Genomic DNA, 57,025 nt, shown 5'->3' with positions numbered 1-57,025 from the left:
TTCGCCCTGCCAGTTGTCAGCGCTCAATAGTTGGTACCACATGGAGGCAAAGAACAGTTTGTCGTGTCGGCCAGAGGCCAGGATGCGCGGTGTCTGGCCCAGTACTTCACTTTCGGAGTAGCCGGTAATTTCGGTAAAGGCCCGATTGACCGCGGTGATTTTTTGCTCGGGGTCGGTGAAGATGATGCCTTCGGCCGTACTCTCGAACACGGTGGCTGTTTGCAGAAGTTTTTCCTGCATCTGGTGCCGTTCGGTAATGTCGTGAACGATGGTCAATATGCAGTCGTCGGTACCGATCATCAGCGGGTAGCTGGATATTTCACAGAGACGTACTTGCCCTTCCTTGTGTCGGATGTGGCAAGTGAAGTCGCGCACAAAGCCGTTTTTCTCCAGGGCCTTGAGCAGATCACGGCGCTCCTGGGGGTCGACCCACAGCTGCAGTTCCAGCGTTGAGTGGTACAGGGCGCTGGCACTGTCATAGCCGATAAGGCGGCTGAAACCTTCGTTTATCTCGATGATCAGGCCATCGCTTTGACGACTCAGCAAAAGGCCGTCCAGCGATGCATGAAAGGCCTTGGCAAACTTTTCCTCGGAGAGGAGCAAGGCTTCTTCGGTTTGTTTGGTTTCGCTGATATTGATCATCAGGCCGCGAACCACGGCTTGTTGGTTGTGGGTCGTGATACTGGCAATGTCGCGTAGCCAAAGGGTGTTGCCATCTGCGGTGATCACGCGATAGTCCAAGCTGTGATCATGACCTGCACTGATCTCTTTTTTACGCCAGGCCAGGGTTCGGGGCAGGTCTTCGGGGTGCACTACGCGCTTCCAGAACCCCGGCTTGAGCCAGTCAGAGACCGGATAGCCGAGCAAGTCCTGGGCCTGGGGGGACACATAGGTGTAGGTGTCGTCGTCCAGCCCTGTTTCCCAGGCGATGGCTGAAAGGCTTTCAATCAACCCCTTGTAATGATCCTCGCTGCTGCGCAGTTCTTGTTCGAGGGCTGTACGCCGGGAAATTTCCGAGCTCAGGCGCCGGTTGATGCGGATGACCGCGAACAGCACGATGATCAGCAGCAATATACCAGGCAGTACGTACAGCAGCAGGGTGCGCCACAGCGCGTGATAGTCGCTGAGATTGCCGACCCAGCGCTGCTGAATACGTTCGGTTTCACTGGGGCTTATATCGGCCAGCACCTTGTCCAGCAGCCCTAACAGGACGGTCTGGTTTTTCGGCACGGCCATGGCCAGTTGAAAGCGATAAGGGGTTTCGCCACTGACATACAGACCGTCGAGCTTCAGCTGGCGCAGGCTCCATACGCTGGAGGCCAGATCACCCACCATGGCATCTATCTGGTCCGTGGCCAGGGCTTGTAACGCAGAGCTGACGTTGGGCAGCGCGACGATATTCAGATCGGGGTGTTGAGTGCGCAGCAATTCGTGAGGGGCGTAGTTTTCGATCACGCCAACCCTGAGGCCATAGAGTTCTTTGATGTTCTTGGGGGCAGCGCCGCCCTTGTGGGCGAGGATGACAATGGGGAAGTCCAGATATGGCCGGGTAAATGCCAGGCGCTTTTGGCGCTCGGGAGTCGACATGACACCAGGTAGCCAGTCGAGCTTGCCATCTTTGGTCTGCTCCAGTATTTCGCCCCAGCTAGCAGCCGAAACCTGTTTGACAGTTATGCCTAACCGTTTGGTGATCAGATGTATGTAGTCGGCGGCCAGGCCTGTGTATTGGCCTTCCTGGTTGAGGAACTCAAAAGGCGGCCATGTGGTATCAATCCCCAGAAGCAATTCAGGATGGTTTTTTAGCCACTGTTGTTCTTCGTTGGTGAGTGTCAGGGCATTGGCACCTGAGGTCCAAACGACAAGTGACAACAGCAGGGTAGCCAGCAAACGTGACATGCGCGTCCCTTCAATACACCTGGATGCAACCAGTGTAGTCGGGCTGTGGTAGAGGGGAGGGGCAGAGAGGGTTTTAGCTGTAAAGCAAAACCCCCGGCAGGGCCGGGGGTTTTGTTATCACTCGTCGAGGAAGGAGCGCAAATGCTCGCTTCTCGTCGGGTGGCGCAGCTTGCGCAACGCCTTGGCTTCGATCTGACGAATCCGCTCACGGGTAACGTCGAACTGCTTACCAACCTCCTCAAGGGTGTGGTCGGTATTCATGTCGATACCGAAGCGCATGCGCAGTACCTTGGCTTCACGGGCTGTGAGGCCGCCGAGTACGTCGCGTGTCGCTTCTTTAAGGCTCTCAACAGTGGCTACATCGATTGGCGACTGCATGGTCGAGTCTTCGATGAAGTCACCCAGATGGGAGTCTTCGTCATCACCGATCGGGGTTTCCATGGAGATCGGCTCTTTAGCGATCTTCAATACCTTGCGGATTTTATCCTCAGGCATTTCCATGCGTTCGCCCAGCTCTTCCGGGGTCGGTTCACGGCCCATTTCCTGCAACATCTGGCGGGAAATACGGTTGAGCTTGTTGATCGTCTCGATCATGTGCACCGGAATACGGATGGTGCGGGCCTGGTCGGCGATCGAGCGAGTGATCGCCTGACGGATCCACCAGGTGGCATAAGTCGAGAATTTGTAGCCGCGGCGGTATTCAAACTTGTCTACCGCTTTCATCAAGCCGATGTTGCCTTCCTGGATCAGGTCGAGGAACTGCAAACCACGGTTGGTGTACTTCTTGGCGATGGAGATCACCAGACGCAAGTTGGCTTCAACCATCTCTTTCTTCGCACGGCGGGCCTTGGCCTCGCCGATCGACATGCGACGGTTGATGTCCTTGATCTCGGCAATCTTCAGGCCAGTTTCGGCCTCAAGAGCAGACAGCTTTTGCTGGCAACGGATGATGTCCGGTTGCAGGCGACCAATGGCTTCAGCGTATTTGCTTTTGCCTTTGGCCAGTGCGTCGCTCCAGCTTTCGTCAACTTCGTTGCCCGGGAACAGGCGCAGGAAGTCGGTACGCGGCATACGTGCATCACGTACACACAGCTGCATGATGGCACGCTCTTGGGCACGCAGACGCTCCAGGGCGCTGCGAACACGTTCAACCAGGCCTTCGAATTGCTTCGGGACCAGTTTGATCGGCATGAACAGCTCAGCCAGTGCAACCAGCTCGGCAATTGCCTGCTTGCTGCCGCGACCGTGCTTTTTCAGAGCCTTGCGAGCGATTTCCATCTGATCGGAAACAGCGCCAAAGCGCTGAGCCGCGATGATCGGATCGGGGCCGCTTTCGACCTCTTCCTCTTCTTCGGCAGCTTCTTCCTTATCGTCCTCTTCGTCATCACCTTCGGCTTTCACCTTGGGATCGACAGGAGGCGGCACTTCGGCTGCAGGAGGCGCAATGCCGTCGTCCGGGTCGATATAACCGCTCAGAACGTCGGACAGGCGACCACCTTCGGTGGTGACGCGAGTGTACTCGGAGAGAATATGGTCAACCGTGCCAGGGAAGTGCGCAATTGCGCCCATCACTTCACGGATGCCTTCTTCGATACGCTTGGCGATTTCAATTTCGCCTTCACGTGTCAGCAGTTCTACCGTGCCCATTTCACGCATATACATGCGTACTGGGTCGGTAGTACGACCAATGTCGGTTTCGACCGCCGCCAACGCTGCAGCCGCTTCTTCAGCCGCTGCTTCGTCGGTGTCGGCATCGGCCAACATAAGGGCGTCCGCATCCGGAGCACTCTCGTGTACGGGGATCCCCATGTCATTAATCATGCGGATGATGTCTTCCACTTGCTCCGGATCTGAAATATCTTCGGGCAGGTGGTCGTTGACCTCTGCGTAAGTCAGATACTTCTGCTCACGGCCGAGGGTGATCAACTCTTTGATACGAGACTGCTGTTGCGCTTTTCCGGACATAACACCCTATCCACTGAAGGTCTTGGCGGGCAAAAAACAAGCCGAGGATTATACCTTAGCTATGACCTCACGCGCCAGTTGAGGTCGGGTTTGATGCGGGATTATTGCGACTTAAAAGGTCGCGTAACTGATTTTTTTCCTCGTCGGTTAGCTCGCCTTGACGTGCTTTTCGAAGAAGTTGCTCTAGATTTCGCTCGCGTTGGCGAGCTGACAGGCTAGTTATGGTGTCGAAAAACTGTTGTTCAAGGTTGTCGGCATCAATTAGCCATTCCTTTTCCAGCAGTCTTTGCAGCAGACGGCCCTGTTCAGTGCCGTGCCAGCGGGACAGTAACTGGATAGAGCTTAGCTTAGGATTTTTTTGTACGGCCTCTACCAGAGCAATCAATAGCTGATTATTAGTCTGGTCTTCTGCTGCAAAGTGCCCGGCGTCTTCGACTTTTTTAGCCAGTTGCGGGTGGTGCAGCAGGGTACGCAGCGCGGTCAGCGTGGGCGGTTCAACGCCGACGGGGATCCAGGCCTGCTCGCGTTCGCCGCCACGCTTGCCCTTTTTGTCCCATGGCTTGTTTTCCCATTTCTTGCCGCCAGCGCCAGGCTTTTTCGGTGTCCATTCCTGTTGCGGGATGTACATGTCCGGTTGCTGGAAGTCGCTGTAGTCAGGCATGGCATCGTAATCGATGCCCGGGTCATAAGTCGGTTGTGTCTGGGGCTTGGTCGGGGCGCTTTGCGCCAGTTGGCTGACCGTTTCGCTGGTGAGGCCGGTAATTTCGCTCAGGCGCTGACGCATCAGGGTGCGCAGGTTGGCACCCGGGACCTTGTCGATCAGCGGTGCTGCCAGCGTGGCCATATGGGCCTTGCCTTCAAGCGAGCGCGGGTCGGCTTCTTCGGTGAGTTGCTGGAAGAAGTAATCGGCCAGCGGCTGGGCATGCTGGTTGATGCGCGCCTTGAAGGCGTCAGTGCCTTCGGAGCGCACCAGGGTGTCCGGGTCTTCACCTTCGGGCAAAAACAGGAAGCGCGCACGGCGACCATCCTGCAAGCAGGGCAGGGTAGCTTCAAGTGCGCGCCAGGCGGCATTGCGGCCTGCCTGGTCGCCGTCAAAACAGAACAGGACGCTGGGCACCACGCGAAACAGGCGCTTCATGTGCTCTTCGCTGGTAGCGGTACCCAGCGTGGCAACGGCATTGCGCAAGCCTTGCTGGGCCAGGGCGATGACGTCCATATAACCTTCAACCACGATGATTTCGTCGAGGCTGCGATTGAATTTGCGCGCTTCGAACAGTCCGTACAGTTCCTGGCCTTTATGAAAGACCGGGGTTTCCGGGGAGTTCAGGTATTTGGGTTTGTCGTCGCCCAGCACCCTGCCACCAAAGGCAATGATGCGGCCACGGCTGTCGCGGATCGGAAACATGACGCGATCGCGAAAACGGTCGTAGCGCTTGCCGGTCTCGGCGTTTTCCACCAGCAGGCCGGCATCGATCATGGCTTTTTGCTGGAGCGTATCGCTGCTCAAGTGCTTGTAGAGGTTGTCCCAGCCTGGCGGGGCGAACCCCAGGCCGAAGTCGCGGGCGATTTCGCCGGTCAGGCCTCGGCCCTTCAGGTAGTCCACGGCTGCCTTGCGCTGAGGGTGGCTTTTTAGGGCCTGGCGATAAAAGTCAGCAGCTGCAGTCAGGAGCGGGTAAAGCGGAGAGTCAGTCGGTTGCCGCGGTTTATGTGGGCGACCGCTTTCTTCTCGCGGGATCTCCATGCCGGCGGCTTTGGCCAGTTCTTCGACAGCCTGGGGGAAGTCCAGGTTGTCGTGGTCCATGATAAAGCCGAGAGCGTTGCCGCCAGCGCCGCAGCCAAAGCAGTAATAGAACTGTTTGTCGGGGCTTACGCTGAAGGACGGGGTTTTTTCTTTGTGGAAGGGGCAGCAGGCAGTGTAGTTCTTGCCGGCTTTCTTCATTTGCACGCGCGAGCTGACGACATCGACGATATCGGTACGGTTCAGAAGGTCGTCAATAAAGCTCTGGGGGATTAACCCGGCCATGGCGTTCTCGTCATCACTGCGCAGAAAAGGGTCCGGATAAATGGCTGGTCATCATGCGTGCAGGCGAAGGCTCTGCTCGATCATGGGGCGTCTGCTCAATTATGTCGGGGAAGTGTATCTGTCGAAATCCGCTCTACTCATGTTAATAAGAGTTGATGGGCTCGATAAATGTCACGCTCTGAGTCCGGCACTGACCAATGGCTGGTCTCGGATAGCTCATAAGCAGGCACTGGAGAGGTGCCTTGGGCTGATCGTCTTTAGGGAAAATCAGAGAGGTGTGCTCGTCGGTAGCCTTGGAAGGCTCGTCAGTAAAGACGTGCACCGCTGGCTATTAGGCCAGGTCTGACGTGATGTAACGCTTGTCGCGGTCGCATCTGCGGCCTTGACGATAAAGCATGTAACTTGCAACAACTGCCTACGGCCCGGCTTTAGGCCGGGCTTGGCAGAAGCGTGCAACGAACGTCTGTGTATTAGTACAGACGAACGGCGCGGCGCTGCTCGCGCTGAACTTTCTTCGCGTGACGCTTAACAGCAGCTGCTGCTTTGCGCTTACGCTCGGAAGTCGGCTTCTCGTAAAATTCGCGGCTGCGAACTTCAGCCAGAACACCGGCTTTTTCGCAGGAGCGCTTGAAACGACGCAGAGCTACGTCGAAGGGTTCGTTCTCTTTTACTTTGACGGCTGGCATCCAGAGCTACCTTCATTCATTACCGGGGTCAACGTCTCAAGGCAAAAATCGCGTTGAAAGACGTCGGTTTTTAAGGGTTGCGGATGTTAACCCCTCATCGCCCGGAATGCAAAGCCTCTGATCGAAAACCGCTGGCCGGGCGCGGGAGTGGCGACTATTATGCGCGCCTTCGAATTTAGCCTCTACAAGGCGTAAACCCATGCTAGTACTGGGATTAGAAACCTCCTGCGACGAAACCGGCGTCGCGCTATACGACAGTGAGCGCGGGCTTTTGGCCGATGCATTGTTCAGTCAGATCGACCTGCACCGCGCTTATGGCGGTGTGGTGCCGGAGCTGGCATCCAGAGATCACGTCAAGCGAATGCTGCCCCTGATTCGTCAGGTGCTGGCCGAGGCCGACTGTGTGCCTACGGAAATCGACGCGATTGCTTACACGGCGGGCCCGGGATTGGTTGGAGCCCTGCTGGTTGGGGCTTCTTGCGCTCAGGCGCTGGCATTTGCCTGGGGCATCCCGGCCCTCGGCGTGCATCACATGGAAGGCCATTTGCTGGCTCCGATGCTGGAAGAACAGCCACCGGAGTTCCCGTTCGTCGCTTTGTTGGTATCAGGTGGTCATACCCAGCTGGTTCGCGTGGATGGTATCGGCCAATACGAGTTGTTGGGCGAGACGCTGGATGATGCGGCGGGCGAAGCCTTCGACAAGACCGCGAAGATGATGGGGCTTAATTACCCGGGTGGCCCTGAGATCGCCCGTCTGGCCGCTCAGGGGGTTGCCGGGCGCTTTGTGTTCCCAAGGCCCATGACGGATCGTCCGGGCCTGCAGTTCAGCTTCAGCGGCCTTAAAACCTTTGCCTTGAACACCTGGCAGCGTTGTGTGGCGGCAGGCGACGATACTGAGCAGACCCGCTGCGATATCTCGCTGGCATTCCAGCAGGCCGTTGTCGAGACGCTGACCATCAAGTGCAAGCGTGCCTTGAAGCACGCGGGCATGAAACGCCTGGTGATTGCCGGCGGGGTGAGTGCGAACAAGGCGCTACGCGTTTCGCTGGAGAAAATGCTCGGCGAGATGAAGGGCAATGTTTACTACGCTCGTCCGGAATTTTGCACTGACAACGGCGCGATGATTGCGTTTGCCGGTTGTCAGCGCTTGCAGGCTGGCCAGCATGAAACACTGGCGATCAGCGTGCAGGCGCGCTGGCCGATGGAGCAGCTGCAGCCCTTGTAAAAACACGGGCCGGGTGAGCGTGAAGGGTTTTCACGGGGCAGATTCAGAAATGCCGTTCGCGCCCGGCCATCAGGTCGCGTAAATTGCCGCGATGGCGCCACACGATCAATGCTGTCAGGAAGCTCATGGGCAGCAGGGCGGCAGGCTCTTGCCAGGCCAGCAATGGCAGGGTGAGGGGTGTGGCAATCAACGCCGCCAGCGAGCTGGTACGGGTCAGTTGAAAGGTCAGTAGCCATGCAGCGACGGCCAGCAGTGCAGCGGGCGGATAAAGCCCCAGCAGCATGCCGGCTGCCGTGGCGACGCCCTTACCGCCGCGAAAGCGGAAGTACGCGGGGTACATGTGCCCTACGACGGCACAGCAGCCGATCCAGGCCTGGTCCTGGAGCGAGAAATCCAGTTGGTTGGCCAGCAGGACGGGCAAAAGCCCCTTGCACAGGTCGCCGAGCAAGGTCAGGACGGCAAGTTTTTTGCCGGCCAGACGCAACATGTTGGTTGCGCCGGCATTGCCGGAGCCACTCATTCGCGGGTCGGGGGTTCCCGTCAGGCGGCTGAGCAAAATGGCGAAGGACAGAGAGCCGAGCAGGTAGGCGAGGGTCGCCAGTAACCAAAACATGCTAACTATTCCGGGCGAGGACGCCCTGATTCTAACGGCGCTTTGCGCCCTTGTCGTGCTGCGGAGAAGAGTGCTTGGACAGAGTGTTTATCGAAGGCCTGGAAGTTGACACCGTAATCGGTGCTTATGACTGGGAACGTGGCATCCGTCAGTGTCTGCGCCTTGATCTGAGTTTTGCGTGGGATAACCGCCCGGCTGCGGCTGGCGATGATCTGACGCTGGCACTGGATTATGCGAGCGTGTCGTCGCGCATCCAGGCATTTGCCGAGCAGGCTCAATTCCAGTTGGTGGAAACCTTCGCAGAGCGTCTGGCTGAGGTATTGATGAGCGAGTTCAATATCCCCTGGCTGCACCTCAAACTGACCAAGCCTGGCGCCGTTGCGGCGGCTACAGGGGTGGGCGTGGAGATTGAGCGCGGATGTCGCTAACTCAGGTTTACCTCGGGCTGGGCAGCAATGTCGAGCGCGAAAAGCATTTGCTGGCGGGGCTGGAGGCGCTGAGCGGATTCTTGCAGGCGATGCGCTGTTCGGCGGTGTTTGAAAGCCAGCCGGTGGGTATCAAGAGCGGGCCGTTTTTTAATCTAGTGGTATCGGCAAAAACCGATTTGCCGCTGGTTGAACTTAGTCGCCGTTTGAAGCTGATCGAGGCTGATAACGGGCGTTATGCTCAAGATCGTAAAGGCTTGCCGCTGGACATCGACGTGTTGTTCTTTGGCGATCTGGTGGGTAATTTTGACGGTTTGACCTTGCCCCGTGCCGAGATTCTCAAGAACGCTTTTGTGTTGTGGCCGCTGTCGTTGATAGCGCCAGACAAGGTTCATCCGGGTGTGGGCAAGACTCTGGCGCAGATGTGGGCAGAGGCTCAGATCGATCAGGTGCTGGCGCCTGCAGCATTTGAATGGCGTGGGGAGCAGTTGACCCCCGCCTGGATGCTTTTGCCTTTGTAGTCGCTAACTCGCGCAGCCTTCGTTCCTCGGCAGCTGCGCAGAGCGATTGTGTATAAACGCGTTATCAGGCTTTTGCCGCATCCTTGTAGGCTTGCAGTGCCTTAAGCCGTTCGTGCTTCAGCGCTTCACCCAGTTCAGGGCCTTTGTAGCCTTGCTCCAGCAGCGGTTGCACCGCCACTGCCTGGGCAGCCCGCGCCGCGCCGCGCAAGTATTCGGCTTGTGGATAAGGACGGTTCTCCAGCCCCAGGCGCCCCTTTGCATCCATCTCGCACGCCACGATAAATTCCTCGAAGCGCTGCGGCCGACGGTACACGTCAAAGCGTTGCAGCAACTCCAGCAGTGTCGAAGCCTTGAGTTCAAGGGCGCGATGACCGTGGGTGTGATATTCGCCCACCAGCAATGCCAGTTCCTGGCAGTCCCTCGGTACCTTGTAGCGATCATTGACCGCTTTGATCAGTCGCAGCCCTCTATGTTCGTGGGCAATGTGCCGTGGCCAGTCTTTCTCCGGCGTAAGCCCCTTACCCAGGTCGTGCAGCAAACAAGCCCAGCGAACCGTCAGTGGTTGCTTGTGCTGTGCCGATTGCTCCAGCACGCTGAGGGTATGCTCGCCGCTGTCGATTTCGGGGTGATGCGCGGGGGGCTGTGGCACGCCAAACAGGGCGTTGACCTCAGGCAGCAGTACTTCAAGCGCGTCACAGTTGCGCAGTACTTGAATAAAGACTTGTGGCTGATCTTCCATCAGGGCACGGGAAATTTCTTTCCAGCAGCGCTCCGGGGTCAAGGCTTGCAGCTCGCCTGAGTGGGACAGTTGACGCATCAACTCCAGAGTCTCGGGCGCGATGCTGAAACCGAGGTTGGCGTAGCGAGCAGCAAACCGGGCCACACGCAGTACCCTGAGTGGATCTTCGGCGAAAGCGGGGGAAACGTGGCGCAAAATACGTGCTTCAAGATCACGCTGGCCGTTGTAGGGGTCAGTCACGTTACCGGCATCGTCCTCGGCCATGGCATTGATGGTCAGGTCGCGACGGATCAGGTCTTCTTCGAGGGTGACGTCGGGGCTGGCATGAAAGACAAAGCCGCCATAACCGTGACCGCTTTTGCGTTCGGTCCGCGCCAACGCATATTCCTCACCGGTTTTTGGGTGCAGGAATACCGGGAAATCCGAGCCCACAGGGCGATAACCCAAAGCCTGCATTTGTTCGGCCGTAGCGCCCACCACTACCCGGTCGATATCGCTGACAGGCTTGCCCAGCAGGCGATCACGTACAGCACCGCCAACTTTATAAATCTTCATAAAAACCTCCGTTAGCGCGACAGGATAGCGCGTGTGCCGCGTTAGCGGAGGCTCGTGTTACAGGTGAATGGCTCCCATATCCAGGCGACCACGGTCATAGTCACCATGGTCGCCTTTTGGCGGAACATGGTGGACTTTCATGACTTGGTCGCCTTGCAGTGTTTCCAGGTGGATGTCGAAGCCCCACAAACGGTGCAGGTGCTTGAGAACCTCGTCGGTTGAATCGCCCAGGGGTTTGCGGTCATGTTGTTGATGGCGCAGGGTCAGTGAACGGTCGCCCCGGCGGTCGATGCTCCAGATCTGGATATTGGGCTCGCGATTGCCAAGGTTGTACTGCGCGGCCAGGGTTTCACGAATGATCCTATACCCGTTTTCGTCATGTATGGCGGGTACCAGCAGGTCGTCTTTTTGATCGTCGTCCATAATGCTGAACAACTTCAGGTCACGGATCACCTTGGGTGAAAGGTACTGCAGGATAAAGCTCTCGTCCTTGAAGCTGCTCATGGCGAATTTGATGCTCGATAGCCAGTCGCTGCCTGCCAGGTCCGGGAACCAGTAACGATCCTCGTCGGTTGGATGTTCGCAAATGCGCCGGATGTCGCAATACATCGCAAACCCCAGCGCGTAGGGGTTGATGCCGCTGTAGTAGGGGCTGTCAAAGCCGGGCTGGAACACCACGCTGGTGTGGGAAATGAGGAACTCCATCATAAAGCCCTCGGTCACCAGGCCTTCGTCGTAGAGGTCATTCATCAGGGTGTAGTGCCAGAAAGTTGCCCACCCCTCGTTCATCACCTGCGTTTGCCGTTGTGGGTAAAAGTACTGGGCTATCTTGCGCACGATGCGCACCACTTCGCGCTGCCAGGGCTCCAGCAGGGGCGCGTGTTTTTCCAGGAAGTAGAGAATGTTTTCCTGGGGTTCCTCGGGGAAGCGCGCGTTGTCCTTCTCGCTGAGTTTGTCCGCACTTTTGGGGATGGTGCGCCACAGGTCGTTGATCTGCTTTTGCAGGTGCTCTTCGCGTTCCTTTTGCCGACGGCGCTCCTCTTCGGCTGAAATCGGATCAGGTCGTTTGTAACGGTCCACGCCGTAGTTCATCAAGGCGTGGCAAGAGTCGAGCAGGTCTTCCACCGCGTCGATGCCGTGGCGCTCCTCGCATTGCATGATGTACTGCTTGGCGAATACCAGATAATCGATGATCGAACTGGCATCGGTCCAGGTGCGGAACAGGTAGTTGCCCTTGAAGAAGCTGTTATGGCCATAGCAGGCATGGGCCACCACCAAGGCTTGCATGCAGATGGTGTTTTCTTCCATCAGATAGGCAATGCACGGGTCTGAGTTGATAACGATTTCATAGGCCAGCCCCATCTGGCCCCTGGTGTAGGATTTCTCTGTACTAAGGAAGTGTTTGCCGTAGGACCAGTGGTGATACCCCAAAGGCATACCTACTGAGGCGTACGCATCCATCATTTGCTCTGCGGTAATGACTTCAATCTGGTTGGGGTAAGTGTCCAGCGCATAGCGGCCTGCCAGGCGACCGATTTCGCGGTCGTAAGCCTGGATAAGGTCAAAGGTCCACTCTGAGCCGGTGGAGATGGGTTGGCGCTTATTCTCTTTGGCGGTCATGTCACTAACCTGCGCTGGAAGAGTTCACGGAAGACCGGATAAATATCGCCGGCCGAGACCAGTTGCTGTTGGGCGAAGGTGTCGGAAAACGCCTCGCTGATGCGTTCGTACTCGTACCAGAGCGCCTGGTGTTCGCGCGGAGTGATCTCTACATAAGTGTAGTACTGCACGAATGGCATGATCTGGTTGATCAGAATGTCGCGGCAGATGGGTGAGTCGTCGTTCCAGTTGTCGCCGTCAGAGGCTTGCGCAGCGTAGATATTCCACTCGTTGGTAGGGTAGCGTTCAGCCATGATCTCCTGCATCAGCTTGAGTGCGCTGGAGACGATGGTGCCGCCGGTTTCCCGGGAATAGAAAAACTCCTCTTCATCCACCTCCCGTGCGCTGGTGTGATGGCGAATAAATACCACGTCAATCTTGTCGTAGTTCCGTTTCAGGAACAGGTACAGCAGGATAAAAAAGCGCTTGGCAATATCCTTGGTGGCTTGGGTCATGGAGCCTGAAACGTCCATCAGGCAGAACATGACGGCTTTGGAGCTGGGGTTGGGCTGCTTGATCAGCAGGTTGTACTTGAGGTCGAAGGTGTCGAGGAACGGCACCCGGTGAATGCGGGCGCTGAGTTTTTCGATTTCGGCTTCAATGGCCTTGATATCGCCGAAGTTGTCCGGCTCTTCGCGCTTTAACCGCTCCAGTTCAGCTTTGGCTTCGCGCAGTTTTGCCCGGCTGCTGCCGGACAGGGCGATGCGGCGTGCGTGAGCCGAACGCAAGGTGCGAATGATGTTGATGCGGGACGGGTTGCCCTCGTTGCTGATACCGGCGCGTACGGTTTTGAAGGTGTCGGTACCGGTCAGGTTGCGTTTGACCAGGTTGGGCAGTTCTAGGTCTTCGAACATGAATTCGAGGAATTCTTCCTGGGTAATCTGGAAGACGAACTCATCCATGCCTTCGCCGGAATTGCCCGCTTTGCCAGGCCCGCCGCCACCGCCTCCACCGCCTTGAGGGCGGGGGATATGTTCGCCGCTGGTGAACTCCTTGTTGCCGGGGTGAACCACGGTTTGTTTGCCACCACGCCCATGGTGCAACACCGGCTCGTCGATATCGCGGCCAGGGATGCTGATTTGCTCGCCATGTTCCATATCCGTAATGGAACGGCGGCCCACGGCCTCTTCTACGGCCTTTTTGATGTGGTCACGGTAGCGCCGCAGAAAACGCTGACGGTTTACCGTGCTCTTGTTCTTGCCATTGAGGCGTCGGTCGATCACATAGCTCATTAGGCCCTCCGGGCAGCTTCAAGTTGTGAGCTGCAAGCTGCAAGTCCAGGCAATTGCCCATGCCTTTTCTTGCAGCTTGAGGCTTGAGGCTTACAACTGCCTCACTGCGACTTGCGGACCCGCAGGTACCACTCGGAGAGCAGCCGTACTTGTTTGTCGGTATAGCCACGTTCGACCATTCGAGTAACAAAGTCGTTGTGTTTTTGTTGGTCCTCTTTGCTCGCCTTGGCGTTGAAGCTGATAACCGGCAGCAGGTCTTCGGTGTTGGAGAACATTTTTTTCTCGATCACCACCCGCAGCTTCTCGTAGCTGAGCCAGGTCGGGTTTTTGCCGTTGTTGTTGGCGCGGGCACGCAATACGAAGTTGACGATTTCGTTGCGGAAATCTTTCGGGTTGCTGATGCCGGCCGGCTTCTCGATTTTTTCCAGCTCCTCGTTGAGGGCCACACGGTTGAGGATTTCGCCGGTTTCCGGGTCTCGATATTCCTGATCCTGAATCCAGAAGTCGGCGTAGAGCACGTAGCGATCGAAGATGTTTTGCCCGTATTCGCTGTAGGACTCCAAGTAAGCGGTCTGGATTTCCTTGCCGATAAACTCGATGTAGCGTGGCGCCAGGTATTCCTTGAGGAAGCGCAGGTAGCGCTCACGGGTTTCAGCCTGGAACTGTTCCTGCTCGATCTGCTGTTCCAGTACGTAGAGCAGGTGTACCGGGTTGGCAGCAATTTCGTGCGGGTCGAAGTTGAACACCTTGGACAGGATCTTGAACGCAAAGCGGGTCGAAAGGCCGTTCATGCCTTCGTCGACGCCGGCGTTGTCGCGGTATTCCTGGATGGACTTGGCTTTCGGATCGGTGTCCTTGAGGTTCTCGCCGTCATAGACCCGCATCTTGGAATAAATGTTGGAGTTTTCCGGCTCTTTGAGGCGTGACAGCACGGTGAACTGGGCCAGCATTTTCAGAGTGTCAGGCGCGCAATGGGCTTTGGCCAGCGAGCTGTTGAACAGCAGTTTGTCGTAAATTTTTACTTCGTCACTGACGCGCAGGCAGTACGGTACTTTGACGATGTAGATCCGGTCGATAAACGCTTCGTTGTTCTTGTTGTTGCGGAAGGTGTGCCATTCCGACTCGTTGGAGTGGGCCAGCAGGATGCCGGTAAACGGAATCGCCCCCAGGCCTTCGGTACTGTTGTAGTTACCTTCCTGGGTGGCAGTCAGCAGTGGGTGCAGCACCTTGATCGGCGCCTTGAACATCTCCACGAATTCCATCAGGCCCTGGTTGGAACGGCACAGGGCGCCCGAGTAGCTGTAGGCGTCGGCGTCGTTCTGCGGGAACTCTTCCAGTTTCCGGATATCGACCTTGCCGACGAGTGCCGAAATGTCCTGGTTGTTTTCGTCACCGGGTTCGGTTTTGGCAACACCGATCTGGTTGAGGATCGATGGATAGAGTTTCACCACGCGGAACTGGCTGATATCACCGCCAAACTCGGCCAGGCGTTTGGTCGCCCACGGCGACATGATGGTGCTCAGGTAGCGTTTCGGGATGCCAAAGTCTTCTTCGAGGATCGCGCCATCTTCGGTGGCGTTGAACAGGCCCAAAGGCGACTCGAAAACCGGCGAGCCCTTGATCGCATAGAAGGGCACTTTTTCAATCAGCTGTTTCAGTTTTTCGGCAAGGGAAGACTTGCCGCCCCCGACCGGGCCCAGCAGGTAGAGGATTTGTTTCTTCTCTTCCAGGCCCTGCGCAGCATGGCGGAAGTAGGAGACGATCTGGTCGATGCATTCTTCCATTCCGTGGAAGTCTTCAAAGGCCGGATAACGACGAATCACCTTGTTGGAGAAGATGCGCGACAGTCTAGAGTCGTTTGAGGTGTCCAGTAGTTCCGGTTCACCAATGGCCAGCAGTAGCCGTTCAGCGGCAGAGGCATAAGTGCTTTTATCTTGCTTGCACAGCTCAAGATATTCCTGGAGCGTGAGCTCTTCCTGGCGTGTGGATTCAAAGCGTTGTTGGAAGTGGCTAAAAATACTCATGACGTCACCTCGCTCGATACGTGGAGTCGGCGATAGATCGGTCAGTTCGAGTGCTGGCATGCAGCAGCATTTCAGCTGCTGTGTACCCCCCAGGACACCATCAAGGTGGCTAAACCCTTGAAGTTACTACCGATGATCCATTCGCCGGTGTACCGGCTCTCCCCAGATTTGGATGGCCTGAGGTAAAGGATAGTTGGTAATCCGGGAGGTCAAGGGTGGATGCGTGAAATGTTGCGCCTGACCGTTGGTCAGGCGGCCCGCCAGCCCTTTGATCACGGGGGCTGGGGCTTATAAAAATATTATTCGTCGGCGCTTTGGGCGGTTTCGTCCGGGTAAGTTGCACGCCACAACTCGAAGCCGCCATCGAGGCTGTAGACCTCGCTAAAGCCCTGGCCTACCAGATAGGCGGCAGCACTTTGGCTGGAATTGCCGTGGTAGCAGGCCACGATCAGCGGGGCATCGAGATCGGCGTTGGCGATAAAGTCGTGCAGCGAGTGATTGTCCAGGTGCTTCGCGCCGCTGATATGGCTGGCGGCGAAGGCCTGCGGGTCGCGCACATCAACAACGACAGCGCCTTGTTCGCGCAGGGCTTGGGCCTGTTCTGGCGGGATACGTTTGAATTCGGTCATGGGAGATTCCTGTGGCCTGACAACGGGCGCGGTTAGCCGGCGCCCAAGGGTTGGGAAGGTGGGGTGGTTTGCAGGGCACTGGCGGGCGCAGCAAGTGCCGGGTCGTCGCAGTCGCAGAGCAGGCGCTGGCCGGTGTCGACATTGAGCAGGGTCATGGCCCCGCCCCAGACACAGCCGGTATCGAGTGCGTAGATGCCGGGCTCCTTGCAGTTGCCTTCCAGTGCCGCCCAATGGCCGAAGATGATCTTCAGGCCCTGGGTTTTGCGCTCTTTATAACTGAACCATGGCGCGTAGCCGGGCGGTGCGCTGCCTATGCCCTCTTTGCTCTTGAGGTCGAGTTTGCCATCCCGGGTGCAAAACCGCATCCGGGTGAAATAGTTGGTAATAACCCTTAGGCGGGTGACACCCGTGAGTTCGTTGTCCCACTTGGCCGGATCGTTGCCGTACATGCCGTCAAGGTAGGGGCCGATAAGGTTGTCATCGCGCAAGGCCTGTTCAACTTCGCTGGCACATTTGAGCGCTTTTTTCAGCGTCCACTGTGGCGGTATGCCCGCATGCACCAGTGCGATATTGCGCTCGGCATCGTAATGCAGCAGTAATTGCTGGCGCAGCCAGCTCAGCAGTTCATCGCAATCGGGGGCCTGGAGGATTTCACGCAGGGTGTCGCCTTTTTTCAGACGTTCGATATTGCGGCCTGCTGCGAGCAGGTGCAGGTCATGGTTGCCCAGTACACAGACCAGTGATTCACGCATACGGTACAAAAAGCGCAAGGTTTCCAGCGACTCCGGGCCGCGGTTGACCAGGTCACCCACCAGCCACAGTTTGTCTTTAGCGGGATCGAAGGCTACGCGTTCGAGCAGGCGTTTGAGCGGTTTGAGGCAACCTTGCAGGTCGCCAACGGCATACACCGCCATCAGTGCAGGGCTCCGGGGACCGCAAGACGGAAGGGCGCAATGATGGCTTTGAACTCATGGCCGTCCTCGGCATGCATCAGGTAGCTGCCCTGCATGGTGCCGACTTTGGTCGTGATAACCGAACCACTGCTGTAGATGTGCTCGCTGCCGGGATCAATCTTCGGCTGCAGCCCTACAACACCGGCGCCACGGACTTCTTCAACATGACCATCGCCGTCGGTGATTACCCAGTGCCGGGACAGCAGTTGTGCAGGCACGGAGCCGTTGTTGCGCACCGTGATGGTATAGGCAAAGGCAAAGCGCTGATGTTCGGGCTGCGATTGGTCTGGCAGGTAACGTGTGACGACGCTGACGTCGACCAGATAGCGGGGATCGTGCATGCGAGAGGCCTTACTTGAAAGCGAAGACACAGTTCGGGATAAAACTGATGCCTGAGTCTAGGCCAAACAACGGGTACTAGGCCAGATGTGGTGTCTGGCCGGGTACCCGATTTTTCTCGGCGATCAGTCGGCAGCGGGCGCTACGACCGGTTGTTCGCTGAGTTTGTCGGCCAGGCGCACAAAGGCGGCCAGGTCGAGTTGCTCGGGGCGCTTGCTGCCATCGACGCCGGCGGCTTCGATTTCAGCATTGCTGAGCAAGGCTTTGAGGGTGTTGCGCAGGGTTTTGCGACGCTGATTGAAGGCTTCTCGAACCACGCGCTCAAGCAGGCGATGGTCTTTGGCCGGGTGTGGCAGCACTTCGTGCGGTACCAGGCGGACAATCGCCGAATCAACTTTTGGCGGCGGGTTGAATGCACCCGGGCCTACGTTGAACAGGTGTTCGACGCGGCAGTGGTACTGAACCATGATCGACAGACGACCCCAGTCGCCACCGCCAGGGCCGGCCGCCATGCGCTCTACCACTTCTTTTTGCAGCATGAAGTGCATGTCGCGGATCAGCTCGGCGTTTTTCAGCAGGTGAAAAATCAGCGGCGTGGAGATGTTGTACGGCAGGTTACCGACCACGCGCAAGGTGCGCGGTGCAGCGTTGAGGCTTTTGAAGTCAAACTTAAGCGCATCGCCCTGGTGCAGGTTGAAGTTGCTCATGCCTGCAAACTGGCGATTGAGGATCGGGATCAGGTCTTTGTCGAGTTCCACGACGTCAAGCTGGCCACCGCTGTTGAGGATGCCTTCGGTCAGGGCGCCCTGGCCCGGGCCGATTTCCAGCAGGCGATCTTCAGTCTTGGCGTTGATGGCGCGCAGGATGCGGTCAATAACACCGGCATCGTGCAGGAAGTTCTGGCCAAAGCGCTTGCGCGCCTTGTGTTGGTATTGCTCGTTCATATACGGGTCTCGGCCATCTGGTAGGCGGTTTCCAGCGCGACTTGCAGGCTGCCGGTATCGATCTTGCCGCTGCCCGCCAGATCCAGGGCGGTGCCGTGGTCGACAGAGGTGCGGATAATCGGCAGGCCCAGGGTGATGTTGACCGCGGCGCCAAAGCCCTTGTACTTGAGTACGGGCAGGCCTTGGTCATGGTACATCGCCAGCACTGCGTCGCAGTGTTCCAGATATTTGGGGGTAAACAGAGTGTCGGCAGGCAGCGGGCCACGCAGGTCCATGCCCTCGCTGCGCAGAAGCTCCAGGGTTGGTTCGATGATGTCTATTTCTTCATGGCCCAGATGCCCGCCTTCACCAGCATGGGGGTTGAGCCCGCAGACCAGGATACGCGGTTGGGCGATGCCGAATTTTTGTTGCAGGTCGGCGTGCAGGATACGGGTAACCCGCATCAGCCGCTCGGGGGTGATTGCATCGCTGACCTGACGCAGGGGCAGGTGGGTGGTGACCAGTGCCACGCGCAGTCCGCGGGTGGCAAGCATCATCACGACCTGCGGGGTTTGGGTCAGGTCGGCGAGGAATTCGGTGTGTCCGGAGAACGGGATGCCCGCTTCGTTGATCACGCCTTTGTGTACCGGCGCGGTAATCATCCCGGCAAAGTCACCATTGACGCAGCCTTGCGCGGCGCGGGTCAGGGTTTGCAGCACAAAGGCTGCATTGGCCTTGTCCAGCGTACCGGCAGTGACAGTTGCTTTCAGTGGCGTGTCCCACACGTACAAACTGCCTGCTGGAGCCGGTTGCTCGGGCCAGTTGCCAGGCTCGACCGGTAGCAGGCTGACAGCCACGCCCAGCTGCGCGGCCCGCTCAAGGAGCAGGTCGCGGCTGGTAATGGCAATCAGGGGGTGTGGCTGGTGTTGCGAAGCGAGCAGCAGGCACAGGTCTGGACCTATACCTGCCGGTTCACCGGGTGTCAGTGCAAAACGCTGTGTTTTCACTGCGTGGCCTGATCTGCGCTATCGGTACCGTTAGCGCCAGGCAGTTTGATTTCTACATAGGCTTCGTCGCGGATCTGACGCAGCCAGCTTTGCAGCTCTTCATCGTACTTGCGGTTACGCAGTGCGTTCTGTGCCTGCTGTTCACGGGCCTGGGTGGTGCTGTCGGTGGCGCGACGGCCAAGGACTTCCAGAACGTGCCAGCCGTATTGGGTCTTGAACGGCTTGGACAGTACGCCTTGCGGAGTATCGGCCATGGCTTCGCGGAACTCGGGTACCAGCGAATTCGGGTCAACCCAGTTCAGGTCACCGCCGTTAAGGGCAGAACCCGGGTCTTCCGAATAAGTCTTGGCCAGGGTGGCAAAGTCTTCGCCCGACGTGATGCGGTCGTAAATTTTGCTTGCCAGCTCTTTGGTTTGCGCTTCAGTACGAATTTCGCTTGGTTTGATCAGGATATGACGGACATGTACTTCGTCCACCACCACTGATCCACCGCCACGCTTCGCATTCAGCTTGAGGATGATAAAGCCGCCAGGCGTACGTACCGGAGGTGTTACATCACCTACAGGCATTTCGCTGAGCATGCGGTCGAAAGGGGGTGGCAGTTGAGCAGCTTTACGCCAGCCCATGTCCCCGCCTTCCAGTGCCGTGTCGCTGCCGGAGCGGGCGATGGCCATCTGTGCGAAGTCCGCGCCTTGCTTAAGCTTGTTGTAGACGTCTTCAGCTTGCTTTGCAGCATTCTGGATGGCGTCCGAGCTTGCGCTCTCAGGCGTTGGGATCAGGATATTGGCCAGATTGTACTCTTCGGACAGCTGCATTTTGCCCAGGTCCGAGGCCAGGAAGTTCTTCACTTCCTGATCCGTTACCTGAATGCGCTCGGCCACGCGACGTTGACGCACACGGCTGATGATCATCTCGCGACGCACCTGCTCGCGGGCATCTTCATAAGACAGGCCGTCGTGGGCCAGGGCCTGACGGAACTGCTCGATGGACATGCCGTTGCGCTGGGCGATGGTGCCGATGGCCTGGTTCAGCTCTTCATCCGTGATGCGGATGCCCGAGCGCTCGCCGATCTGCAGTTGCAGGTTTTCGACGATCAGGCGCTCAAGCACTTGCTGATCCAGAACGCTGGCAGGCGGTACGCCCTGGCCACGCTTGGCAATGGTTTGCTGAACTTCGTGGACACGCTGGTCCAGTTGGCTCTGCATGATCACGTCGTTGTCGACGATGGCCACCACTTTATCCAGGGGCTGTACTGCAGCGCTGGCTGCAGTACCCAGGAACAACGCGCCCAGCATTAGCGGGCGCAGACACTCAGAAAGCTTGATCTTCACGTTCACGATAACCTTGGATGCCTTTGTCGAGGAAGCTCTCTACTTTGGTGCCAACAACGCCACCGAGACCTTTCAGCACAACTTGGAGGAAGAGACCATGGTCGCCCTTCTCATTTTGAGGGGCTTCTTGGGTGTACTCGTCGTTGGATACCCAATAACGGCTGATCAGACGAAGCTTCCAGCAGCAGTTGTCATACTCGAAGCCACCGAAGGCTTCCAGGGTACGGTTGCGGTTGTAGTCGTACTGCCAGCGGCTGATGGCGTTCCATTGCGGCACGATCGGCCAGATAACCGAGAAGTCGTGCTGCTGGATCTTGTAGTAGTCCTTGATATAGCCAGGTTGCCCCGGAGACAGGTAGTCGCCGCCGCCCACGGTCCACTTGCCGGTGTACTGGTCGTAGCGAACCTGGTCGTTGCGATAGCGGTAGCCGACGTTAACAACCTTGTTCGGGTTGTCTTCAGGCTGGTAGTGCATGAATGCACTGCCTGAACGCGGGCTGTGGCTGTCCGGATCCCAGTTGTAGTCGGCGGTTGCACGCCAGTCGCGGTTGAAGCGATAGGCGTATTCCAGAGCATACGGAGACACGTTGGACGTTGCGTCTGCACGATCTGCATCAATGCCAGGCAATTGAACCTTGCGGTCCTTGAAGTAGTACGCCTGGCCCACGCTGATGCGCTGACGCTCAAAGCCATTGTCTTCGATCAGGCGACTGGTCAGGCCCAGCGACAGCTTGTTCTCGTCGCCGACGCGGTCGGTGCCGGTGAAGCGGTTGTCACGCCACAGCGAGGAGTAGCTGAAGGTGCTTTCGCTGGTGTCGAAAATCGGGATGTCATCCTGATTTTTTTCCGGCACATACAGATAGAACGCACGCGGTTCCAGGGTCTGGCGATAGTTGGTGCCAAACCAGTTGGTGTTGCGGTCGAAGTACAGGCCACTGTCGACGCTGGCGATAGGCACGCTACGGCTGACAGTGCTGTCGAACTTGCCGCCGGCATTGACCAGCTGTGTCTTGCCGGTGCCATCCAGATCCAGATCATACTGGGTGTACATGTATTTAAGGGATGGCGTCAGGAAACCATAGCTCCAGTTCAGCGGCAGGCTGACACTTGGTGCAAGGTTCATGCGTGTACCGTTGGCGCGGGCCAGACCTGCAACGTTGTTGTCAAGGCGAGGCGCCACTGTGCCGTCTTCGTTGGTGTAACTGCCGTTTTCAAGGCTACGGTCGAAGCGGACCAGCTCGGTGTTATAGGCGAAGTTCAAGCCGCTCGGGTGCTGTGGCAGCATACCGTTGAGGGTGAGCTGCGGCAGCATGTTGTAAGGCGTGATCTGAGTAACAGTGGCCAGTTGATAGGCCTGCGCGTTCAGGCGAGCAGTGTAGTCATCGCCACGGTAGCTGACGGCGCCCTGCTGGTTCAGATAATCACGGCTTTCCACACCGATCTGGTCACTTTCCAGGTCCTGGAAGTAATACGGATCGCTGATCTTGGTGTAGTCGACTTCGGTCAGTACACGGGAGTCCAGACCACCCTTGTGCTGCCAGTTGAGCATGTAGCGCTTGTCGGTGTAGTCGGTCTGGCGCTTGCGGTCGTCGTTGTCGTCGTTGAGGTACGCAGCACCGAACTGACCTTCGCTGGACTCGGTCAGGTAGCGGAACTCGCCTTCCATCAACAGGCCGCGTTTGGTCATGTAGCGCGGGTACAACGTGGCATCGTAGTTGGGTGCCAGGTTGAAGTAGTACGGGGTCACGAGCATAAAGCCGGTGTCGGTGCTGCTGCTGAAGGACGGCGGCAGGAAACCGGACTGACGGCGATCATCGATCGGGAAGTAGATGTACGGGGTGTAGAAGATCGGAATGTCCTTGACCCGCAGCGTCACGTTGGTCGCCGTACCGAAACCGGTGGCCGGGTTCAACGTGATGTTGTTGCCCTTGAGCTGCCAGGCATTGCTGCTCGGTTCGCACGTGGTGTACGTACCGTCCTTGAGGCGGATGATCGAGTCTTCGGCACGCTTGGCGTACAGCGCACTGCCGCGAATACGCGACTTGTGCAGCACGTATTCAGCGTTGTCGACCTTGGCGGCACCAGTGTCCAGCTGGACATCGGCGTGGTCGCCGACGATCAGCGCACCGTTGTCACGCAGGCGCACCTTGCCGTTGAGCTCGCCACGGCTTTCAGCCTGATACAGGCTGGCTTCGTCGGCTTCAATCTGCATGCTGCCCTGGCGCATGACCACGTCACCGGCCAGCGTCGCTACCTGCTCTTCCTGCTCATAGCGGGAGGCTTTGGCACCGATAAAGGTCGGCGCGTCGCTTTTGTTGGTGGGGTCGTTCATGCCCGGACGGATAGGCTCTACGTACGAACCGGAGCAGTACGGGCCGGTTTCGGCCAACTGGGCAGCGGTCAGCTTGTCACGCGGCACCCAGTCGAGGTGGCTGTAGTCGTCACTGCGGGCTTTGAGCCCACGGCCTTTGGCCTCGGTAACCAGCGGAGCTTTTTCAGCTTGCACGCTGGTTTCACCGCTGGCACCCACAGACCCGTCGCCATGCGCAGGGCGCGGTGGCAGTTGCGCCACATTGGTTTTTGGTGCGCAATCCCAGCCTCCCGTAGCCGACACGGAACAGTCATACTGCTCCTCAGCAAACGCGAACGGCGTGGCGAAAGGTTGCATGGCCAGCAAACTGCCGGTTACCAGCAACGGAAATTTTCTACGAAACGCGGGGGATTTCAATGCCATCTTATTAGTCCGGGCTTCCTGCGTGCCATCAGCCCGCGGTGGGGGACCGCACGCCTATCGATGGTCTGGAAAAGATTCTGGATAATAAAGCATGACCCGCTTGACGGCTAGCGCCGTCGGAGACCCTTGTAATGCCTGACCAAGATGTACGCCTGCAACACCTGAAAGTTTGGCTGGATGAACAGTTGGCAACCTTGTTCGCGAATGAGGGTTGGGGTGCTGTGCCCCCGGCCACGCTGACTGCTGCCAGTAGCGATGCGAGTTTTCGGCGCTATTTTCGCTGGGAAGGCGAGGGCCGCAGTTTTGTCGTGATGGATGCGCCGCCGCCCCAGGAAAACTGCCGACCTTTCGTCGAAATTGCTGATTTTTTACGTACTTGCCTGATTAACGTACCGAAAATTTATGCTCAGGACCTCGATCGCGGCTTTCTTTTGCTCAACGATCTGGGCAATAAAACCTTTCTTGACGTGATCAACAGCAGCAACGCCGATGAGTTGTTCAAGGATGCGATCGAAGCCTTGCTGGCCTTCCAGCAACTGCCGATGACCGAGCCTTTGCCCAGCTACGACGTGGCCTTGTTGCGCCGCGAGCTTGAACTGTTCCCCGAGTGGTACGTGCGCGCTCACCTGGGCGTTGATTTCAATGAACAGCAACTGGGGGCCTGGCAGCGGGTCAGCGCATTGCTGATCGACAGTGCGCTGGCCCAGCCCAAGGTGCTGGTGCACCGCGACTTTATGCCACGCAACCTGATGCTCAGCATTCCCAACCCCGGTGTCCTGGATTTCCAGGACGCGGTTTATGGCCCGGTAACTTACGACATCACCTGCCTGTTCAAGGATGCCTTTCTTAGCTGGCCCGAAGAGCGTGTGCGTGCCTGGCTACTGGATTACTGGAAGCTGGCGCTGCCATTGGGCATCCCGGTGCAACGCGACTTTGAAGAGTTCCTGCGCGCCAGCGACCTGATGGGTGTGCAGCGGCATTTGAAAGTGATCGGCATTTTTTCGCGTATTTGCCACCGTGATGGCAAACCGCGCTATCTGGCCGATGTGCCGCGTTTCTTCTCTTATATAGAAGCAGTACTGGCACGGCGCCCCGAGCTGGCAGAGCTGGGTGAATTGTTCGCCAGCCTGGGGTTGACCAGCGAGGCCGATGCATGAAGGCGATGATTCTGGCGGCCGGTAAAGGCGAGCGCATGCGACCGCTGACCCTGCACACGCCGAAGCCATTGGTTCGCGCTGGCGGCGTGCCGCTGATCGAGTACCACTTGCGGGCACTGGCAGCGGCGGGTTTTACCGACATCGTGATCAACCACGCCTGGCTGGGTCAGCAAATTGAAGACTACCTGGGCGACGGTTCGCGCTTTGGTGTCAGCATCCAGTACTCCCCGGAAGGCGAGCCGCTGGAGACCGGTGGCGGGATTTTCAAAGCCTTGCCGTTGCTGGGCGATGGCCCTTTTGCAGTGGTGAACGGTGATATCTGGACCGATTACGACTTTGCTGCCTTGCGTAAACCGTTGGCCGGGCTGGTTCATCTAGTACTCGTAGATAACCCGGCGCACCACACGAGCGGGGACTTCAGCCTGAACGACGGGCAGGTTCAAGATGGCGTGCCGGGGGCCGATACGCTGACCTACAGCGGTATCGCCGTGCTCCACCCCGTGCTGTTCAAGGGTTGCACGGCGGGTGCATTCAAGCTGGCGCCGCTATTACGCAAGGCCATGGCCGCAGGGCAAGTGACAGGTGAACGTTTGCAGGGACATTGGGTGGACGTGGGTACCCATGAGCGCTTGGCTGAGGTCGAGGCGTTGATCAAGGGCGCCCGCTAGCATGTTGTGGCCAGGGACTCTGATCGGAGCCGGAGCCGGCTTTTTTATTGCCAGTATTCCGGGGGCCATGCTTGGTGCTTTATTGGGGCAGGCGCTGGACCGGCGCTTGCAACTGCACAGTTGGGCCCACTTGCTTGAGCGTCTTGGCGCGCGGCCGGTGCTGCGCAATGATGAACTGTTATTTGTCCTGCTCGGCCGCCTGGCCAAAAGCGGCGGCCAGGTCGTGGACAAGCATATCGAACAGGCGCGGCTGGAAATGCGTCAGCTCGATATGCAAGCCGCAGCGCAACAGCGTGCCATTGCCGCGTTCAATCGCGGCAAGTCCGGCACTGATTCGCTACGTGGTTATCTGCAGCGGCTCAAGGCCCAGCCCCATGCGGCAGAAGGCGTATTGCGCGCCTGTTGGCGGATGATCCTGGCCGATGGCCGGGTTGCGCCCCAGGAGCGTGAGTTGATTGTGCTGTGGGGTGGCTGGCTGGGTTGGAACCGGCAACAGGTACTGGCGTTGGGCGGCGAAAATGACGCCCAGAGAAAACCTGTGGCGACCCGTGGCGGCACTTATCAGCAGTCGCTGATCTTGTTGGGGGTTACCGCCACCAGTGATCCGGCGCAGATCAAGCGTGCCTATCGACGTTTGCTCAGTCGTCATCACCCGGACAAGGTTGCAGGTACCGGAGCCAGCCCTGCGCAGGTACGTGAAGCCACGGAAAAAACCCGCGAATTGCATCAGGCCTACGCCTTGATCCGTGAACGGCTCGGGTTTTAGCCTCGTTTACTTATCCACAGGCTGCGGGCTGAGCCAGCCACGCACCCGGCGGAACAATTGCTCCTGCTCGCCATCCCGGTTACCCGGGGTGGCGAACAATCCCACCTGTTTGAAATTCGAACCGTTAGCCCGCTTGCTGGCCTGTAATCTTTGCAGGGCGGCTTCGCGGGCCCATGGCTGATCCTTAAAGAAGATATCCAGCAAGGCAACGTTAAGGGCCGGGGTCAACTGGCTCAAGTCCGGTTCTGCCAGCACGGGTTTGCGGGCAGACACCATGATCAGCTTCTGGATCTGGGCCGGGTGCTTGGTACTGATATAGCGCGATGCCCAATAGGCCCCGGAGCCGTGGCCGAGCAGGACAATGCTGCGCATGTTCTGGTGCTGGGCAAAGGCAATGGCCGCATCAATGCGGGCGAAGATGCGTTCGGCATCGACCTTGTCCAGATCTTGCCCGCTTTGAGCGGTTTCGCCTTCTGTGCTCTCGGTGCCGGCACTGGCTGCCTGCTCGATGGGTTTGGCTGTGGTGCTGGCCGCTTTGCTGCTACTGTCTGTCGCAATTGTTGCAGGAGGTTTTTCTGGTTCAGCTTCCCGCGCCTGGCTGGCTTCGCTTTGCATGTCCGGCAAGCTCAGGCTCAGGCTCGCCCAGTTGGCGTCCGGCAGCTTGTTGCGCAGAGGGCCAACGGTCAGTGGCCAGTCAGCGGTTTCACCGGCTCCGGGGATGATAATCACCGCACCGTTGGGGTCGCTGCTGTTGGCGGGTTTCCACAGGGCGAGAAAACTGTCGTTGGGCGCTTGCAGTTGTTGTTGCTCATGGTGCGGCAGTTGTCGCTCAAGTGCGGCCGCATCTTCCTGGCTGCGCTCTGGCAGAGGCTCGCGCACAGGTGGCTTGGCCTCGGTTTCGGCGGCAAATACTGGCAGGGCGAGCGGCAACATCAGCGACAGGCACAAGGCCGGCAGTGCCAGACGATAAGAAAACATCGGTTATTCCAGGCCAGAAGTAGTCCCGGCAGCGTAATGGGTTGATCAGTATTTGTCAGGGTGTGAGCGTTTAGATGAGACGTTTTTGCTATCTGTGGATTATCGGCTGGCTCTGGCTGCCCTTGATGGGGCATGCCGCTGCTGTGCCTGCGGCTCAACTGTCGGCCGAGCAACAGCAATGGCTGACCCGGCATAAAGAACTGCGGGTGGGGCTGGTGTTGCAGGCACCCTATGCCAAATTCGATCAGCGCTTGCAGCAGTTATCCGGGGCCAATGTCGAGTTGATGAAGTGGCTGGCGCAGGCGCTCGACGTTGAACTGATCTGGCGTAACTATCCTGATTTGGCGCAACTCGAACAGGCCGCCCGTGCCGGAGAAATAGACCTGGTTCCGGGGCTGACCCAAACTCCGACCGGTTTGCGCCAGTGGCAGTTTTCCGATCCTTATATGCGGGTGCCACAGTTGCTGGTGGGCGTGCGTAATGGCACCGGCTCGGTGGATCTGGAAAATATTGATAGCCAGAACCGGGTCGCGGTGCGCATGCCCAGTGCCACGGCCGATTTTTTACGCAGCAGTTACCCCGGCCTCAATTTGCAGGGTGTGCCGCTGGAGCGGCAGGCCTTGCAGCTGTTGCTCAGTCAGCAAGCCACGTATGCAGTGATCGATGAAGCCCAGCTCAGTCGCTTGTCTGCCGAGCCCGAGTTTGCCGAGTTGGCGGTGGTGGGTGATGTCGGCTTGCCGCAGTTGCTGCGGGTTGCGACGCGCCGTGACTGGCCTGAATTGGCCGGTATTGTCGAGCGCGGCCTGCATGCGATTCCGGCTCGAGACATGGAGCAACTTCACAGCCGCTGGCTGCAACCCAAGTACCCGCACCTCGGCCCGTCCCCCGGCTTTTGGCAGAACCTGAGTTTGCTGATTGGTGCGTTGCTGCTGGCCAGCATGGCCATTGTGGTGTGGCAGCGTCGCCAGCAAACGAGTCTGGAGCGGGCCTTGCTCAATGCCCGGGAAGATCTCGTGTTGCGTACCGCCAGTGCAGAGGCCTTGCGCCTGAGCCAGTTTTCCATCGACCAAAGCCCGGTGGGCATTCTGTGGGTCAATTGGGACAGCCATGTGCGCTACGCTAACCGTGCGGCCGAAGACATGCTTGGTTACCAGCCGGGCACTGTGCTGGACCGTCCGCTAAGTGATTTCGAGCCGGGCCTGAATATGGACCGCTGGCTGAACATGTGGCGACGCGCACGTAATCGCAAAGAGGGCGTACATCGCAGTGAAACCCTCTGCGTGCGCGCCGATGGCAGTGAGTTTCCTGCGGATGTGACCTTGAGCTTCCTGCGCTTTCAAACAGCGGAATACCTGGTCGTTTACCTCAATGACATCACCGAGCGGCACCGGGTGCAGGCCGCCTTGCAAGAAAGCGATGCACGCTTGCAGGGTATTGCCGCCAACGTGCCGGGACTGGTGTTTCGTCTGGAGCGTTCGCTGCTGACCGGTGAGCTGGACTTTCCTTACATCAGCGAGGGCAGCGAAAGCCTGGCGGGGTTTTCCCCGGCTACGTTACGTCTGCGCGAAGTGGGCTTGCGTAGCCTGGTGCATCCCGATGACAAGGCGGATTACCATCGGGTGCAGGATTTGGCGCTGGATAGCGACAGCGACTGGTCATGGCAGGGTCGGATCCTGACCCGCCAAGGCCAGCAGCGTTGGGCTGAAATCAAGGCGATTACCCGCCGCCTGGATGATGGCACCGTGGTGTGGGACGGCATTGTCTGGGATATCAGCGAAAGTAAACGTATTGAACTCGAACTCGACCGCTCCCGTGGTCAGTTGCGCGAATTGTCGGCGCACCTTGAGAGCGTGCGTGAAGAAGAGAAGGCGCGCATCGCCCGCGAAGTTCATGATGAGCTAGGGCAGATGCTGACGGTGCTCAAGTTGGAAACCTCGATGTGCGAGCTGGCCTATGCGCAGCTGGATCCGGGGTTGCATGAGCGGCTTAACAGCATGAAAAAACTGATTGCCCAGCTCTTTCAACTGGTACGTGATGTCGCCACGTCATTACGCCCGCCGATTCTGGATGCTGGTATCAGCTCGGCCATCGAATGGCAGGCCAGACGTTTTGAAGCGCGTACGAGTATTCCCTGTCTCGTACAGGTCCCGGAATACTTGCCGCCTTTGGGTGCGGCCATGGAAGTGGGGTTGTTCCGCATTCTGCAAGAGGCCCTGACCAATGTGATGCGCCATGCCCATGCGCATACGGTAGAGCTGACCTTGAGTGTGGAGGGCAAGGAACTGTGCCTGAGCATCAGTGATGACGGCCAGGGTTTTGAGCCGGGTAGAGATCGGCCTGTTTCCTTCGGCGTGGTGGGGATGCGCGAGCGGGTATTGATGTTGGGCGGTACGTTGTCTTTGCACAGTACTCCGGGGGAGGGAACGACCCTGACGGTACGCGTGCCTTTGGTTGAGAAAAGTTGATGAGGAAATGCTTGTGATTCGTGTACTGGTAGCGGAAGACCACACCATCGTGCGTGAAGGGATCAAGCAATTGATCGGCCTGGCCAAGGACCTGCTGGTGGTGGGGGAGGCCAGTAATGGCGAGCAGTTGCTGGAAACTCTGCGCCATGTACCGTGCGAAGTAGTGTTGCTGGATATCTCCATGCCAGGGGTCAATGGTCTGGAAGCAATCCCGCGGATCCGTGCGCTGAATAATCCACCGGCGATTCTGGTGTTGTCGATGCACGACGAAGCGCAAATGGCGGCGCGCGCGCTGAAGTTCGGCGCTGCGGGTTATGCCACCAAAGACAGCGACCCGGCGCTTTTGCTGATGGCTATTCGCAAGGTTGCGGCGGGCGGGCGCTATATCGACCCGGACCTGGCGGACCGCATGGTATTCGAGGTTGGCCTGACCGATTCGCGGCCCTTGCATGCCTTGCTGTCCGAGCGTGAATTCTCGGTGTTCAAGCGCCTGGCCCAGGGTGATAACGTCAATGATATTGCCCAGCAGCTGGCGCTGAGCAGCAAGACTATCAGCACTCATAAGGCGCGACTGATGCAAAAGCTCAACATCACTTCGCTGGCGGAGTTGGTGAAATATGCGATGGAGCACAAGTTGTTGTAGTCGTGGTGTACACAACAACCTGGCCTGCTCCCACAGGTTTATTGCTGCCCTTGAAATTTACAACATGCCTGTTTGCGACAGCTTTTCACATGGACGTTACCGGTCTGCTGGGTAGCCTGTGCTTTACCATCCCAATCACGACATCCCTGTAGGGCACCCCCTACCCAAGCCCTTCCAACCCTCTGATGTCAATCTCTCTTGCCCGCTGATTTCTGTGTACTGACCTATTCTTTAGTGTGGGGCCATGGCAGTCCAAAACAAAAGGTGTGGTTATGAGTGAGGTCGGTGCAAGCGCTGGGGTGGATGAAATTCTGGTCAGCTTTCGTGGCGTGCAAAAAAGCTACGACGGCGAAAACCTGATCGTCAAGGATCTCAACCTGGAGATTCGCAAAGGCGAGTTCCTGACCTTGCTCGGGCCATCCGGTTCGGGCAAAACCACCAGCCTGATGATGCTGGCCGGTTTCGAGACGCCTACCGCCGGTGAAATCCAGCTGGCCGGGCGCTCGATCAATAACGTGCCACCGCACAAGCGTGATATTGGCATGGTGTTTCAGAACTATGCGTTGTTCCCGCACATGACCGTGGCCGAAAACCTCGGCTTCCCGCTGTCGGTGCGCGGCCTCAACCGCACCGATATCAGTGAACGGGTCAAGCGGGTACTGAGCATGGTGCAGCTAGATGCTTTCGCCCAGCGCTACCCGGCCCAGTTGTCCGGCGGCCAGCAACAGCGTGTGGCACTGGCCCGGGCGCTGGTGTTCGAGCCGCAACTGGTGCTGATGGACGAACCCCTGGGCGCACTGGACAAACAGCTGCGTGAACATATGCAGATGGAAATCAAACACTTGCACCAGCGCCTGGGCGTGACTGTGGTCTATGTGACCCATGACCAGGGTGAAGCCCTGACCATGTCCGATCGTGTTGCCGTGTTCCATCAAGGTGAAATCCAGCAGATCGCCCCGCCGCGCATGCTCTATGAAGAGCCGAAAAACACCTTTGTGGCCAACTTTATTGGCGAAAACAACCGCCTCAATGGCCGCCTGCACAGTCAGGACGGCGACCGCTGCGTGGTCGAACTGAGCCGGGGCGAAAAGGTCCAGGCGCTGGCGGTGAATGTCGGCCGCACGGGTGACCCGGTGACCCTGTCAATTCGCCCCGAACGCGTCAGCCTCAATGGCTCCAGCGAATCGTGCGCCAATCGGTTTTCGGGCCGGGTTGAAGAGTTTATCTACCTGGGCGACCACGTCCGGGTACGCCTGGAAGTGTGCGGCATGAATGATTTCTTTGTGAAACAGCCGATTGCCGAGCTGGACCCCACCCTGGCCGTCGGTGACGTCGTGCCATTGGGCTGGCAGGTCGAACATGTACGTGCGCTGGACCCTCTCTTAGAGGCGAATTGATCGCCCCGGCTTCACCAACCCTGCACAGTGGAGAACAACAATGCATACATCCTTCAAGTTCACGGCCATAAGTCTGGGCCTGATGTTCGCGGCCAATGCACTGGCTGCAACCGATCTGACCGTGGTGTCGTTTGGCGGCGCAAACAAGGCCGCACAGGTCAAAGCCTTTTATGCACCCTGGGAAGCCAAGGGCGACGGCAAGATCATCGCCGGCGAGTACAACGGTGAAATGGCCAAGATCAAAGCCATGGTTGATACCAAAAGCATCTCTTGGGATCTGGTAGAAGTGGAATCCCCGGAACTGTCCCGTGGTTGCGACGAGGATATGTTCGAACCGCTGGACCCGGCGCTGTTTGGCAACCCTGAGCAGTACGTCAAAGGCGCGATCCAGTCCTGCGGGGCCGGTTTCTTTGTTTGGTCCACCGTGCTGGCCTATAACGCCGACAAGCTGAAAACCGCGCCGACCAGCTGGGCGGATTTCTGGGACACCAAGACCTTCCCGGGCAAACGCGGGCTGCGCAAGGGTGCGAAGTACACACTCGAATTCGCGTTGATGGCTGACGGGGTGGCCCCGAAGGATGTCTACACCGTACTGGCCAGCAAAGATGGCCAGAACCGCGCCTTCAAAAAGCTCGATGAACTCAAGCCAAGCATTCAATGGTGGGAAGCAGGCGCCCAGCCGCCTCAGTACCTGGCCTCGGGTGACGTGGTAATGAGCTCGGCCTATAACGGTCGCATTGCTGCCGTGCAAAAAGAAAGCAATCTGAAAATCGTCTGGAACGGCGGTATCTACGATTTCGATGCATGGGCCATCCCAAAAGGTCTCGGCAAAGCCAAGGCCGATGCGGCCAAGAAGTTCATGGCCTTCACCCTGTTGCCACAACAGCAGAGTGTCTACTCGCAAAACATTGCCTACGGCCCGGCCAACAAGGAAGCCATGCCATTGCTGCCTGAAGCCGTACAGGCAGACATGCCGACTGCCCCGCAAAACATCGTCAACCAGGTACAGATCGACGTCAGCTTCTGGGCTGATAACGGCGAGCAACTGGAACAACGCTTCAACGCCTGGGCTGCCAAGTAAGCAGCGCTGACATGCGGTGCGGCCCATCGGGCTGCGCCGCCATCGTTTAAAGATTTTCGGAGTTCGCCATGGCCGTCACCGTTCCCCTGAACGAGGTCTCCAGCCCCACCTTGAAAAAGCGCCTGGCGCATGCCGAGCGGGTCAACCGCTGGAAGGCGCAGGCGTTGATTGCCCCCCTGGTGATCTTTTTGCTGCTGGTGTTTCTGGTACCGATTGCGGCTCTTCTCTACAAGAGCGTCGGCAACCCGGAAGTCGTCGAGGGCTTACCGCGCACTGTGGTTGCCGTGCAGAGCTGGGATGGCAAGGGCTTGCCGGCGGAACCTGTGTATCAGGCCCTGAGTGAAGACCTGGCCGAAGCCCGCAAGAATCAAGTCTTGGGCGACTTGTCCAAGCGTCTGAATATGGAACTGGCCGGCTATCGCAGCCTGCTGATGAAAACCGCCAAGGCGCTGCCGTTCAAGGCGGCCCCTGAGTCGTACAAAGATGGCATGGAAAGCATTGATGAGCGTTGGGGCGACCCGGCGTACTGGCAGGCGATCAAGCGCAACAGCTCCAGCGTGACCCCGTTTTACCTGCTGGCGGCTGTGGATCACCGTATCGACGATCTGGGTGAAATCGCCCAGGCCACGCCTGATCAGTCGATCTATCTGGATATCTTCGCCCGTACCTTCTGGATGGGCTTTGTGATCACCTGCATTTGCCTGGTACTGGCCTACCCGCTGGCGTATTTGCTGGCTAACCTGCCAACCCGGCAAAGCAACCTGTTGATGATTCTGGTGCTGCTGCCGTTCTGGACCTCGGTGCTGGTGCGGGTCGCTTCCTGGATTGTACTGCTGCAATCAGGAGGCCTGATCAATAGCGCGCTGATCAACATGGGGCTGATCGACAAGCCGCTGGAACTGGTGTTCAACCGCACCGGGGTGTACATCGCGATGGTGCATATCCTGTTGCCATTTATGATTCTGCCGATCTACAGCGTGATGAAAGGCATATCGCCCACCTATATGCGTGCCGCGATCTCACTGGGCTGTCATCCGTTTGCCAGCTTCTGGCGGGTGTACTTCCCACAAACTTATGCCGGTGTCGGGGCGGGTTGCTTGCTGGTGTTCATTATTGCCATTGGTTACTACATCACCCCGGCATTGCTTGGCAGCCCGAACGACCAGATGGTCAGCTACTTTGTGGCGTTTTACACCAACACCAGCATCAACTGGGGCATGGCGACAGCGTTGGGCGGCTTGCTGCTGCTGGCTACCGTAGTGCTGTACCTGATGTACAACTGGCTGGTCGGCGCTAGCCGCCTGCGTTTGAGTTAAGGAGAACGCCATGCTGAGCCCATACATGTCACCCGTTGAGCGGGTCTGGTTCTACAGCTTGCGCATTCTTTGCGGGCTGATCCTGTTGTTCTTGATATTGCCGGTGCTGGTGATTATTCCGCTGTCGTTCAACTCGGGTAGTTTTCTGGTGTATCCGCTGCAGGGCTTTTCGCTTCACTGGTACCAGGACTTCTTTGCTTCGGCAGAGTGGATGCGTGCCCTGAAAAACAGCGTGATCGTGGCCCCGGCGGCCACGGTGCTGGCGATGGTGTTTGGCACACTGGCGGCAATTGGCTTGACCCGTGGCGACTTCCCCGGCAAGGCGCTGGTGATGGCGCTGGTGATTTCACCGATGGTGGTACCTGTGGTGATTATCGGTGTGGCCAGCTATCTGTTTTTTGCGCCGCTGGGCCTGGGCAACAGTTACTTCTCGCTGATTGTGGTGCATGCGGTATTGGGCGTGCCCTTTGTGATCATCACGGTGTCGGCAACTTTGCAGGGTTTCAACCACAACCTGGTGCGGGCTGCTGCCAGTCTGGGGGCTTCGCCCTTGACCGCATTTCGTCGGGTGACCTTGCCGCTGATTGCACCGGGGGTGATTTCGGGGGCGCTGTTTGCCTTTGCCACATCTTTTGATGAAGTAGTGGTCACTCTGTTTCTGGCCGGGCCAGAGCAAGCAACCCTGCCACGGCAGATGTTCAGCGGCATCCGCGAAAACCTCAGCCCGACCATCGCTGCAGCGGCGACCTTGCTGATCGCCTTTTCGGTGGTGTTGCTGTTGACGCTTGAGTGGTTGCGCGGGCGCAGCGAGAAAATGCGTACGGCGCAGGTCTAGACCCAGCAGGCATCCCAGAGGGGGTAATCGCCGATCCGGGTGGTTATTTGTGCGCGGATCGGGTTTTTGATGAGGTAGCGGGCAGCGGCTTTAAGGTCATCCTCCTTGCGCAAGGCCCGGTCGTAATAGCCTTTTTGCCATAGTCGGGTTGTGGAGCGGGTGGCCAGATTGACGGCTACGCAGCTGCGCGACTTTATGCGGCACATCAATTCCCCCAGCGTTTTGTTGCGTAATTCAACTAGCCAATGGCAGTGATCAGGCATCACCACCCAGGCAATTGAATTGACGATGCCTTCGTCGTGGGCGTGTCGGAGCTGGTTGACCAGCAGACGGCCCAGATGAAAGTCGCTGAATACGGGGCGCCGCTGGTCGGTGACGGTGGTGAGCAGGTAGATGCGGCCAGGTTCGGAGTAGCGGCCTTTTAATAGTTGTTTACTACCATAGGATCTGGGCATTCCTTTGCCTTTTCTGTGATGTTTTTTCTAGGCTAGATGCCATTCGACCGAATAGCGGGCTGCATTGTTGGCGAGATATTGCTGGAAGGTCCTTCGGCCCTTTTCGCAGCCTTCGGCAGCGACTACAGGTTTTGTATCCGATTTTGTAGTCGCTGCCGAAGGCTGCGATCGGGCGCGGAGCGGCCGCAGGGATGGTGTGCGCGTCACGGTGGGCGGTATACAATGCGCGCCACCGTGTTTAGCCCACTAAAAGGTGCGTCATGCAGCCCTTCGCTATTGCCCCATCGATTCTTTCCGCCGATTTCGCCCGTCTTGGCGAAGAAGTGGACAACGTACTCGCCGCGGGTGCTGATATCGTTCACTTCGATGTCATGGACAATCATTACGTACCCAACCTGACCATCGGCCCGATGGTCTGCGCTGCCTTGCGCAAGTACGGCATCACTGCGCCCATCGATGCCCATCTGATGGTCAGCCCGGTTGACCGGATCATCGGCGACTTTATCGAGGCCGGCGCTACCTACATCACGTTCCACCCCGAGGCCACCCAGCACATCGACCGCTCCCTGCAACTGATCCGCGAAGGCGGCTGCAAGGCAGGTCTGGTGTTCAACCCGGCCACTCCGCTGGATGTGCTCAAGTACGTGATGGACAAGGTCGACATGATCTTGCTGATGAGCGTCAACCCGGGCTTTGGCGGGCAGAAATTCATCCCCGGCACCCTGGATAAACTGCGTGAGGCCCGTGCGCTGATCGATGCCTCCGGCCGCGAGATTCGCCTGGAAATCGACGGTGGTGTAAACGTCGGCAATATCCGTGAAATCGCCGAAGCCGGTGCCGACACCTTTGTCGCCGGTTCCGCGATTTTCAACACGCCAAACTACGAAGAAGTCATTCAAAAAATGCGTGCCGAGCTTGCGTTGGCCCGCCCATGAGCCGCTTTGAGCAGCTACTCCAGGGGCAGCTGCCAAAACTGGTGATGTTCGATCTGGATGGCACCCTGATTGATTCGGTACCGGATTTGGCTGTTGCCGTGGAGACCATGCTGCTCAAGCTGGGTCGTCCGCCCGCCGGGATTGAAAACGTGCGGTTGTGGATCGGTAACGGCGCGCCCATGCTGGTGCGGCGCGCCCTGGCCGGCAATATGGACGGCAGCGGCGTTGATGACGCCGAAGCCGAACAGGCCCTGGAGATTTTCATGCAGGCCTACGATGGCGGCCATGCACACACCAAGGTCTACCCCGGCGTACGCGAAAGCCTCAAGTGGCTGCAAAAGCAGGGCGTTGAAATGGCCCTGATCACCAACAAGCCGGAGCGCTTTGTCGCGCCCCTGCTGGATGAGCTGAAACTGGGGCGGTTTTTCCGCTGGATCATTGGCGGCGATACCCTGCCGCAGAAAAAGCCTGACCCTGCCGCGCTGTTGTTTGTGATGAAAATGGCGGGCGCCACTCCCGCACAATCAATGTTTGTCGGCGACTCGCGCAATGACGTGCTGGCGGCCAAGGCTGCTGGCGTGCGCTGCGTCGCCCTGACTTATGGCTACAACCATGGTCGGCCGATTGAAGAAGAGTCACCCGATATGGTGATTGGCAACCTGCAAGAGCTGATAGCCGGTTGCTTAGAGTCTGCACCTGAGATAACGTTGGGCAATTCCGATTCCCCCTCTCGAAGAGATTCCATCGTGGTGGTCACTCGCAAACTCTGGATGAAAGTTATCAAGGCCCTGGCCCGTTGGCGTTGGCGCGCCTGACTTGAATCTGGCCGCTTAGTCGGCATGTTTGCATACCTGACCGTTTTACCCTCAGACCACGAGGCACCTCATGATCCGCGAAGAATTCCTGCGTTTGGCCGCTGCTGGCTATAACCGTATCCCCCTTGCACGCGAAACCCTGGCCGACTTCGATACACCGCTGTCGATTTATCTGAAGCTGGCCGACCAGCCCAACTCCTATTTGCTGGAGTCGGTGCAAGGCGGTGAGAAGTGGGGCCGTTATTCGATCATCGGTTTGCCGTGCCGCACCGTTCTGCGTGTGCATGAGCACCAGGTGCGCGTGACCCATGATGGTGTCGAGATCGAGTCCCTCGAATCCGATGATCCGCTGACGTTTGTCGAAGAGTTCAAGGCCCGTTACAACGTGCCGACCATTGCCGGCCTGCCGCGCTTCAACGGTGGCCTGGTGGGGTATTTCGGTTATGACTGCGTGCGGTATGTGGAAAAGCGTCTGGGTAAATGCCCGAACCCTGATCCACTGGGGGTGCCGGATATTCTGCTGATGGTGTCGGACGCTGTCGTGGTATTCGACAACCTGGCCGGCAAGATGCACGCCATTGTGCTGGTTGACCCGGCACAGCCTGACGCCTATGAAGAGGGCCAGGCCCGCCTTGAAGCGCTGCTTGAACAGCTGCGCCAACCCATTACCCCGCGTCGCGGCCTGGATTTTACGGCGCAGCAGGCAGCTGATCCGGTGTTCCGCTCCAGCTTCACGCAGAATGACTACGAAAAAGCCGTCGACACCATCAAGGACTACATCCTCGCTGGCGACTGCATGCAAGTGGTGCCGTCACAGCGCATGTCCATCGACTTCAAGGCCGCACCGATCGATTTGTATCGTGCGCTGCGCTGCTTCAACCCGACACCGTATATGTACTTCTTCAACTTCGGCGACTTCCATGTCGTGGGCAGCTCGCCGGAAGTGCTGGTGCGGGTTGAAGACAACCTGATCACCGTACGCCCGATTGCCGGTACACGCCCACGGGGTGCAACCGAAGAGGCCGATCTGGCGCTCGAAGAAGACCTGCTCAGTGATGACAAGGAAATCGCCGAGCACCTGATGCTGATCGACCTGGGGCGTAACGACACGGGCCGGGTATCAGAAATTGGCTCGGTCAAGCTCACCGAGAAGATGGTGATCGAACGTTACTCCAACGTGATGCATATCGTGTCCAACGTGACGGGCCAGCTTAAAAGCGGGCTGACGGCGATGGACGCACTGCGCGCGATTTTGCCAGCAGGTACCTTGTCCGGTGCCCCGAAAATCCGTGCGATGGAAATCATCGACGAGTTGGAACCGGTCAAGCGCGGTGTATACGGCGGTGCAGTGGGTTACTTCGCCTGGAACGGTAATATGGACACAGCGATTGCGATCCGTACTGCGGTGATCAAGGACGGTGAGCTGCATGTGCAGGCCGGTGGTGGCATTGTTGCTGACTCGGTCCCGGCCCTTGAGTGGGAAGAGACACTGAACAAGCGCCGCGCGATGTTCCGTGCCGTAGCCCTGGCCGAGCAAACCCCGAAGAATTAAAGCCAGCGGCAGACTTTGTGGGAGCGGGCTTGCTCGCGATGGCATCACTGCGGTTATCCAGAAACACCGCATCGTTTGCATCGCAGGCAGCCAGCTCCCACAGGTTTTGTGCTCTTGCACAAGTCTGCGCAGAACCGGTAAATCAGAAGTCCAGGCTAACCCCGATATTCACCCCCTGTTGCATGACCCCGTCACTCTTTCTCGCGTTATAAGCCGCCCGCAGCATAAGGTCGGAAGTCAGTTTGTGGCTGACCCCCAGGCTTACACGGGCAACGTTGCTGGGCGGTGTATAACCTTCAAGCTTGAAGCGATTATTGGGCAGGCTGTTAAGTGCGATATTCAGGCGCTGGGTATCGTTCTGGAACTCATGTTCATGGGCAACTTCGCCAAACAACAGTGTCTGCGGGGTGGCCTGGTAACTGGCGAGCAAACCCGCGCCAAGGCGATTTGAAACAAGCGTCTGCTCTTCGTAGTTCAATGCAGTCGAACGCCGCCCTTTTTCTTCATAACGATTAACCTCTACCCGCGAGTAATCGGCGCTGATAAAAGGGGAGAGGTGCCACAGTGCTGACGCCTGTGCGATGTCATAACCCAGGCGTGTACTCAATGCCCGCAGATGGCCGTCGGCCTGCCCTTGTTCCATGCCTTCACCTACGCCAAGCGCGAATTTTCGCTTGAGGCTGTCGTAATCCAGCCTGCCCAAGGTCAGCGCAGCATCACCCCACCAGTGGTTGTGTTGATATTGGGCAAATACGCTGCCCAGATAGCTGTTGAGTTTGTAGTGCGATTCATTGGCACCAACCTCCAGGCGTTGTCGATAAAACCCGCCCGCAATCCCGAAGCGCCAGTTCTCATCTGGTCTGTAGCTGGTGCCGATATTGACGTTATAGCCTCTGCCATCTGCACTTACTGACGTCTTCTGCTTGTCGACTTCCAGGCGTTGCCCACCCCCGGCGACCATGGCCCTCCATTGGCCAATGGCTTGCCATTGCCCGTTGTCGCCAGCCCATTGATTGCGCAGCTGGTCTTGATGGGCGTTCAACGTGCTTTGGGCCATGACCGGCAACAAGGTCAGCTCCCACGGGACGGCAAGCAATGAATAGGCGTAGTCGGCAATTAACTGCTGACCCGTCTCGGTGGGGTGGGCCTTGTCGTTGAACAGCAGTTTGGCCGGATCGGGGGTTGTACTGTTAATACCGTACTGGGGGTTTTCCTTGCAATCTTCGCCCTCGAAGCATGTGCCGATAAGGTCTTGCCCCAGGGCCAGGCCATAACGGGAAGGATCTGCGACGGCTTCACGCAGCAATAGCGGGATATTGAGGGGGATCACTTCGGCATCGATCTGCTCGAGTTGCTGCGCCAGCTCATGATTGAACACTGCGCTGAGGTAGCTGGTACCCGCCTGTTCAGGCGTGCCGTAGATGGCCGGGGTCAGGCCCAGATCGGGCAGTAGCCAGACCATGATGTAGCGCGCACCGGCCTGTTGCAGGGCGTAGGTGCTCGCCGCCAGCCTTTGTGCGGCTTGACCTGCCTCAGCAGGGCTTGTGACCTTTCCCTGAAGGAAGTCATTACCGCCGCCAGAGATGAAATACAGCGCCTTGGGGTCAGCCTTGAAGTTGTTCTCCACAAGGTAGCCACGCTTGTTGCGCAATACGTAACCGCCGACAAAAGCCCAGTCATCAGGGAAGGCAACCTTTGACTGGGTCATGATGGAATTGAAAATCTGGTCGGTGCGGTAGCCGCCAACCGCCCAGTTGTTACCGTCAGGTTCGCCTGCGAGAGAGTTGCCCGGCGACGTGGACGGGCGCAGGTCGGCGGGTGCAATGCCCAGTCTTGCGCCCAGGCGCATGGGCGCTACTGCAACATATTCCTCACCGCGGTATTCCTTGTACGTGGGCCCGGTACGATTGGTGAAACGCATGCCACTGCCTACACCGGGGAATTGCCCCGAATCGCTCAGGCTATCGCCGAACACGATCATGGTGGAGTACGGGGTGGGGGCTGCAATGGCGCGCTCACTGACGACGGACAAGATACATCCCGCCAGAGGGATAAGTAGGGAAAGCCTGCGCATGTTATGACCTGTTTTTATTGTTTGGAACTCAGACCTTAACAAAACATCCTGTATTAAATGTTTCATGTAAAATAAAGTCACAAAGTACATATGCGGTGTTTTCCCCCGTATTTGCTGCTCTGTGTTGCACCAGTCGCGAGGCTACGTTACTGTGCCATGACATTGAAATGAGACTTTTCCGTGTTGATCATCAGCAAACTCTTTATGCGAGTTGTTAAGGCCCACGGCCGTTGGCGTTGGCGCGCCTAATATTTCTCTGCCGGCTACGCCGGACCTGCCCCCTGCGTTTTCCTGAATGGCTACCCCTCGGTTGGTGTGTTCAATCCAGCAACCGAAACTGCGGGTAATGAATTCTGAAAACAGTTTTGAATGTCAGTGAATTCAGAGGTTTAGCAACATGTTGCTGATGATCGATAATTACGACTCTTTTACTTACAACGTTGTGCAGTACCTCGGCGAGTTGGGTGCCGAGGTCAAAGTGGTGCGCAACGATGAATTGACCGTGGCCCAGATCGAAGCGCTCAAGCCTGAGCGCATTGTGGTCTCCCCGGGCCCCTGCACGCCGAACGAGGCGGGCATCTCTCTCGAAGCAATCAAGCACTTCGCCGGCAAGCTGCCGATTCTGGGCGTCTGCCTGGGCCATCAGTCCATCGGTCAGGCCTTTGGCGGTGATGTGGTGCGCGCCCGCCAGGTGATGCACGGCAAGACCAGCCCGGTTTATCACCTCGATACCGGGGTGTTCCAGGGGCTGAACAATCCGCTGACCGTAACCCGTTACCACTCGTTGGTGGTCAAGCGTGAAACCCTGCCGGACTGCCTGGAACTGACCGCCTGGACGCAGCTGGATGATGGCTCGGTGGACGAGATCATGGGCTTGCGCCACAAGACGCTGAACATCGAAGGGGTGCAATTTCACCCTGAGTCGATCCTGACCGAGCAAGGTCATGAACTGTTTGCCAACTTTCTTAAACAAACCGGCGGCACGCGCTAAGGACTTCAAATGGATATCAAGACAGCCCTGAACCGTATCGTCGGTCATCTCGACCTGACCACCGATGAGATGCGCGATGTGATGCGCGACATCATGACCGGTCAATGCACCGAGGCGCAGATTGGCGCGTTCATGATGGGCATGCGCATGAAGAGTGAAAGCATCGACGAAATCGTCGGTGCTGTAACCGTAATGCGCGAACTGGCCGACAAGGTTGAACTCAACACCCTCGATGGTGTGGTCGACATTGTGGGTACCGGTGGTGATGGCGCGAATATTTTCAACGTATCGACAGCCTCCGCTCTGGTGATTGCAGCTGCCGGTTGCACCGTGGCTAAACACGGCAACCGTGCCGTGTCCGGCAAGAGCGGCAGTGCAGATTTGCTTGAAGCTGCAGGTGTGTATCTGAACCTGACGCCGGTACAGGTTGGTCGCTGCATCGACAGCGTAGGCATCGGCTTTATGTTCGCGCAGTGCCATCATGGCGCCATGAAACACGCGGCCATTCCCCGTCGCGATCTAGGCTTGCGTACCCTGTTCAATATGCTTGGCCCGCTTACGAATCCGGCTGGTGTATTGCATCAAGTGGTGGGCGTTTTCAATCAGGCGCTGTGCCGGCCTCTGGCTGAAGTGTTGCAGCGTCTGGGCAGCAAGCATGTGTTGGTAGTGCATTCCCAGGATGGCCTGGATGAGTTCAGCCTGGCAGCACCGACCTTTGTGGCGGAGCTGCATAAGGGTGAGATCAAGGAGTATTGGGTCCAGCCTGAAGACCTGGGCATCAAGAGCCAAAGCCTGTTTGGCCTGGTGGTCGACAGTCCTGAACAATCGCTGGAGTTGATCCGCGATGCCCTGGGCCGTCGTAAAACCGAAGCGGGCCAGAAAGCGGCTGAAATGATTGTACTCAATGCAGGTGCTGCTCTTTACGCCGCGGACCTTGCCTACACACTCAAAGAAGGTGTGGAATTGGCGCACGACGCGCTGCACACCGGGTTGGCCCGGGAGAAGCTCGAAGAGCTGGGCGCATTTACCGCGATTTTCAAGCAGGAGAATGAAGCATGAGTGTGCCAACCGTTCTGGAAAACATTCTGGCGCGTAAAGTTCAGGAGGTTGCCGAGCGCAGTGCGCGGGTGAGTCTGGCTGAACTTGAGCGTTTGGCGGCTCAGGCTGATCCTGTTCGTGGTTTTGCCAGTGCCTTGCTGGCGCAGGCCCGGAAAAAACAGCCTGCGGTGATTGCTGAAATCAAAAAGGCATCGCCGAGCAAGGGTGTGATTCGCGAGCACTTCGTGCCTGCCGAGATTGCTAAAAGCTACCAGTCGGGCGGCGCGACCTGTTTGTCCGTGCTGACCGATATCGATTACTTCCAGGGCGCTGATGCCTACCTGCAACAGGCCCGTGCGGCCTGTACCTTGCCGGTAATCCGCAAGGACTTCATGATCGACCCGTATCAAATCGTTGAAGCCCGTGCCTTGGGGGCTGACTGCGTGCTGTTGATCGTGTCAGCTCTGGACGACGTGAAAATGGCCGAGCTGGCGGCAGTTGCCAAAAGCGTCGGGCTGGATGTGCTGGTTGAAGTGCATGATGGCGACGAGCTTGAGCGCGCCCTTAAAACCCTCGACACGCCGCTGGTGGGCATCAACAACCGCAACCTGCATACCTTTGAGGTCAGCCTGGAAACCACGCTGGATCTGTTGCCCCGCGTTCCCCGTGACCGTCTGGTGATTACCGAAAGCGGCATTCTTAACCGTGCCGATGTCGAGCTGATGGAAATCAGCGAGGTGTATTCCTTCCTGGTGGGTGAAGCCTTTATGCGTGCCGAGAATCCGGGTAATGAATTGCAGCGTTTGTTCTTCCCGGAACGAGCTCTACCCGTGACGGGTTCGACACTGGACTGACACTCCAAAACTATCTGTGGGAAACGGCCTTTTGTGGGAGCGGGCTTGCTCGCGATGGCATCACCGCGACTTACCTGATAAATCGCGGCGCCTGCATCGCAGGCAAGCCAGCTCCCACAGTTGTTCTTGTTGTTCTGCGTTCGGAAGGATTCGCATGCCCCTGATCAAACAACTCACTGTCGAAGCCGGCCTCAAGGCCGAGCAGGATCTGCTTGCTTCGGTCTGCGCTGGGGAACTGGAAGCGGGGGTGCTGTTCTGGCAACCCACCGATCGAGCGTTGGTCATGCCGCGGCGCTTGAGTCGTTTACCGGGTTTTGAGCAGGCCAGTGTCGAACTGGCTGCCAGCGGCTGGCCGATTCTGCTGCGTGAAACCGGTGGTGAGCCTGTGCCCCAGTCTGCATCGACGGTCAATATCGCGTTGGTGTATGCACCGTCACGCAGTGAAGGCGATCATGGTCGCATCGAAACTGCGTATCGCCGCTTGTGCGAGCCTGTTTGCGATCTACTGACGCAGTTGGGTGGCGTGGCGTCCTTGGGTGAGGTTGAAGGCGCTTTCTGTGATGGCCGTTTCAACGTCAATCTCAATGCGCGAAAACTGGTCGGTACCGCTCAGCGCTGGCGTCAGAGCCAAGGCGGGCAGCGACCTGTCGGCCTGGTGCATGGCGCATTGCTGGTGGATAACGAGCGTGAGTCGATGGTGGCGGCGGTCAATCGCTTCAATGTGTTGTGCGATCTGGAGCAACGCTGCCTTGCCGACAGCCATATTGCCTTGCACGAAGCCTTTGCAGCCCCTGACTTCTTTGAGCACTTGAGTGCCAGTTATCAACAGATTCTGGCGCCCTTGCTCAAACCTTAACGCGTACCGAACACGACCATGGTCTTGCCTTTAACGCTGACCAGGTTTTGTTCTTCCAGACTTTTGAGTACACGCCCTACCATCTCCCGCGAACAGCCAACAATTCTGCCGATCTCCTGGCGGGTGATCTTGATCTGCATACCATCCGGGTGAGTCATGGCATCGGGTTGCTTGCATAGCTCAAGCAGGCAACGAGCGACTCTTCCTGTCACATCAAAGAACGCCAGATCACCCACCTTGCGCGTGGTATTACGCAGGCGCTGTGCGATTTGACCGCTTAGCGCGTAAAGAATTTCTGGCTCTTGTTGGGTGTATTCTCTGAATTTCGGGTAGCTGATTTCAGCTACTTCACACTCGGTCTTGGCCCGAACCCATGCGCTGCGCGCTTGCTCCTGTCCTGATTGTTCAAACAGCCCCAGCTCGCCGATGAAATCTCCACTGTTGAGGTAGGCAATGATCATTTCACGACCTTCCTCATCTTCAATCACAACCGTAACTGAGCCTTTGATAATGAAGAACAGGGTATGTGAAGACTCGCCGGCGCAGATGATATTGCTCTTGGCCGGATAACGTTTGCGCTGGCAAAAAGTCAAAAACTTGTCGAGGTTTTTGATCTTGGGTATGGGAGTAAGAGCAACCATGGTTGTATCCCGCAAAGCGTGCACAGTAAGGTTTAGATCTATTTTTATATAGAGCGCTCGCTGACTGGCGCCAGCGATTTGGCGCCAGCTTACCAGACAGGTTCTATGGGGTTTGTAGAATTTTCTGACTGGTCTGTAAGAGAACGGCTTTAGTGTAGCGAGTAATCAGTATCTGGCCCTGTGCTAAGCTGGCGCCCCTTTTAAAACAGTGGAGTCTGGGCGATGAAGGCACGCATTCAATGGGCTGGCGAAGCCATGTTTCTGGGCGAATCAGGCAGTGGCCACGTTGTCGTGATGGATGGCCCGCCTGAAAGCGGTGGTCGCAATCTGGGCGTACGTCCGATGGAAATGTTGCTGCTGGGGCTCGGCGGTTGCAGCAACTTTGACGTTGTCAGCATTCTCAAGAAATCGCGACAGGCGGTTGAAAGCTGCGAGGCATTCCTGGAGGCAGATCGCGCCACCGAAGATCCCAAGGTTTTCACCAAGATCCATCTGCACTTTGTGGTCAAGGGCCGTGGTTTGAAAGAAACTCAGGTCAAGCGTGCCATTGAGCTGTCGGCCGAGAAGTATTGCTCGGCATCGATCATGCTCGGCGCAGCCGGTGTTGCCATTAGCCATGATTATGAAATTATTGAACTGGCCTGAGTGGACATTCATTTTTCATAAATGCGATGCAGACTCTGGCGATCAGTCGCTGACGTCTGCATAATGCGCCACTTTTTTCAGGGTAGTGGCGGGGTTGATTCCCGGCCGCATGTCCGAACAGATAACCAAAATCGCCATCGCGAAGAGGTGTTAACCGTCCTACGCAGGTGCGTCCTACGCACTTGACGGGCATGCTGGATCACGCGGCCGAGCCGCATCGACATAGAGAGTTTTATAACGGTGAAAAGCAAACTCAAGCTCCACGGGTTCAATAACCTGACAAAGACCTTGAGCTTCAACATCTATGACATCTGTTATGCGGAAACCCCGCAAGACCAGCAGGCATATGTTGAGTACATCAATCAAGAGTACGACGCAGAACGCCTGACGCAGATCCTTACAGATGTGGTTGATATCATTGGTGCCAACATCCTGAACATCGCCCGTCAGGATTACGACCCGCAAGGCGCCAGCGTGACTATTCTGATCTCCGAGCAGCCGGTAATTCCTACCGAAAGCCAGATCGAAGAGTCCCCAGGCCCGCTGCCCGAGACCATCCTGGCTCATCTCGACAAAAGTCATATCACGGTGCACACCTATCCGGAGATTCACCCGGTGGACGGTATCGCAACATTCCGTGTAGACATTGATGTGTCGACGTGCGGCGTTATTTCACCGCTTAAAGCTCTCAACTACCTGATCCATCAGTTTGATTCGGATATTGTGACTGTCGATTACCGTGTGCGGGGTTTCACCCGTGACGTTGAAGGCAAAAAGCACTTTATCGATCACGAGATCAATTCGATCCAGAACTACCTCTCCGAAGACACCCGCGACGGTTACCAGATGACCGACGTGAATGTGTACCAGGAAAACCTGTTCCACACCAAGATGCTGCTCAAGGAGTTCGAACTGGATAACTACCTGTTCGGCGACGCCACCAGCAACCTGTCGGCAGAACAACGCGTGCAGGTTACTGAGCGTGTGAAACACGAAATGCTGGAGATTTTCTACGCACGCAACATGGCGTAAATTTCCGCTATTAAAAAAGGCGGCTACCGAGAGGTAGTCGCCTTTTTTGTCTGTCACAAGCCACCTTTGGTAGCTGCTGTCTTGGTGTTGCCACAGGTTTCTGAGCGACCCAATACCTGTGTGAACTGGCTTGCCTGCGATGCAGCGACTCGGCATGGCTGACAGGCTGGGTTCTAGCTTCGCGAGCAAGCCGTCAAATGCGATAAGTACTTTTGGTCATGACCTTGGCCATCAGGCTCATGCCGAACTTCACCGGAGCAGGGAAGCGAAAGCCGCCAGCATTGAGTGCGGACTCTGCATGCTGCTCTTCGTCGATACGCATTTGCTCAAGAATGGCCCGGGATTTTTCGTCTTCAGCGGGTAGTTGCTCAAGATGCTCATTCAGATGCTTGCACACCTGATCTTCGGTCGCAGCCACGAACCCCAGGCTGACTTTGTCGCTAATCAACCCTGCTGCTGCGCCGATCCCGAAAGACATGCCGTAAAACAACGGGTTCAGCACGCTAGGGTGACTGCCCAGTTGGCGGATGCGCTGCTCGCACCAGGCCAGATGATCGATCTCTTCTTCAGCAGCATGCTCCATCGCTTCGCGTACATGGGGCAGCTTGGCTGTCAGCGCCTGGCCTTGATACAAGGCTTGAGCACAGACCTCGCCGGTATGGTTGATGCGCATCAGACCGGCAACATGGCGCTTGGCCTGTGGCTCCAGCGGGTTTTCAGGTTTGACGATGGCAGGCGATGGGCGATGCGGCTGACCGCTGAACGGCAGCAGTGTGCGCAAGGCGGTATCGGCTTGTAACAGAAGACGGTCAATCGGCGAGTAGTGACGTTGGGTAGTCATGCTTACCTCCGGAAAAAATCACGGCGGTCAGTTTACCCCAATCGGGCGGGCGGGGTTTGCGTTGGATCACGGGTTACGCAGGAGCCGTGCGGCTCCCACGTCAGAAACCAGTACCCATCAACCCGGCGGCCAGTTCATCTGGCGCTGCCCCAGCACGTGCATATGAATGTGGTAGACCGTCTGGCCGCCCTTTTCATTGCAGTTCATCACCACGCGAAAACCGTCTTCGCAGCCCAGTTCCTTGGCCAGGCGCTGAGCCGTGAACAGGATATGGCCTGCCAGTGGCTTGTCCTCTTCGGTCAGGTCGTTAAGCGTACGGATCGGCTTTTTCGGAATGACCAGAAAGTGGATGGGCGCTTGTGGGGCGATATCGTGAAAAGCCAGCACTTGATCATCTTCATAGATGATCTTGGCAGGTATTTCACGGTTGATGATCTTGGTGAACAGAGTATCCAAAGCTGTGTCTCCGTGAGTGAAGTCCGGTCTGAGTGTACTCAGGGCTGTGAGTTACGCCCAGCCTCGTTAACGTGGGCAGTAGGATTTGTTAACCGAGGCAACAATTTTTCGTGTCATCCACCGCGAGAGTACGCGTGGGAAACGAGTGATCCAGCGGTTGCGTCGCCCGGGAATGATGATTGCCTTATTCTTGTCGAGGGCGCGCACGGTGTAGAGCGCAACTTCTTCGGGGGTCATGGCACTGGCGTTTTGCTTGATGGCGTCAGTGTTCATCTTGGCCGCATCAAAAAAACGGGTCCGGGTGATGCCGGGGCAAAGCACCGAGACCTTGATGCCGGTTTTCTTCACCTCTTCGCGCAAGCCTTCGGAAAAGTGCAGTACATAGGCCTTGCTGGCGAAGTACGTGCTCAGCCACGGCCCGGGTTGGAAGGCTGCGATCGAGGAAACATTGAGGATTTGCCCGCCGCCCTGAACCGCCATCATATTGCCGATGGCATGGCACAGACGGGTGAGCGCGAGCACGTTAAGCTCGATCAGATCCTGCTCGGCGCTCCAGTCGTGGGCCAGAAACGGGCCGCAGGTACCGATGCCCGCGCAGTTGACCAGCAGGTCGATCTGGCGGTCGCCTTCTTCAAGTTCCAGCAGAAAACCGGACAAGCGCAGGGGCTCACCCAGATCACAGGCGCGGAACAGTACTTCGACGCCGAAACGCTGGGTCAGCTCAAGGGCAATGGTTTCCAGCGCATCCCGCTGGCGGGCCACCAAAATCAGACTGCGCCCACGTCGGGCGAGGGCCTCAGCCAGAGCCAGGCCAATGCCGCTGGTGGCACCAGTGATTAAAGCGTAACGGGTCATGCTGTTCTCCATTGCAACGGTACAGTCCGGTGACAATGATGTCCCTGGCGTTAACGCGTTCATTAAGGCGCGCAGTCTACAGGCTGTTGCTGTTGACTGCGTTGATCAACGCACTCAGCAGGCCCAAAGCAAAGAGGGCAACCATTGCGCAAATGCCCAATCCGATCAAAAAAATGGTGATCGAGGCAATTACAGTAACCGACCGGCTATTGGGCGGTGGCGGTGGTCCGTACTTATTGGGGCCCGGGGTGCCGGGCATCAGCAGCATCATAAGGGTCAGGACCAGATTGGCCACAGGCACCAGATGCAGCAACAGCATCCAGGCCGACCAGTTCAGGTCATGCAGGCGCTGGGCGCAAATTCTCAGGCTGACAATGAACCAGGCGAGTGTCAGGACTGCGCCGCAGGTAATGCCGAGGGTAGGCGATACCTTGACTGCGAGCAGCACCAGAATGGACGTCACCATGGCGATCAGGCTGATGACCATGCTCCAGGCCAGCAACCGCATACGCCCGATCCGGCCGCTGAATCCTGCAGGGTCCAACGGCGCGTATTGCTCTTGAGGTGTTTTGTCCAGGCTAAGCTCGGGCATTGAGGCTTCCTTGTCCGGATGTATTGAGCACAGGCTCGCCTGGATTGGCGGGCCTGTCACGATCAGCGATGTGGCCAATGCCGTGCGAGATTTACGCCAAGGATTTGCGCCTTGCGATATTCCTCATCCAGGCGTGCGATCAATTGGTCAATGGTTGGCAGGTCGTGGATTTCGCCTACGCCTTGGCCAGCTGACCAGACCGTTTTCCATGCCTTGGCTTCATCTGTGAGCGGTTTAAGTTTGTTGCCAGCGCCGTTTTCGCTTTTGCCCTGGAGTGCAGCGAGGTCGAAACCTGCATTTTCAAGACTTTGGCGCATGAAACTGGCAGGTACTCCCGATACGGCCGGAGTGTGGATGATATCGGCAGCGCGGGAAGCCAGCAGCATCTCTTTGTAGGCATCAGGCGCATGGCTTTCCTGGGTTGCGATAAAGCGTGTACCGAGGTAGGCAAGGTCTGCGCCCATAATCTGGGCTGCCAGAATTTCGTGGCCGTGGTTCAGGCAACCAGATAGCAGTACGGTTTTGTCAAAGAACTGCCGGATTTCAGCCAGCAGTGCAAAGGGGCTCCAAGTGCCAGCATGACCGCCGGCACCTGCTGCGACAGCAATCAGGCCGTCCACCCCGGCTTCTGCGGCTTTTTCTGCATGGCGTCGGGTCGTGACATCGTGGAACACCAGGCCGCCATAGCTGTGGACGGCATCCACCAACTCTTTGACGGCTCCCAGGCTGGTAATGACGATAGGCACCTTGTGCTCGATGCAGATCCCCAGATCCGCCTGCAGCCGTGGGTTGCTGTTATGCACAATCAGGTTCACGGCGTAGGGCGCAGGGTTATCCAATGTGGCCAGCCCTGCCTCTATTTCCTCAAGCCATGCCTTGAACCCGCTGCTCTCGCGCTGGTTGAGTGCAGGGAAACTGCCTACAACCCCGTTGCGACAGCAGGCGATGACAAGTTCAGGGTTGGAAATCAGAAACATGGGAGCGGCAACTACCGGCAGGCGCAAGCGTTGTTCAAGCAAGGCGGGCAGTGACATTGGATAACCTCGGATCGTTAAGGAGTGAGCTTAAAACGGTTTGACCACCGCCAGAATTACGATCGCCAGCAGAAATACGACCGGCACTTCATTGAACCAGCGGTAGAACACGTGAGTGCGTTTGTTTTCACCACGGGCAAAGCGTTTGACCTGCGCGCCGCACATGTGGTGATAGCCGATCAGCAGTATCACCAGCGTCAGCTTGACGTGCATCCAGCCCTGGCTGAAATAGCCGCTAGGGTTGAGGCTGATCAACCAGCCGCCGAATATCAGGGTGGCGATCATTGCCGGGCCCATGATGCCGCGATACAGCTTGCGCTCCATGATGCTGAATCGTTCTTTGCTGACGCAATCTTCGCTTTGTGCGTGGTAAACAAAGAGGCGAGGCAAGTAAAACAGGCCAGCAAACCAGCAGACAATGCTGATGATATGGAAGGCTTTGAGCCATAGATAAAGCATTTTTAGTTATTCCCAGGTTCACGGTAGATCAAATAGTAGTAGTAGAGCGTGCGGGAGTCACCTTGGCGGTTGTCGCAGGGGCGCTGTGTCCCTATTATCGAAGGCTTTCCAGTGGTTTCGTTGAGGGCAGGTTATGGTCAAGGTCGGTATTGTCGGCGGCACGGGTTACACCGGGGTCGAATTACTGCGTTTGCTGGCACAGCATCCGCAGGCTGAAGTGGTTGTGATCACTTCTCGATCCGAGGCTGGCCTGCCAGTTGCCGATATGTATCCAAACCTGCGCGGCCACTATGATGGCCTCGCCTTCAGCGTGCCGGACACGCAAACCCTGGGTGCGTGCGATGTGGTGTTTTTTGCTACTCCTCACGGCGTAGCCCATGCCCTGGCTGGCGAGCTGCTGGCTGCTGGCACCAAGGTTATCGACCTCTCGGCTGACTTCCGTCTGCAGGACGCAGAAGAGTGGGCCAAGTGGTACGGTCAGCCCCACGGTGCGCCTGAGTTGCTGGATGAGGCTGTATACGGCTTGCCAGAAGTGAACCGTGAGCAAATCAAAAAGGCTCGGCTGATCGCTGTGCCGGGCTGCTACCCGACTTCGGCCCAGTTGGGCTTTCTTCCTCTGCTGGAAGCGGGACTGGCTGAGACTTCGCAGTTGATCGCGGACTGCAAGTCGGGTGTAAGCGGTGCCGGTCGGGGCGCCAGTGTGGGTGCGTTGTATGCCGAAACGTCAGAAAGCATGAAGGCGTATGCCGTTAAAGGTCATCGTCATCTGCCGGAAATTCGCCAGGGCCTGCGTCGTGCAGCGGGTAAGGATGTCGGGCTGACCTTTGTTCCGCATCTGACGCCGATGATCCGTGGTATTCACTCCACGTTGTACGCCACCGTAGTGGATCGCTCTGTCGACTTGCAGGCGCTTTACGAAAAGCGTTATACCAACGAGCCTTTCGTCGATGTGATGCCCGCCGGCAGTCACCCGGAAACCCGTAGCGTGCGCGGTGCCAACGTGTGCCGGATTGCGGTGCATCGGCCACAGGACGGTGATCTGGTGGTGGTTTTGTCGGTCATCGACAATCTGGTCAAGGGCGCGTCTGGCCAGGCTGTGCAGAACATGAACATCATGTTCGGTCTGGATGAGCGTCTGGGCTTGTCCCATGCTGGGATGTTGCCTTAACAGCAGTCCGGGTTTCACGCTTCAAGCGGCAAGTGAGCAGTGCTTCACTTGCCGTTGCTACTTATGAATAGTTGACCGCTTTTCTAGGAGAAGCGGATAATGCGCTTCATCACGCATTATGGCGGCATAGCGCCGGGAGATAGTCAGCATGAGCGTCGAATCCTTCACCCCCATGGCTTTGCAATTCACCGAAGGTGCTGCGCACAAGGTGAAGAGCCTGGTCGATGAAGAGGGTAATGATCGTTTGAAGTTACGCGTATTCGTTACGGGCGGCGGTTGTTCCGGTTTTCAGTATGGTTTCACCTTCGATGAAGAAGTGGCCGATGACGACACCCTGGTTGAGCGCGAAGGCGTCAGCCTGGTGGTCGATCCAATGAGCTTCCAGTACCTGGCAGGTGCCGAGGTGGATTATCAGGAAGGTCTGGAAGGTTCACGCTTTGTGATCAAGAACCCGAATGCCACCACTACTTGTGGTTGCGGTTCATCGTTCTCGATCTGATTTCGTCGAACAGGCTTCAAACTCAACGCCGCGTAGATTCGCGGCGTTTTGCTGTCTGCAATCTATCGGGACGGGTCAGGCGGGGTAGATAGCACCCAATACACGCAGGCCGCGTGCGCCCGTGACGCTGGGGCGGTTGGTGGGGATGCTTTCCAGGCAGCAGTGGGCAAGCCATGCAAAGGCCATTGCCTCTACCCAGTCGGGGTCAACGCCCTTGGCTTGGGTGCTGCTCACTTTGGTGGGCGCCAACAGCTCAGCCAGGCGGGCCATCAGTGTTGCATTGTGAGCACCGCCGCCGCATACCAGCAGTTCGTCAGTGTGTGGCTGTGCTGTGTGCAGCGACTGTACGATAGTCTGCGCAGTCAGCTCCAGCAGGGTTGCCTGAACGTCTTCGGCAGGGAAGGTCGGCAAGTTGAAAAGATGCTGTTTCAGCCAGGCGAGGTTGAAGACCTCACGGCCAGTGCTTTTCGGGCCTTTGGTCTGGAAGAACGGATCGCTGAGCAATGCGTTGAGCAGCAGCGGTTCAACCCTGCCACTCGCAGCCCAGTCACCGTTACGGTCGTAGAGCTCACCGCGCCGTTCCTGTATCCAGGCATCCAACAGGACGTTTCCTGGGCCGCAATCGAACCCTGCGACGGGAGAATCAGGAGTAATCAGGCTTAAGTTGCTGAATCCGCCTACGTTTAGCACGGCCCTGTTCCCGGTTTTATCCGTGAACAAGGCTTCGTGGAAGGCGGGAACCAAAGGTGCGCCCTGGCCTCCCGCAGCCACATCGCGACGACGAAAATCACCTACAACGCAGATGTTGGTCAGTTCGGCCAATAGCGCCGGGTTGCCGATCTGTACGGTAAAGCCGCGGGCGGGTTCGTGTCGTATGGTCTGGCCGTGGCTGCCGATTGCGCGAATATCTGCGGGGGAGAGCTGTTGCTGTGCAAGGAGTGCGTTGACGCCCTGTGCGGCCAGCTCGACCCAGTGATTTTCGGCGATTGCGCAGCGGGCCACTTCATCAGGACCGCTTGCGCACAAACCCAGCAATTCGCTACGCAGTGCTTGCGGCATGGGGATGTAATGGGTGGCGCGTAGCGTGATAGCGGGCCCCAGCTCTATAAGAGCGATGTCCATGCCATCCAGGCTGGTACCGGACATCACGCCTATATAAAGGGCCATGGCTTAGCGCTTGCTCGAGGCCAGGAGAGTGGCCTTTTCCTGGTTCATGCGAGCCATCAACGGCTGGCTCTGTTGCATGAAGCGAGTGCGCTCGGCTTTGGCAATCGGGTCGGCCATTGGCAGTTTCTGGCCCAGCGGGTCAACGTGTACGCCATTGACCTGGAACTCGTAGTGCAGGTGTGGGCCGGTGGAAAGGCCGGTGGTGCCGATGTAGCCGATCACCTGGCCCTGCTTGACCGAACCTCCGGTTTTCACGCCTTTGGCGAAGCCTTGCATATGCCCGTAAAGGGTGCGGTAAGTGTTGCCGTGCTGAATGATGACGGTATTGCCGTAACCGCCGCGACGGCCCGCCAGAAGTACCTTGCCATCACCGGTAGCCTTGATCGGGGTACCGCGTGGTGCTGCGTAGTCGACGCCCTTGTGGGCACGGATCTTGTTCAGGATCGGGTGTTTGCGGCCTGAGGAGAAGCGCGAGCTGATACGGGCAAAGTCTACCGGAGTACGGATAAATGCCTTGCGCATGCTATTGCCATCAGCGGTGTAGTAATTGCTGATGCCCTGCTTGTTGGTATAACGCACGGCAGTAAAGGTCTTACCGCGGTTGGTGAAGCGTGCAGAGAGAATATTGCCAGTGCCGACGGTTTTTCCGTTGATCACCTTCTGCTCGTAGATCACTTCAAACTGGTCGCCTGGGCGAATGTCCTGGGCGAAGTCGATGTCATAACCAAATACCTTGGCCATATCCATCGTGGTGCTGTGCGGCAAGCCTGCGCGCTGACCCGAAACAGAGAGGGAGCTGCTGATCACGCCGTGAGCATAGGCCGAGCGCATGGTAGGCAGGGTGGTGACGCGGCGAAAGGCATAGCCCTTGGCGGTTTTGTTGAGGGTGATGGTCTCAAGGTCACTGACCTGGCTGTGCAGTTTGTTCAACTGCTGGCCGTCCGGGCTCATTTCAAATTCGAGTTTCTGGCCGTGCTTGAGCTGGCTGAATTGCTTGGCTTGTTTGTCGCTGGCCAGCACTTCATGCACAGAACTGGCCGGCAGGCCAACCTTCTGAAACAGGGTCGAGAGCGTGTCGCCCTTGCTGACGATCACTTCGCGGTGGCTTGGCGCAGGGGCCGCTTCAGGCGCGACTTTGGCGGTCGCAACCGGGGCGCTGTCCTGCTGCTCGATCTGCGCAAATGGCGATGGATTCGCTTCATTTGTGGCTTGAACGAGTTCTGCAGCGTCTTGATCTTGTGTCAGTTGTTCAGCCGGGGTTTCCAGCTCCAGGTTCAGGGTCGTTCGTTTGGCTTCTACTTCGCTGGAGGGAAACACCAGCAAGGCCAGGCTTAAGAGAGCGGCGATACCACTTGCGGCAAGCAGGTGGGTCTTCGGATAAAGCGGTGGCGCTTTAGGCGGTTGACTGGTCATAGATGATTTTGACTTTGAGATAAAGGATGAATTGGAAAAGATGACTGACACAATGAATATGAAATAACTGTATAAAATATAACCAAATCGACCTTGAAGCAAGTCTGTGAGCTATTCGCGCGCGGATAAGCAGCCGTATGCCCGCCGGAACTTGTAATTAGTCCCTGATCTTGTATCGTTGGTTCCCTTTGAATTATAGCCTCACGGGTCTGATATGAAGTCGGTTGAAGAGCAGCTAGCGCTAATAAAGCGGGGTGCCGAAGAGGTACTGGTCGAGTCTGAACTGGTCGAGAAACTCAAGCGCGGCCAGCCATTGCGTATCAAGGCCGGATTCGATCCTACGGCGCCCGATCTGCACTTGGGCCATACCGTGCTTATTAATAAGCTGCGCCAGTTCCAGGAACTGGGCCATCAGGTGATCTTCCTGATTGGCGATTTCACCGGGATGATCGGTGATCCAAGCGGCAAAAGTGCAACGCGTCCACCGCTGACGCGTGAGCAGGTGCTCGAGAATGCCGAGACTTACAAGACTCAGGTGTTCAAGATCCTTGATCCGGCAAAAACCGAGGTGGCCTTCAACTCCACCTGGATGGATCAAATGGGGCCTGCCGACTTCATTCGCCTGACATCGCAGTACACCGTTGCTCGCATGCTTGAGCGCGATGACTTCGACAAGCGCTACACCACCAATCAACCTATCGCCATTCACGAGTTCCTTTATCCGCTGGTACAGGGCTACGACTCGGTTGCTCTCAAGGCGGACGTTGAGCTGGGTGGTACCGATCAGAAGTTCAACTTGTTGATGGGGCGTGAGTTGCAGCGTGGCTATGGTCAGGAAGCTCAGTGCATCGTGACCATGCCTTTGCTTGAAGGGCTGGATGGCGTCAAGAAGATGTCCAAGTCCCTGGGTAACTACGTCGGTATCCAGGAAGCGCCGGGTGTTATGTACAGCAAGCTGGTATCCATTCCTGATGCTCTGATGTGGCGCTACTTTGAATTGCTGAGCTTTCGTTCCATGGACGAAATCAATGCATTCAAGGCTGAAGTCGAAGCCGGTGCCAACCCTCGTGATATCAAGATCAAGCTGGCTGAAGAGATTGTTGCCCGCTTCCATGGTGAGGAGGCTGCTGCCAATGCGCATCGCGGCGCCGGCAACCGTATGAAGGAGGGCGAACTGCCTGATGATCTGCCAGAGATCGAGCTGACTGCAACTGAGGATATGCCGATTGCAGCTGTCCTTAATAAGGCAGGCCTGGTGAAGAACTCTGCAGTGGCGCGTGATCTGTTGGGGTCGGGTGGTGTGCGTATAGATGGTGAGGTGGTTGATCGCACCTATATATATGCACTGGGCTCGACCCATGTGTGTCAGGCAGGCAAGAAGGCTTTCGCGCGAATCACGCTGAAAGCCGAGTAAAACTGGGGGGGCTCAGGGTTGATTGATAGTTTTGTTCAATTAACCCTTGACTCGGATTTGTATCTGTCTATAATTCGCCCCACTTCCGGCGCAGTCGAAACGGAAAACTCCTTGAGTTTCAATGAGTTGGATTGGTTTTCGGCAGTGTCAGCTTCAAGTCATCGAAGCAGGAAATGAGGTGTTGACAGCAGCGTGTAACGCTGTAGAATTCGCCTCCCGCTAACGAGAGATCGAAAGCGCAAGTGGTTGATGTTGTTAAAGATTTCCAAGCGAAACTTTGAAAACATCTTAAATAACCGCTTGACAGCAACAGAGGCTGCTGTAGAATGCGCGCCTCGGTTCAGCGAAAGCTAAACCAACCGCTCTTTAACAACTGAATCAAGCAATTCGTGTGGGTGCTTGTGGAGTCAGACTGATAGTCAACAAGATTATCAGCATCACAAGTTACTCCGCG

The 57,025-nt window shown here is 57.4% G+C and carries 52 protein-coding genes (1 of these 52 cut by a window edge); 24 read left to right on the top strand and 28 right to left on the bottom strand.

The genetic code is table 11. The features are described 5' to 3' along the window. The 4 genes from ACZRMH_RS00260 to rpsU all read right to left on the bottom strand — a co-directional run. A protein-coding gene (locus ACZRMH_RS00260) for a bifunctional diguanylate cyclase/phosphodiesterase (RefSeq protein ID WP_464011628.1) crosses the window boundary here: on the bottom strand, positions 1-1,896 show its 5' portion. The gene continues 1,476 nt to the left of window position 1, outside the view; the window shows 1,896 of its 3,372 coding nt (coding positions 1-1,896); the start codon lies at positions 1,894-1,896; its stop codon lies off the left edge, out of view. Positions 1,897-2,013: 117 nt separating this feature from the next. After that, the gene (gene rpoD, locus ACZRMH_RS00255) at positions 2,014-3,861 is read right to left on the bottom strand and encodes an RNA polymerase sigma factor RpoD (RefSeq protein ID WP_464011627.1); all 1,848 of its coding nucleotides are present in this window, start codon (positions 3,859-3,861) and stop codon (positions 2,014-2,016) included. 67 nt (positions 3,862-3,928) lie between these two features. Further along, on the bottom strand, positions 3,929-5,884 hold the full coding sequence (dnaG, locus tag ACZRMH_RS00250) for a DNA primase (protein ID WP_464011626.1): 1,956 nt from the start codon (positions 5,882-5,884) through the stop codon (positions 3,929-3,931). A 470-nt stretch (positions 5,885-6,354) separates the two neighbouring features. Continuing rightward, complete coding sequence (rpsU, locus tag ACZRMH_RS00245) at positions 6,355-6,570, bottom strand: 30S ribosomal protein S21 (RefSeq protein ID WP_002551877.1); 216 nt, start codon at positions 6,568-6,570, stop codon at positions 6,355-6,357. A gap of 199 nt (positions 6,571-6,769) precedes the next feature. Between rpsU and tsaD the strand changes: the two genes are divergently transcribed. Further along, complete coding sequence (tsaD, locus tag ACZRMH_RS00240) at positions 6,770-7,795, top strand: tRNA (adenosine(37)-N6)-threonylcarbamoyltransferase complex transferase subunit TsaD (protein ID WP_464011625.1); 1,026 nt, start codon at positions 6,770-6,772, stop codon at positions 7,793-7,795. Positions 7,796-7,838: 43 nt separating this feature from the next. Here tsaD and plsY read toward each other — a convergent pair whose 3' ends face one another. Beyond that, positions 7,839-8,408 carry a glycerol-3-phosphate 1-O-acyltransferase PlsY gene (gene plsY, locus ACZRMH_RS00235; RefSeq protein ID WP_464011624.1) on the bottom strand — a complete coding sequence of 190 codons (570 nt, stop codon included), beginning with the start codon at positions 8,406-8,408 and terminating at the stop codon, positions 7,839-7,841. A 74-nt stretch (positions 8,409-8,482) separates the two neighbouring features. Here plsY and folB point away from each other — a divergent pair, with 74 nt between their 5' ends. Both folB and folK read left to right on the top strand, forming a co-directional pair. Next, the gene (gene folB, locus ACZRMH_RS00230; RefSeq protein WP_095031104.1) at positions 8,483-8,836 is read left to right on the top strand and encodes a dihydroneopterin aldolase; all 354 of its coding nucleotides are present in this window, start codon (positions 8,483-8,485) and stop codon (positions 8,834-8,836) included. Next, positions 8,827-9,354 carry a 2-amino-4-hydroxy-6-hydroxymethyldihydropteridine diphosphokinase gene (gene folK / locus ACZRMH_RS00225; RefSeq protein WP_464011623.1) on the top strand — a complete coding sequence of 176 codons (528 nt, stop codon included), beginning with the start codon at positions 8,827-8,829 and terminating at the stop codon, positions 9,352-9,354. Before folB ends, folK begins: the two co-directional genes overlap by 10 nt. Positions 9,355-9,418: 64 nt before the next feature. Here folK and ACZRMH_RS00220 read toward each other — a convergent pair whose 3' ends face one another. The 11 genes from ACZRMH_RS00220 to ACZRMH_RS00170 all read right to left on the bottom strand — a co-directional run bounded on the left by ACZRMH_RS00220 (position 9,419) and on the right by ACZRMH_RS00170 (position 23,479). Continuing rightward, the gene (locus ACZRMH_RS00220) at positions 9,419-10,648 is read right to left on the bottom strand and encodes a multifunctional CCA addition/repair protein (RefSeq protein WP_464011622.1); all 1,230 of its coding nucleotides are present in this window, start codon (positions 10,646-10,648) and stop codon (positions 9,419-9,421) included. Positions 10,649-10,705: 57 nt separating this feature from the next. Then, positions 10,706-12,268, bottom strand: a complete 1,563-nt coding sequence (locus ACZRMH_RS00215) for a SpoVR family protein (protein WP_464011621.1) — start codon at positions 12,266-12,268, stop codon at positions 10,706-10,708. Continuing rightward, entirely contained in the window at positions 12,265-13,539 is a 1,275-nt protein-coding gene (locus ACZRMH_RS00210; protein ID WP_464011620.1) for a YeaH/YhbH family protein, read from the bottom strand. Before ACZRMH_RS00210 ends, ACZRMH_RS00215 begins: the two co-directional genes overlap by 4 nt. A 101-nt stretch (positions 13,540-13,640) precedes the next feature. Next, positions 13,641-15,563: a PrkA family serine protein kinase gene (locus tag ACZRMH_RS00205; protein WP_019823081.1), complete on the bottom strand. Its 1,923-nt coding sequence runs from the start codon at positions 15,561-15,563 to the stop codon at positions 13,641-13,643. 299 nt (positions 15,564-15,862) lie between these two features. After that, positions 15,863-16,192 carry a thiosulfate sulfurtransferase GlpE gene (gene glpE, locus ACZRMH_RS00200; protein WP_464011619.1) on the bottom strand — a complete coding sequence of 110 codons (330 nt, stop codon included), beginning with the start codon at positions 16,190-16,192 and terminating at the stop codon, positions 15,863-15,865. Between the two features lie 32 nt (positions 16,193-16,224). Further along, a complete protein-coding gene (locus ACZRMH_RS00195; RefSeq protein ID WP_464011618.1) occupies positions 16,225-17,106 on the bottom strand; it encodes a symmetrical bis(5'-nucleosyl)-tetraphosphatase in 882 nt (293 codons plus the stop codon). Next, complete coding sequence (apaG, locus tag ACZRMH_RS00190) at positions 17,106-17,486, bottom strand: Co2+/Mg2+ efflux protein ApaG (RefSeq protein WP_464011617.1); 381 nt, start codon at positions 17,484-17,486, stop codon at positions 17,106-17,108. The genes ACZRMH_RS00195 and apaG overlap by 1 nt, the downstream gene beginning before the upstream one ends. Before the next feature lie 123 nt (positions 17,487-17,609). Then, positions 17,610-18,428: a 16S rRNA (adenine(1518)-N(6)/adenine(1519)-N(6))-dimethyltransferase RsmA gene (gene rsmA / locus ACZRMH_RS00185; RefSeq protein ID WP_464011616.1), complete on the bottom strand. Its 819-nt coding sequence runs from the start codon at positions 18,426-18,428 to the stop codon at positions 17,610-17,612. After that, entirely contained in the window at positions 18,425-19,414 is a 990-nt protein-coding gene (pdxA, locus tag ACZRMH_RS00180; RefSeq protein WP_464011615.1) for a 4-hydroxythreonine-4-phosphate dehydrogenase PdxA, read from the bottom strand. Before pdxA ends, rsmA begins: the two co-directional genes overlap by 4 nt. Further along, a complete protein-coding gene (gene surA / locus ACZRMH_RS00175) occupies positions 19,411-20,745 on the bottom strand; it encodes a peptidylprolyl isomerase SurA (RefSeq protein WP_464011614.1) in 1,335 nt (444 codons plus the stop codon). Before surA ends, pdxA begins: the two co-directional genes overlap by 4 nt. Continuing rightward, complete coding sequence (locus tag ACZRMH_RS00170; RefSeq protein WP_464011613.1) at positions 20,726-23,479, bottom strand: LPS-assembly protein LptD; 2,754 nt, start codon at positions 23,477-23,479, stop codon at positions 20,726-20,728. Before ACZRMH_RS00170 ends, surA begins: the two co-directional genes overlap by 20 nt. A 131-nt stretch (positions 23,480-23,610) precedes the next feature. On the opposite strand from ACZRMH_RS00170, the gene ACZRMH_RS00165 reads away from it, so the two are divergent. The 3 genes from ACZRMH_RS00165 to ACZRMH_RS00155 are packed head-to-tail and all read left to right on the top strand — an operon-like array spanning position 23,611 to position 26,070. Further along, the gene (locus tag ACZRMH_RS00165) at positions 23,611-24,636 is read left to right on the top strand and encodes an aminoglycoside phosphotransferase family protein (RefSeq protein WP_464011612.1); all 1,026 of its coding nucleotides are present in this window, start codon (positions 23,611-23,613) and stop codon (positions 24,634-24,636) included. Further along, the gene (gene murU / locus ACZRMH_RS00160; RefSeq protein ID WP_464011611.1) at positions 24,633-25,304 is read left to right on the top strand and encodes an N-acetylmuramate alpha-1-phosphate uridylyltransferase MurU; all 672 of its coding nucleotides are present in this window, start codon (positions 24,633-24,635) and stop codon (positions 25,302-25,304) included. Before ACZRMH_RS00165 ends, murU begins: the two co-directional genes overlap by 4 nt. 1 nt (position 25,305) lies before the next feature. Beyond that, the gene (locus tag ACZRMH_RS00155) at positions 25,306-26,070 is read left to right on the top strand and encodes a TerB family tellurite resistance protein (RefSeq protein WP_464011610.1); all 765 of its coding nucleotides are present in this window, start codon (positions 25,306-25,308) and stop codon (positions 26,068-26,070) included. Positions 26,071-26,076: 6 nt separating this feature from the next. Here ACZRMH_RS00155 and ACZRMH_RS00150 read toward each other — a convergent pair whose 3' ends face one another. Beyond that, complete coding sequence (locus tag ACZRMH_RS00150) at positions 26,077-27,048, bottom strand: alpha/beta hydrolase family protein (RefSeq protein ID WP_464011609.1); 972 nt, start codon at positions 27,046-27,048, stop codon at positions 26,077-26,079. 74 nt (positions 27,049-27,122) lie between these two features. On the opposite strand from ACZRMH_RS00150, the gene ACZRMH_RS00145 reads away from it, so the two are divergent. From ACZRMH_RS00145 to ACZRMH_RS00120, 6 genes are all read left to right on the top strand, one after another. Continuing rightward, the gene (locus ACZRMH_RS00145; protein ID WP_464011608.1) at positions 27,123-29,513 is read left to right on the top strand and encodes a PAS domain-containing sensor histidine kinase; all 2,391 of its coding nucleotides are present in this window, start codon (positions 27,123-27,125) and stop codon (positions 29,511-29,513) included. A gap of 7 nt (positions 29,514-29,520) precedes the next feature. Then, a complete protein-coding gene (locus ACZRMH_RS00140) occupies positions 29,521-30,156 on the top strand; it encodes a response regulator (protein ID WP_464011607.1) in 636 nt (211 codons plus the stop codon). Positions 30,157-30,428: 272 nt separating this feature from the next. Continuing rightward, positions 30,429-31,553, top strand: a complete 1,125-nt coding sequence (locus ACZRMH_RS00135; protein WP_464011606.1) for an ABC transporter ATP-binding protein — start codon at positions 30,429-30,431, stop codon at positions 31,551-31,553. A 40-nt stretch (positions 31,554-31,593) separates the two neighbouring features. Next, entirely contained in the window at positions 31,594-32,634 is a 1,041-nt protein-coding gene (locus ACZRMH_RS00130) for an ABC transporter substrate-binding protein (protein WP_464011605.1), read from the top strand. 68 nt (positions 32,635-32,702) lie between these two features. Then, positions 32,703-33,950 carry an ABC transporter permease gene (locus tag ACZRMH_RS00125; protein ID WP_464011604.1) on the top strand — a complete coding sequence of 416 codons (1,248 nt, stop codon included), beginning with the start codon at positions 32,703-32,705 and terminating at the stop codon, positions 33,948-33,950. 10 nt (positions 33,951-33,960) lie between these two features. After that, complete coding sequence (locus ACZRMH_RS00120) at positions 33,961-34,785, top strand: ABC transporter permease (RefSeq protein ID WP_464011603.1); 825 nt, start codon at positions 33,961-33,963, stop codon at positions 34,783-34,785. Here the strand turns inward: ACZRMH_RS00120 and ACZRMH_RS00115 are convergent. Then, positions 34,782-35,240, bottom strand: coding sequence for an REP-associated tyrosine transposase (locus ACZRMH_RS00115; protein ID WP_464011602.1), 459 nt, complete (start codon positions 35,238-35,240; stop codon positions 34,782-34,784). The two genes, ACZRMH_RS00120 and ACZRMH_RS00115, sit on opposite strands and share 4 nt — an antisense overlap. 260 nt (positions 35,241-35,500) lie before the next feature. Here ACZRMH_RS00115 and rpe point away from each other — a divergent pair, with 260 nt between their 5' ends. The 3 genes from rpe (at position 35,501) to trpE (ending at position 38,542) form a co-directional block, all read left to right on the top strand. Continuing rightward, positions 35,501-36,175, top strand: a complete 675-nt coding sequence (rpe, locus tag ACZRMH_RS00110; protein WP_019823117.1) for a ribulose-phosphate 3-epimerase — start codon at positions 35,501-35,503, stop codon at positions 36,173-36,175. After that, positions 36,172-36,990, top strand: coding sequence for a phosphoglycolate phosphatase (locus ACZRMH_RS00105; protein ID WP_464011601.1), 819 nt, complete (start codon positions 36,172-36,174; stop codon positions 36,988-36,990). Before rpe ends, ACZRMH_RS00105 begins: the two co-directional genes overlap by 4 nt. Positions 36,991-37,060: 70 nt before the next feature. After that, entirely contained in the window at positions 37,061-38,542 is a 1,482-nt protein-coding gene (gene trpE / locus ACZRMH_RS00100; protein WP_464011600.1) for an anthranilate synthase component I, read from the top strand. 142 nt (positions 38,543-38,684) lie between these two features. On the opposite strand, the gene estP is transcribed toward trpE, so the two are convergent. Continuing rightward, positions 38,685-40,616: an esterase EstP gene (estP, locus tag ACZRMH_RS00095; RefSeq protein ID WP_464011599.1), complete on the bottom strand. Its 1,932-nt coding sequence runs from the start codon at positions 40,614-40,616 to the stop codon at positions 38,685-38,687. A gap of 397 nt (positions 40,617-41,013) precedes the next feature. On the opposite strand from estP, the gene ACZRMH_RS00090 reads away from it, so the two are divergent. The 4 genes from ACZRMH_RS00090 (at position 41,014) to ACZRMH_RS00075 (ending at position 44,355) form a co-directional block, all read left to right on the top strand. Continuing rightward, on the top strand, positions 41,014-41,607 hold the full coding sequence (locus tag ACZRMH_RS00090; RefSeq protein WP_464011598.1) for an aminodeoxychorismate/anthranilate synthase component II: 594 nt from the start codon (positions 41,014-41,016) through the stop codon (positions 41,605-41,607). Between the two features lie 9 nt (positions 41,608-41,616). Next, complete coding sequence (trpD, locus tag ACZRMH_RS00085) at positions 41,617-42,666, top strand: anthranilate phosphoribosyltransferase (protein ID WP_464011597.1); 1,050 nt, start codon at positions 41,617-41,619, stop codon at positions 42,664-42,666. Then, positions 42,663-43,499, top strand: a complete 837-nt coding sequence (gene trpC / locus ACZRMH_RS00080) for an indole-3-glycerol phosphate synthase TrpC (protein WP_464011596.1) — start codon at positions 42,663-42,665, stop codon at positions 43,497-43,499. Before trpD ends, trpC begins: the two co-directional genes overlap by 4 nt. A gap of 154 nt (positions 43,500-43,653) precedes the next feature. After that, complete coding sequence (locus ACZRMH_RS00075) at positions 43,654-44,355, top strand: lipoate--protein ligase family protein (RefSeq protein ID WP_464011595.1); 702 nt, start codon at positions 43,654-43,656, stop codon at positions 44,353-44,355. Here ACZRMH_RS00075 and crp read toward each other — a convergent pair. Further along, the gene (gene crp / locus ACZRMH_RS00070) at positions 44,352-44,996 is read right to left on the bottom strand and encodes a cAMP-activated global transcriptional regulator CRP (protein ID WP_464011594.1); all 645 of its coding nucleotides are present in this window, start codon (positions 44,994-44,996) and stop codon (positions 44,352-44,354) included. The two genes, ACZRMH_RS00075 and crp, sit on opposite strands and share 4 nt — an antisense overlap. Before the next feature lie 222 nt (positions 44,997-45,218). Between crp and ACZRMH_RS00065 the strand changes: the two genes are divergently transcribed. Together ACZRMH_RS00065 and speD are read left to right on the top strand one after the other, a co-directional pair. Next, on the top strand, positions 45,219-45,641 hold the full coding sequence (locus ACZRMH_RS00065) for an OsmC family protein (protein WP_464011593.1): 423 nt from the start codon (positions 45,219-45,221) through the stop codon (positions 45,639-45,641). Positions 45,642-45,881: 240 nt separating this feature from the next. Continuing rightward, positions 45,882-46,673: an adenosylmethionine decarboxylase gene (gene speD / locus ACZRMH_RS00060; protein WP_464011592.1), complete on the top strand. Its 792-nt coding sequence runs from the start codon at positions 45,882-45,884 to the stop codon at positions 46,671-46,673. 193 nt (positions 46,674-46,866) lie between these two features. On the opposite strand, the gene coq7 is transcribed toward speD, so the two are convergent. The 6 genes from coq7 to hemJ form a co-directional block, all read right to left on the bottom strand. Beyond that, positions 46,867-47,514: a 2-polyprenyl-3-methyl-6-methoxy-1,4-benzoquinone monooxygenase gene (coq7, locus tag ACZRMH_RS00055; protein ID WP_464011591.1), complete on the bottom strand. Its 648-nt coding sequence runs from the start codon at positions 47,512-47,514 to the stop codon at positions 46,867-46,869. Positions 47,515-47,631: 117 nt separating this feature from the next. Continuing rightward, positions 47,632-47,970, bottom strand: coding sequence for a histidine triad nucleotide-binding protein (locus ACZRMH_RS00050; RefSeq protein ID WP_083369746.1), 339 nt, complete (start codon positions 47,968-47,970; stop codon positions 47,632-47,634). 66 nt (positions 47,971-48,036) lie between these two features. Then, entirely contained in the window at positions 48,037-48,825 is a 789-nt protein-coding gene (locus ACZRMH_RS00045) for an SDR family NAD(P)-dependent oxidoreductase (RefSeq protein WP_464011590.1), read from the bottom strand. A 76-nt stretch (positions 48,826-48,901) separates the two neighbouring features. Then, the gene (locus ACZRMH_RS00040) at positions 48,902-49,417 is read right to left on the bottom strand and encodes a DUF805 domain-containing protein (RefSeq protein ID WP_464011589.1); all 516 of its coding nucleotides are present in this window, start codon (positions 49,415-49,417) and stop codon (positions 48,902-48,904) included. Between the two features lie 62 nt (positions 49,418-49,479). Beyond that, a complete protein-coding gene (locus tag ACZRMH_RS00035; protein WP_464011588.1) occupies positions 49,480-50,451 on the bottom strand; it encodes an NAD(P)H-dependent flavin oxidoreductase in 972 nt (323 codons plus the stop codon). A gap of 30 nt (positions 50,452-50,481) precedes the next feature. Next, positions 50,482-50,910, bottom strand: a complete 429-nt coding sequence (gene hemJ / locus ACZRMH_RS00030; protein WP_464011587.1) for a protoporphyrinogen oxidase HemJ — start codon at positions 50,908-50,910, stop codon at positions 50,482-50,484. A gap of 133 nt (positions 50,911-51,043) precedes the next feature. On the opposite strand from hemJ, the gene argC reads away from it, so the two are divergent. Further along, positions 51,044-52,078 (top strand): N-acetyl-gamma-glutamyl-phosphate reductase, encoded by a 1,035-nt coding sequence (gene argC / locus ACZRMH_RS00025; protein WP_464011586.1) that lies wholly within the window; start codon positions 51,044-51,046, stop codon positions 52,076-52,078. Positions 52,079-52,226: 148 nt separating this feature from the next. Beyond that, on the top strand, positions 52,227-52,577 hold the full coding sequence (gene erpA / locus ACZRMH_RS00020) for an iron-sulfur cluster insertion protein ErpA (protein WP_016782396.1): 351 nt from the start codon (positions 52,227-52,229) through the stop codon (positions 52,575-52,577). A gap of 75 nt (positions 52,578-52,652) precedes the next feature. Here erpA and ACZRMH_RS00015 read toward each other — a convergent pair whose 3' ends face one another. Further along, the gene (locus ACZRMH_RS00015) at positions 52,653-53,744 is read right to left on the bottom strand and encodes an anhydro-N-acetylmuramic acid kinase (protein ID WP_464011585.1); all 1,092 of its coding nucleotides are present in this window, start codon (positions 53,742-53,744) and stop codon (positions 52,653-52,655) included. Positions 53,745-53,747: 3 nt separating this feature from the next. Then, positions 53,748-55,157 carry a peptidoglycan DD-metalloendopeptidase family protein gene (locus ACZRMH_RS00010; RefSeq protein ID WP_464011584.1) on the bottom strand — a complete coding sequence of 470 codons (1,410 nt, stop codon included), beginning with the start codon at positions 55,155-55,157 and terminating at the stop codon, positions 53,748-53,750. A gap of 214 nt (positions 55,158-55,371) precedes the next feature. Between ACZRMH_RS00010 and tyrS the strand changes: the two genes are divergently transcribed. Further along, positions 55,372-56,571 carry a tyrosine--tRNA ligase gene (tyrS, locus tag ACZRMH_RS00005; RefSeq protein WP_464011583.1) on the top strand — a complete coding sequence of 400 codons (1,200 nt, stop codon included), beginning with the start codon at positions 55,372-55,374 and terminating at the stop codon, positions 56,569-56,571. Positions 56,572-57,025: the final 454 nt, after the last annotated feature.

The sequence above is a fragment of the Pseudomonas sp. B414 genome (assembly GCF_055408445.1).
The sequence above is the reverse complement of the archived record's forward strand: the minus strand, read 5'-3'. Positions and strand labels throughout refer to the sequence as shown.

Coding starts and splice junctions, on each gene's coding strand:
- rpe (WP_019823117.1), top strand. CDS start 35,501: ATGCAGCCCTTCGCTATTGCCCCATCGATTCTTTCCGCCGATTTCGCC.
- ACZRMH_RS00040 (WP_464011589.1), bottom strand. CDS start 49,417: ATGCCCGAGCTTAGCCTGGACAAAACACCTCAAGAGCAATACGCGCCG.
- glpE (WP_464011619.1), bottom strand. CDS start 16,192: ATGACCGAATTCAAACGTATCCCGCCAGAACAGGCCCAAGCCCTGCGC.
- ACZRMH_RS00010 (WP_464011584.1), bottom strand. CDS start 55,157: ATGACCAGTCAACCGCCTAAAGCGCCACCGCTTTATCCGAAGACCCAC.
- coq7 (WP_464011591.1), bottom strand. CDS start 47,514: ATGACTACCCAACGTCACTACTCGCCGATTGACCGTCTTCTGTTACAA.
- ACZRMH_RS00210 (WP_464011620.1), bottom strand. CDS start 13,539: ATGAGCTATGTGATCGACCGACGCCTCAATGGCAAGAACAAGAGCACG.
- ACZRMH_RS00145 (WP_464011608.1), top strand. CDS start 27,123: ATGAGACGTTTTTGCTATCTGTGGATTATCGGCTGGCTCTGGCTGCCC.
- apaG (WP_464011617.1), bottom strand. CDS start 17,486: ATGCACGATCCCCGCTATCTGGTCGACGTCAGCGTCGTCACACGTTAC.
- murU (WP_464011611.1), top strand. CDS start 24,633: ATGAAGGCGATGATTCTGGCGGCCGGTAAAGGCGAGCGCATGCGACCG.
- ACZRMH_RS00195 (WP_464011618.1), bottom strand. CDS start 17,106: ATGGCGGTGTATGCCGTTGGCGACCTGCAAGGTTGCCTCAAACCGCTC.
- ACZRMH_RS00120 (WP_464011603.1), top strand. CDS start 33,961: ATGCTGAGCCCATACATGTCACCCGTTGAGCGGGTCTGGTTCTACAGC.
- hemJ (WP_464011587.1), bottom strand. CDS start 50,910: ATGCTTTATCTATGGCTCAAAGCCTTCCATATCATCAGCATTGTCTGC.
- trpE (WP_464011600.1), top strand. CDS start 37,061: ATGATCCGCGAAGAATTCCTGCGTTTGGCCGCTGCTGGCTATAACCGT.
- ACZRMH_RS00115 (WP_464011602.1), bottom strand. CDS start 35,240: ATGCCCAGATCCTATGGTAGTAAACAACTATTAAAAGGCCGCTACTCC.
- ACZRMH_RS00065 (WP_464011593.1), top strand. CDS start 45,219: ATGAAGGCACGCATTCAATGGGCTGGCGAAGCCATGTTTCTGGGCGAA.
- argC (WP_464011586.1), top strand. CDS start 51,044: ATGGTCAAGGTCGGTATTGTCGGCGGCACGGGTTACACCGGGGTCGAA.
- trpC (WP_464011596.1), top strand. CDS start 42,663: ATGAGTGTGCCAACCGTTCTGGAAAACATTCTGGCGCGTAAAGTTCAG.
- erpA (WP_016782396.1), top strand. CDS start 52,227: ATGAGCGTCGAATCCTTCACCCCCATGGCTTTGCAATTCACCGAAGGT.
- ACZRMH_RS00015 (WP_464011585.1), bottom strand. CDS start 53,744: ATGGCCCTTTATATAGGCGTGATGTCCGGTACCAGCCTGGATGGCATG.
- ACZRMH_RS00220 (WP_464011622.1), bottom strand. CDS start 10,648: ATGAAGATTTATAAAGTTGGCGGTGCTGTACGTGATCGCCTGCTGGGC.
- ACZRMH_RS00135 (WP_464011606.1), top strand. CDS start 30,429: ATGAGTGAGGTCGGTGCAAGCGCTGGGGTGGATGAAATTCTGGTCAGC.
- ACZRMH_RS00105 (WP_464011601.1), top strand. CDS start 36,172: ATGAGCCGCTTTGAGCAGCTACTCCAGGGGCAGCTGCCAAAACTGGTG.
- ACZRMH_RS00170 (WP_464011613.1), bottom strand. CDS start 23,479: ATGGCATTGAAATCCCCCGCGTTTCGTAGAAAATTTCCGTTGCTGGTA.
- rpsU (WP_002551877.1), bottom strand. CDS start 6,570: ATGCCAGCCGTCAAAGTAAAAGAGAACGAACCCTTCGACGTAGCTCTG.
- ACZRMH_RS00035 (WP_464011588.1), bottom strand. CDS start 50,451: ATGTCACTGCCCGCCTTGCTTGAACAACGCTTGCGCCTGCCGGTAGTT.
- estP (WP_464011599.1), bottom strand. CDS start 40,616: ATGCGCAGGCTTTCCCTACTTATCCCTCTGGCGGGATGTATCTTGTCC.
- ACZRMH_RS00150 (WP_464011609.1), bottom strand. CDS start 27,048: ATGTTTTCTTATCGTCTGGCACTGCCGGCCTTGTGCCTGTCGCTGATG.
- rsmA (WP_464011616.1), bottom strand. CDS start 18,428: ATGAACGAGCAATACCAACACAAGGCGCGCAAGCGCTTTGGCCAGAAC.
- ACZRMH_RS00165 (WP_464011612.1), top strand. CDS start 23,611: ATGCCTGACCAAGATGTACGCCTGCAACACCTGAAAGTTTGGCTGGAT.
- ACZRMH_RS00205 (WP_019823081.1), bottom strand. CDS start 15,563: ATGAGTATTTTTAGCCACTTCCAACAACGCTTTGAATCCACACGCCAG.
- crp (WP_464011594.1), bottom strand. CDS start 44,996: ATGGTTGCTCTTACTCCCATACCCAAGATCAAAAACCTCGACAAGTTT.
- plsY (WP_464011624.1), bottom strand. CDS start 8,408: ATGTTTTGGTTACTGGCGACCCTCGCCTACCTGCTCGGCTCTCTGTCC.
- ACZRMH_RS00130 (WP_464011605.1), top strand. CDS start 31,594: ATGCATACATCCTTCAAGTTCACGGCCATAAGTCTGGGCCTGATGTTC.
- ACZRMH_RS00090 (WP_464011598.1), top strand. CDS start 41,014: ATGTTGCTGATGATCGATAATTACGACTCTTTTACTTACAACGTTGTG.
- dnaG (WP_464011626.1), bottom strand. CDS start 5,884: ATGGCCGGGTTAATCCCCCAGAGCTTTATTGACGACCTTCTGAACCGT.
- ACZRMH_RS00155 (WP_464011610.1), top strand. CDS start 25,306: ATGTTGTGGCCAGGGACTCTGATCGGAGCCGGAGCCGGCTTTTTTATT.
- ACZRMH_RS00075 (WP_464011595.1), top strand. CDS start 43,654: ATGCCCCTGATCAAACAACTCACTGTCGAAGCCGGCCTCAAGGCCGAG.
- tyrS (WP_464011583.1), top strand. CDS start 55,372: ATGAAGTCGGTTGAAGAGCAGCTAGCGCTAATAAAGCGGGGTGCCGAA.
- ACZRMH_RS00125 (WP_464011604.1), top strand. CDS start 32,703: ATGGCCGTCACCGTTCCCCTGAACGAGGTCTCCAGCCCCACCTTGAAA.
- trpD (WP_464011597.1), top strand. CDS start 41,617: ATGGATATCAAGACAGCCCTGAACCGTATCGTCGGTCATCTCGACCTG.
- rpoD (WP_464011627.1), bottom strand. CDS start 3,861: ATGTCCGGAAAAGCGCAACAGCAGTCTCGTATCAAAGAGTTGATCACC.
- ACZRMH_RS00045 (WP_464011590.1), bottom strand. CDS start 48,825: ATGACCCGTTACGCTTTAATCACTGGTGCCACCAGCGGCATTGGCCTG.
- folK (WP_464011623.1), top strand. CDS start 8,827: ATGTCGCTAACTCAGGTTTACCTCGGGCTGGGCAGCAATGTCGAGCGC.
- ACZRMH_RS00140 (WP_464011607.1), top strand. CDS start 29,521: ATGCTTGTGATTCGTGTACTGGTAGCGGAAGACCACACCATCGTGCGT.
- tsaD (WP_464011625.1), top strand. CDS start 6,770: ATGCTAGTACTGGGATTAGAAACCTCCTGCGACGAAACCGGCGTCGCG.
- ACZRMH_RS00215 (WP_464011621.1), bottom strand. CDS start 12,268: ATGACCGCCAAAGAGAATAAGCGCCAACCCATCTCCACCGGCTCAGAG.